The 51,624-nt window shown below is 55.6% G+C and carries 52 protein-coding genes and 1 other RNA gene; 23 read left to right on the plus strand and 30 right to left on the minus strand.

The window, feature by feature from the left end:
* Positions 1–592 precede the first annotated feature (592 nt).
* The 9 genes from WCI03_07935 to WCI03_07975 form a co-directional block, all read right to left on the minus strand.
* The gene (locus WCI03_07935; protein MEI8139782.1) at positions 593–1,045 is read right to left on the minus strand and encodes a YhcH/YjgK/YiaL family protein; all 453 of its coding nucleotides are present in this window, start codon (positions 1,043–1,045) and stop codon (positions 593–595) included.
* Positions 1,046–1,183: 138 nt separating this feature from the next.
* Positions 1,184–2,242 (minus strand): Gfo/Idh/MocA family oxidoreductase, encoded by a 1,059-nt coding sequence (locus WCI03_07940; GenBank protein ID MEI8139783.1) that lies wholly within the window; start codon positions 2,240–2,242, stop codon positions 1,184–1,186.
* 18 nt (positions 2,243–2,260) lie between these two features.
* On the minus strand, positions 2,261–3,412 hold the full coding sequence (locus WCI03_07945; protein ID MEI8139784.1) for a uroporphyrinogen decarboxylase family protein: 1,152 nt from the start codon (positions 3,410–3,412) through the stop codon (positions 2,261–2,263).
* The gene (locus WCI03_07950; protein MEI8139785.1) at positions 3,409–4,446 is read right to left on the minus strand and encodes a uroporphyrinogen decarboxylase family protein; all 1,038 of its coding nucleotides are present in this window, start codon (positions 4,444–4,446) and stop codon (positions 3,409–3,411) included. The genes WCI03_07945 and WCI03_07950 overlap by 4 nt, the downstream gene beginning before the upstream one ends.
* A 14-nt stretch (positions 4,447–4,460) precedes the next feature.
* Positions 4,461–5,024: an SGNH/GDSL hydrolase family protein gene (locus tag WCI03_07955; GenBank protein ID MEI8139786.1), complete on the minus strand. Its 564-nt coding sequence runs from the start codon at positions 5,022–5,024 to the stop codon at positions 4,461–4,463.
* On the minus strand, positions 5,021–5,956 hold the full coding sequence (locus tag WCI03_07960) for a uroporphyrinogen decarboxylase family protein (GenBank protein MEI8139787.1): 936 nt from the start codon (positions 5,954–5,956) through the stop codon (positions 5,021–5,023). Before WCI03_07960 ends, WCI03_07955 begins: the two co-directional genes overlap by 4 nt.
* Positions 5,953–8,064, minus strand: coding sequence for a right-handed parallel beta-helix repeat-containing protein (locus tag WCI03_07965; protein ID MEI8139788.1), 2,112 nt, complete (start codon positions 8,062–8,064; stop codon positions 5,953–5,955). Before WCI03_07965 ends, WCI03_07960 begins: the two co-directional genes overlap by 4 nt.
* A gap of 14 nt (positions 8,065–8,078) precedes the next feature.
* Positions 8,079–8,813: a sialate O-acetylesterase gene (locus WCI03_07970; GenBank protein ID MEI8139789.1), complete on the minus strand. Its 735-nt coding sequence runs from the start codon at positions 8,811–8,813 to the stop codon at positions 8,079–8,081.
* Positions 8,810–9,814: an alcohol dehydrogenase catalytic domain-containing protein gene (locus tag WCI03_07975; protein ID MEI8139790.1), complete on the minus strand. Its 1,005-nt coding sequence runs from the start codon at positions 9,812–9,814 to the stop codon at positions 8,810–8,812. The genes WCI03_07970 and WCI03_07975 overlap by 4 nt, the downstream gene beginning before the upstream one ends.
* Positions 9,815–9,976: 162 nt before the next feature.
* On the opposite strand from WCI03_07975, the gene WCI03_07980 reads away from it, so the two are divergent.
* Positions 9,977–10,801, plus strand: a complete 825-nt coding sequence (locus WCI03_07980) for an AraC family transcriptional regulator (protein MEI8139791.1) — start codon at positions 9,977–9,979, stop codon at positions 10,799–10,801.
* Positions 10,802–10,933: 132 nt separating this feature from the next.
* Here the strand turns inward: WCI03_07980 and WCI03_07985 are convergent, their stop codons facing one another.
* From WCI03_07985 to thrS, 6 genes are all read right to left on the minus strand, one after another.
* A complete protein-coding gene (locus WCI03_07985) occupies positions 10,934–12,169 on the minus strand; it encodes a hypothetical protein (protein MEI8139792.1) in 1,236 nt (411 codons plus the stop codon).
* Between the two features lie 68 nt (positions 12,170–12,237).
* Positions 12,238–12,852, minus strand: coding sequence for a hypothetical protein (locus WCI03_07990; protein MEI8139793.1), 615 nt, complete (start codon positions 12,850–12,852; stop codon positions 12,238–12,240).
* A gap of 142 nt (positions 12,853–12,994) precedes the next feature.
* On the minus strand, positions 12,995–13,366 hold the full coding sequence (gene rplT, locus WCI03_07995; protein ID MEI8139794.1) for a 50S ribosomal protein L20: 372 nt from the start codon (positions 13,364–13,366) through the stop codon (positions 12,995–12,997).
* A gap of 21 nt (positions 13,367–13,387) precedes the next feature.
* Positions 13,388–13,597 (minus strand): 50S ribosomal protein L35, encoded by a 210-nt coding sequence (gene rpmI, locus WCI03_08000; protein ID MEI8139795.1) that lies wholly within the window; start codon positions 13,595–13,597, stop codon positions 13,388–13,390.
* 120 nt (positions 13,598–13,717) lie between these two features.
* Complete coding sequence (infC, locus tag WCI03_08005; GenBank protein MEI8139796.1) at positions 13,718–14,338, minus strand: translation initiation factor IF-3; 621 nt, start codon at positions 14,336–14,338, stop codon at positions 13,718–13,720.
* A 24-nt stretch (positions 14,339–14,362) separates the two neighbouring features.
* Entirely contained in the window at positions 14,363–16,126 is a 1,764-nt protein-coding gene (thrS, locus tag WCI03_08010) for a threonine--tRNA ligase (protein ID MEI8139797.1), read from the minus strand.
* Positions 16,127–16,272: 146 nt separating this feature from the next.
* Here thrS and WCI03_08015 point away from each other — a divergent pair, with 146 nt between their 5' ends.
* From WCI03_08015 to WCI03_08040, 6 genes are all read left to right on the plus strand, one after another.
* A complete protein-coding gene (locus tag WCI03_08015) occupies positions 16,273–17,352 on the plus strand; it encodes a glycosyltransferase family 4 protein (protein MEI8139798.1) in 1,080 nt (359 codons plus the stop codon).
* Between the two features lie 97 nt (positions 17,353–17,449).
* On the plus strand, positions 17,450–18,085 hold the full coding sequence (locus WCI03_08020; protein ID MEI8139799.1) for a DedA family protein: 636 nt from the start codon (positions 17,450–17,452) through the stop codon (positions 18,083–18,085).
* Positions 18,082–20,085, plus strand: coding sequence for an amylo-alpha-1,6-glucosidase (locus WCI03_08025; GenBank protein ID MEI8139800.1), 2,004 nt, complete (start codon positions 18,082–18,084; stop codon positions 20,083–20,085). The genes WCI03_08020 and WCI03_08025 overlap by 4 nt, the downstream gene beginning before the upstream one ends.
* Before the next feature lie 36 nt (positions 20,086–20,121).
* Complete coding sequence (locus WCI03_08030) at positions 20,122–20,442, plus strand: hypothetical protein (GenBank protein MEI8139801.1); 321 nt, start codon at positions 20,122–20,124, stop codon at positions 20,440–20,442.
* Between the two features lie 13 nt (positions 20,443–20,455).
* Positions 20,456–21,730 (plus strand): glycosyltransferase family 4 protein, encoded by a 1,275-nt coding sequence (locus WCI03_08035; protein MEI8139802.1) that lies wholly within the window; start codon positions 20,456–20,458, stop codon positions 21,728–21,730.
* 8 nt (positions 21,731–21,738) lie between these two features.
* Positions 21,739–22,917, plus strand: coding sequence for a polysaccharide deacetylase family protein (locus WCI03_08040; protein ID MEI8139803.1), 1,179 nt, complete (start codon positions 21,739–21,741; stop codon positions 22,915–22,917).
* 11 nt (positions 22,918–22,928) lie between these two features.
* Here the strand turns inward: WCI03_08040 and WCI03_08045 are convergent, their stop codons facing one another.
* The 7 genes from WCI03_08045 to ffs form a co-directional block, all read right to left on the minus strand.
* A complete protein-coding gene (locus WCI03_08045; GenBank protein MEI8139804.1) occupies positions 22,929–23,858 on the minus strand; it encodes a hypothetical protein in 930 nt (309 codons plus the stop codon).
* Positions 23,859–23,955: 97 nt separating this feature from the next.
* Positions 23,956–25,347: an outer membrane beta-barrel protein gene (locus WCI03_08050; GenBank protein ID MEI8139805.1), complete on the minus strand. Its 1,392-nt coding sequence runs from the start codon at positions 25,345–25,347 to the stop codon at positions 23,956–23,958.
* A gap of 115 nt (positions 25,348–25,462) precedes the next feature.
* Positions 25,463–27,211, minus strand: a complete 1,749-nt coding sequence (locus tag WCI03_08055) for an ABC transporter ATP-binding protein (protein MEI8139806.1) — start codon at positions 27,209–27,211, stop codon at positions 25,463–25,465.
* Between the two features lie 16 nt (positions 27,212–27,227).
* Positions 27,228–27,830, minus strand: coding sequence for a recombination mediator RecR (gene recR, locus WCI03_08060; GenBank protein ID MEI8139807.1), 603 nt, complete (start codon positions 27,828–27,830; stop codon positions 27,228–27,230).
* Positions 27,831–27,836: 6 nt separating this feature from the next.
* Positions 27,837–28,151 carry a YbaB/EbfC family nucleoid-associated protein gene (locus tag WCI03_08065; protein MEI8139808.1) on the minus strand — a complete coding sequence of 105 codons (315 nt, stop codon included), beginning with the start codon at positions 28,149–28,151 and terminating at the stop codon, positions 27,837–27,839.
* 29 nt (positions 28,152–28,180) lie between these two features.
* Positions 28,181–29,926 carry a DNA polymerase III subunit gamma/tau gene (gene dnaX, locus WCI03_08070; protein MEI8139809.1) on the minus strand — a complete coding sequence of 582 codons (1,746 nt, stop codon included), beginning with the start codon at positions 29,924–29,926 and terminating at the stop codon, positions 28,181–28,183.
* Between the two features lie 70 nt (positions 29,927–29,996).
* Positions 29,997–30,095, minus strand: an RNA gene (ffs, locus tag WCI03_08075) — signal recognition particle sRNA small type.
* A gap of 160 nt (positions 30,096–30,255) precedes the next feature.
* On the opposite strand from ffs, the gene mnmA reads away from it, so the two are divergent.
* Positions 30,256–31,374 carry a tRNA 2-thiouridine(34) synthase MnmA gene (gene mnmA / locus WCI03_08080; protein MEI8139810.1) on the plus strand — a complete coding sequence of 373 codons (1,119 nt, stop codon included), beginning with the start codon at positions 30,256–30,258 and terminating at the stop codon, positions 31,372–31,374.
* Entirely contained in the window at positions 31,374–32,111 is a 738-nt protein-coding gene (locus WCI03_08085) for an endonuclease/exonuclease/phosphatase family protein (protein MEI8139811.1), read from the plus strand. Before mnmA ends, WCI03_08085 begins: the two co-directional genes overlap by 1 nt.
* A 9-nt stretch (positions 32,112–32,120) precedes the next feature.
* Here the strand turns inward: WCI03_08085 and WCI03_08090 are convergent, their stop codons facing one another.
* A complete protein-coding gene (locus tag WCI03_08090; protein MEI8139812.1) occupies positions 32,121–32,585 on the minus strand; it encodes a hypothetical protein in 465 nt (154 codons plus the stop codon).
* 33 nt (positions 32,586–32,618) lie between these two features.
* The gene (locus tag WCI03_08095) at positions 32,619–32,891 is read right to left on the minus strand and encodes a hypothetical protein (protein ID MEI8139813.1); all 273 of its coding nucleotides are present in this window, start codon (positions 32,889–32,891) and stop codon (positions 32,619–32,621) included.
* 105 nt (positions 32,892–32,996) lie between these two features.
* On the opposite strand from WCI03_08095, the gene pdxA reads away from it, so the two are divergent.
* From pdxA to WCI03_08165, 14 genes are all read left to right on the plus strand, one after another.
* Entirely contained in the window at positions 32,997–33,944 is a 948-nt protein-coding gene (gene pdxA, locus WCI03_08100; GenBank protein MEI8139814.1) for a 4-hydroxythreonine-4-phosphate dehydrogenase PdxA, read from the plus strand.
* 21 nt (positions 33,945–33,965) lie between these two features.
* Positions 33,966–34,535, plus strand: a complete 570-nt coding sequence (locus WCI03_08105) for a flavodoxin family protein (protein ID MEI8139815.1) — start codon at positions 33,966–33,968, stop codon at positions 34,533–34,535.
* A 79-nt stretch (positions 34,536–34,614) separates the two neighbouring features.
* On the plus strand, positions 34,615–35,205 hold the full coding sequence (locus WCI03_08110; GenBank protein ID MEI8139816.1) for a LemA family protein: 591 nt from the start codon (positions 34,615–34,617) through the stop codon (positions 35,203–35,205).
* A gap of 68 nt (positions 35,206–35,273) precedes the next feature.
* Positions 35,274–37,502, plus strand: coding sequence for a heavy metal translocating P-type ATPase (locus WCI03_08115; protein ID MEI8139817.1), 2,229 nt, complete (start codon positions 35,274–35,276; stop codon positions 37,500–37,502).
* 183 nt (positions 37,503–37,685) lie between these two features.
* Complete coding sequence (locus WCI03_08120; protein MEI8139818.1) at positions 37,686–39,128, plus strand: DUF3570 domain-containing protein; 1,443 nt, start codon at positions 37,686–37,688, stop codon at positions 39,126–39,128.
* Positions 39,129–39,142: 14 nt separating this feature from the next.
* Positions 39,143–40,078, plus strand: coding sequence for an FAD:protein FMN transferase (locus WCI03_08125; GenBank protein MEI8139819.1), 936 nt, complete (start codon positions 39,143–39,145; stop codon positions 40,076–40,078).
* Complete coding sequence (locus tag WCI03_08130; GenBank protein ID MEI8139820.1) at positions 40,056–40,583, plus strand: TlpA disulfide reductase family protein; 528 nt, start codon at positions 40,056–40,058, stop codon at positions 40,581–40,583. Before WCI03_08125 ends, WCI03_08130 begins: the two co-directional genes overlap by 23 nt.
* Positions 40,580–40,801, plus strand: coding sequence for a DUF4266 domain-containing protein (locus WCI03_08135; GenBank protein ID MEI8139821.1), 222 nt, complete (start codon positions 40,580–40,582; stop codon positions 40,799–40,801). The genes WCI03_08130 and WCI03_08135 overlap by 4 nt, the downstream gene beginning before the upstream one ends.
* A gap of 47 nt (positions 40,802–40,848) precedes the next feature.
* Positions 40,849–41,685, plus strand: a complete 837-nt coding sequence (locus WCI03_08140; protein ID MEI8139822.1) for an RluA family pseudouridine synthase — start codon at positions 40,849–40,851, stop codon at positions 41,683–41,685.
* Positions 41,686–41,699: 14 nt separating this feature from the next.
* Positions 41,700–42,368, plus strand: coding sequence for a leucine-rich repeat domain-containing protein (locus WCI03_08145; GenBank protein MEI8139823.1), 669 nt, complete (start codon positions 41,700–41,702; stop codon positions 42,366–42,368).
* A 4-nt stretch (positions 42,369–42,372) separates the two neighbouring features.
* Entirely contained in the window at positions 42,373–43,119 is a 747-nt protein-coding gene (locus WCI03_08150) for a pyridoxine 5'-phosphate synthase (GenBank protein ID MEI8139824.1), read from the plus strand.
* Positions 43,116–43,523: a holo-ACP synthase gene (acpS, locus tag WCI03_08155; GenBank protein MEI8139825.1), complete on the plus strand. Its 408-nt coding sequence runs from the start codon at positions 43,116–43,118 to the stop codon at positions 43,521–43,523. The genes WCI03_08150 and acpS overlap by 4 nt, the downstream gene beginning before the upstream one ends.
* Entirely contained in the window at positions 43,520–45,085 is a 1,566-nt protein-coding gene (locus WCI03_08160; GenBank protein MEI8139826.1) for an NAD(P)H-hydrate dehydratase, read from the plus strand. Before acpS ends, WCI03_08160 begins: the two co-directional genes overlap by 4 nt.
* A 7-nt stretch (positions 45,086–45,092) precedes the next feature.
* Positions 45,093–45,599 (plus strand): tRNA (cytidine(34)-2'-O)-methyltransferase, encoded by a 507-nt coding sequence (locus WCI03_08165; protein ID MEI8139827.1) that lies wholly within the window; start codon positions 45,093–45,095, stop codon positions 45,597–45,599.
* 28 nt (positions 45,600–45,627) lie between these two features.
* Here the strand turns inward: WCI03_08165 and radC are convergent, their stop codons facing one another.
* The 6 genes from radC to WCI03_08195 form a co-directional block, all read right to left on the minus strand.
* Positions 45,628–46,404: a DNA repair protein RadC gene (radC, locus tag WCI03_08170; protein MEI8139828.1), complete on the minus strand. Its 777-nt coding sequence runs from the start codon at positions 46,402–46,404 to the stop codon at positions 45,628–45,630.
* Between the two features lie 42 nt (positions 46,405–46,446).
* The gene (gene miaA / locus WCI03_08175) at positions 46,447–47,397 is read right to left on the minus strand and encodes a tRNA (adenosine(37)-N6)-dimethylallyltransferase MiaA (GenBank protein ID MEI8139829.1); all 951 of its coding nucleotides are present in this window, start codon (positions 47,395–47,397) and stop codon (positions 46,447–46,449) included.
* Positions 47,397–47,858: a signal peptidase II gene (gene lspA / locus WCI03_08180; GenBank protein ID MEI8139830.1), complete on the minus strand. Its 462-nt coding sequence runs from the start codon at positions 47,856–47,858 to the stop codon at positions 47,397–47,399. Before lspA ends, miaA begins: the two co-directional genes overlap by 1 nt.
* Before the next feature lie 43 nt (positions 47,859–47,901).
* Complete coding sequence (locus WCI03_08185) at positions 47,902–48,558, minus strand: TraR/DksA C4-type zinc finger protein (GenBank protein ID MEI8139831.1); 657 nt, start codon at positions 48,556–48,558, stop codon at positions 47,902–47,904.
* A 96-nt stretch (positions 48,559–48,654) separates the two neighbouring features.
* Positions 48,655–50,829 carry a GreA/GreB family elongation factor gene (locus WCI03_08190; GenBank protein ID MEI8139832.1) on the minus strand — a complete coding sequence of 725 codons (2,175 nt, stop codon included), beginning with the start codon at positions 50,827–50,829 and terminating at the stop codon, positions 48,655–48,657.
* Between the two features lie 78 nt (positions 50,830–50,907).
* A partial coding sequence (locus tag WCI03_08195) for a VIT1/CCC1 transporter family protein (GenBank protein ID MEI8139833.1) occupies positions 50,908–51,624 on the minus strand: 717 nt, incomplete at its 5' end.

Here is a 51,624-nt window from a genome sequence, read left to right on the forward strand (position 1 = left end):
ATCTTGACCCTTTTCATCAGATTTAATTCAGGAACGGCACGCGGTCATAATTCGGTTGGCAACACGTAAAGATGACCTGTAACCATAACCGGAGCAGCCTAAAGCAGGAGTGAAACAAAACGATCCACCCATCCTCGTCGTAACTGCCTGAAACTTTTTCGACGGCATTGAAAAATATCGGGAAATTATACGACGGCACTGGGGACTTTTTACGATCAGAGTGCGGAAATCTTGACCCTTTTCATCAGATTTAATTCAGGAACGGCACGCGGTCATAATTCGGTCGGCAACACTTTGGACCGAATATATAGCCGACAGGGATTACCTTGACTACATGGGCTTTCCCCGTATTTGCGCGCTTTCTGAAGTACTCTGGCTGAACGCGGAGAAGAAGCACTACGCCGGCTTTCTGGAGCGACTGCGCCTCCATCGTGAACGTCTCACCGCACTGGGTGTCAATGCACACCCGAGACCTTAGTGCTGCGGAGCGAGCATGCACTAAAGGCGGTTCATCCGTGCTAAGTGGCGGCAATGGTGGCGGAGGAAGATTTCCGGTTTTTCAATGATCTATGTCTTATGCATCGTCAGTATCCTATTTCACCAACACCTTGACCACGACCTTGAGCACCGGCGAGGGCTGGTCGTGCGCCAGGCAAGGCATGTGGGCATCTTCCGGAAAGAAGACCAGGAAGTCACCGGCGCGCGCGGTCACAACGTCACCGGAGCCGGCGAGCAACAGACAGTCCTTTTCCGCCGAATAGGGCTGCGTCTCCGTCAGGTTGCCGAGCTGTGCCCAGCCTAGGCTCTCGATCCCGGACGCCACGAACTGGACGTCGATGTAACGGCGATGCGCCTCCCATAGCCCCTTCTCCCGGGGTTTGGTATCATACCGCTGCACCAGGGCAAAAACCGTGTCGCCATCGATGTCGTAACGCCCGGACTCCATGGCGGAGAAATCGTGGGCGGCAAGATAGTCGAACGCCTTCTTGAGGTTTTCGCCCAGCCCCTTATAGAGCCCGGCATGCTTCAGTTGGTCTATGATCATGGTTTGTTTCCTTTCAATGATTTAATTGATACGCGTACTACACCATGTGATATATCAGCATCAAGGTCATTTTTCTTGCCTATTATTAGTTCATGCGGATTTTGTTAATATAACACCAGACGTTTAGGAGACGCTACACTAGAGTTTCCAGACGACATCTACCGCCTGGCCACTCCTTGAACTCTGCTGGATATGGGCAATCAACTCATCCACGTCATACCCCGTTGTTCGCCATTGGGCTCCCTGTGTTCCTCCCTCGATATTCTTGCAGAAGAACTGAACCGCCCCGTCAAAGGGCGAGACCGCCTCATAACGGTATTCGGTGGTATTGCCGCTGGCGATATCATAATGAAGCAGGAGGGACGCCTTGTTGTAGGGGTTGTCCCATTGGGCACTGAAGATCTCCAGTCGCCCGCCGGTGCCGTTGATCTCCACCCGCTCGTCCCAACCGTCGCGCAGGAAACCGATGTGCTTGAGCGGATGCGCCCAGACCTCGAAATCCACCAATCCATTTTGCGTTTCCATCAGCGCCATGGCGTGCAGGTCATAGTCGCGGTCATCCGGCATATGGACTTTCCCGTAGACATTGTGCGGCCGCCCCAGCAGGAAGCAAATCAGGTCCAGGATATGACTGCCCCCACAGACCAGAATACCGCCGCCATAGTTCTTCCGGACCTGCGATATCCCACCCGGCGGGGTGTGGAAGAAGCCGGAGGCAGGATTGCCATCCCACACATCCCCCCAGCATTGATGGGATCGGATGTGCGTGGAGACGATTGTACCCAAGCCAGGCAACAGCTCCTTCGCCTTGGCAACCGCCGGAATGAACCGCTTCATGTAGGAGGTATAGAATATTGTTCCTTTCACCTCCGCGGCTTTCACGATTTCCAGGGAGTCGGCGGGGTTCTCCGTCAGGGTCTTCTCGCAGATCACAGCCTTTCCGGCGGCGATCGCCGCCAGACAGATGGCCTTGTGCACCGATGATAAGGCCGTGATGACCACGGTATTCACCTCCGCATCCGCCACGATCTCCTTCCAGTCCGCCGTGTAACGCGCCTTGAATTTCTCCGCGTAGGGCCGGGCATTCGGCTCGACGAGGTCGCAGACCCACCTGACCTCTGCCCCGGCCTTCTCCAGCCCGGAAAAATGAAACTTCGAAATATTCCCGCACCCGATAACACCCGCTATAACTTTCATATTCTTGCTCTCCACTGATTACCCGGTCACTTTTCCCAATTTCCTGCCCATATTGATCATGGCGGCAATGTTCTCTTCCGTTGTCTCCCGGCCGACCTGGTCGCCCGTCCCTAGGATCAACCGCCGCTTGTCCGGCCCCCATTGCCTGAAGATCTCCGCCACCTCCCGCTCGACATCGGCGGGCGTGCCGCGGATCAAGGTTTCCACCGTATGGACATTGCCGTTGACGGTCACCCGGTCTCCCAGGATCCGGCGTACCTCGCCAAGGTCGGCAATGTCCCCGCCCGGGGCGCGCTCGAAGGGGCACACGCAATCGGCCCCGCAGTCGGCGAGATCGGCCAGCACGGCATGGCTCTTGCCGTGAAAATGGATATGTAGCAGTTTCCCTGCGGCGTGGAGCTCATCGGCCACGGCCCGGATGACCGGCTTGTCCCAGCGTCGCCAGAGGTCCGGCCCGATCAAGGACACACATGACCAGGCGCAACCGATGCAGAAGGACTCGGCCGTCGTCCGTGCTGCCGCCACCCGCGCCAACCGGCACATCCACTCAATGTACTCCTCGTGCAGTTGCTCGAAGAAGGCCTCATGCTCCATCAGATCGAAGATTCCCTGCTCCAGTCCGCCTTCGCGCGGCAGGGCGATGTAGTCGAAGAACGGGAACCCGAGCCACAACTCCAGCAGGTAGTCCTCCCCGACGGCATCCACCGCCTGGTTCACTGGCCGCCAGTCCGCCTCCTCGACACAGCCCAGGCTGACCGCCTTGTAGGCGGGCCAGTCCCGGATAAAATCCTTGATGGGCCGTTCCATCGCCCACGACGGTTCATGGCGGTCGTAGACCTGGCTTGACGTGAGAGTCCCGTGAGGCGTGACATGGGTCATCCGCGACTCGAACCGTCCCTCGGCCAGTTCCGTCCAGCGTTCCGTGCTCTTGACGTCAGGCGCGGGGATGCTGGTGAAGACAGCCCCCCACCCTTCCGTACCGTAGTGACGGAAGGTCTTCAGCAGGGCCTCCCAGAGCGGAATCTCCCGCTCGAACCGGATCATGTCCACGCCCAGTAACCGGGCGGGCAGATAGTACCAGAACTCCGGGGCCACCGGCACGGTATCGGCCAGTTCCCCGCGATAGGCGGCCAACATGCGTTGTTTCGGGGTCATTGTCATCGCTTTCATGGTGTCAACTCCTTTACCGCCGAATACATTGCCTCGACATTGGCAATAGGCGTATCCCGGTCGAAGGACCAGGCGCAGAGCGTCGTGGCGGGTGCGGGAGCACAGTCGGTCACCATGACACGTGTCAACGCACAAATCGCATCCGGGCTCGCATTGCGCATCACCAAAGGGTCAACCAGCGGGCGCATGGCAACGCCAGGCAGATGGCGGACCGCCAGAGGCAGGTTGGTGCCCGGGCCCAACTCGATGGACTTGACTCCCGGAATGTCGGCGAAAGCTTCAAGCAAATGACTGGAGGATCCGCAGGAGTGATAGTTTGCCCGAGTGAATTTTGCCGCAATGGCCTGGTTGGCCGGCAGCACCACCTCACGATACTGCTCGGCGGAAATCAGGCTGGCCGAGCAATCCCCCAGATTCACCCGAGACAACGGCGGGGCGCCGATTTCAGCCCGGAGGCGCGCAAAGACCGCCTGGTAGAGCGCCCAGATCTTGTCGAAAATCAGCCGCGCCCCTTTCGGGTCGTCCACTAGCAGGTAGAACAGTGTTTCCCCACAGAGCTGATGGGCGGTGGTAAAGGGGGCGTGAAGATTCATCATCCCTGACTTGAGACCGAAGAGGTCGGCCTGATCGCCGTAAAGACGCTGCAGCTCATGATACTGACCAAGCAGGGTGTCAACAAACGGATGATGCGCGGCCGCGCGCGGGTCGAGCCGCTCAATTTCCGCGACGCTCAAGTCCGCCCAGGCATGGCCCCGGGTCTCCAGCGTGGCATCCAACGGGCAGCATACGGGTGTTCCCTGTGTGGCCTTGAGCAGGTCAATCGGCTGGATGAAGAGGCTGGGCGAAGGAGACGGGGTCGGACTCCCCACTCCGAAGCGACCCAGAACCTCGTAGAGGAACCGGCTCTCGGCGCGCTCCACATTAGCGCGATGGCCGGGATCGAAATAGAACGCGTCGCCATACGTCACACCAAGGTGCTTGCGGAAAAAAGCCGGCATGAAGTTCAGGCTGATGTCAACGGGATGGGAAGTCATCGCGGCTCTTTCATTTATAAGTATTGCAGGATGGTTCGGGAAACGGCGTCGGCACACGCGGTTCGCCCGATTGACGAAAGGTGTACGCCGTCCACGTCGAGGCAATCGTCCATTCGCTCCCGGATAACCGATCCCAGATCGTGGCAGGGGATCCCCTCTTTCTCCATCAACGATTGTGCCGCCTCATTATAGCGGTCAACATCCTTCGGCTCGAACAACCAGTTGTCTCGCCAGCCACGGGCTGCGCTCACCGGGGTGATCGTCCGCCAGATGATCTGGGCGTTGGTTTCCCTCAACCGTTGAAGAAGCACTCCCAGATTGCCCGCGAAGTCGGAAATCGGGATTTGGTTTGGGAAGCGATGGGGACACTGGCCCAGATCCCACAGACCATTGTTCCAGTAAATCACATCCGGCTTTCCACATTCAGCCAGCCAATCGCCCAACCGCATCAACGTGTAGAGGGCAAAGCGCCCATTGTCCGACGGTCCGAAGACCCGTGCCCGGCCCTCGAGCCGTTCCGCGACCAGGGGCTGATAACTCAGGCGGATCGAATCTCCCAGCAACAATACGGTTTTCACAAATGCCTCCGCCCGCAGTACTCACGGAATACGTCCAGCATATATTCGTAGTGCGCCAGTGGCATGCCGGGGAAAATCGTGTTCGACGTGCCGAAGATATACCCGCCGCCGGGCGAGGCGTTTTCCAGGCAGTAGAGCGCGGATTTCCGGATCGCCTCCAGAGGGCCGTCCTGAAGCAGGTTGCATTGAACATTGCCCATCAGCGCCATCTTGCCGTAGCAGCGCTTCTTCGTCTGCGCGATATCCATCCCGGCCATCGGGTCCACAGACTGGAAGCAGGCGGCGCCCAATGACAGGTAGTCGTCCAGGATGGAATCAATATTGCCATCGGTGTGGACAAACGGAATGCAGCCCTGCGATTTGATAAAGTCCACCTGCCGCTTCAACTGCGGCGTGATGAATTCAGAGAACTGCGCGGGGGAGATGAAGGGGCCGGCATTGAAGGCGACATCGTTGACGAGATGAATGAACTCGGCACCGGCATCAATGAGCTTCCCGATCTTGTCGATGGCGATGCGCGTCTTCTCGTCCGCAATGCGATGGATCTCATCTGGCTGCTCCATCAACATCACAGCGAACTCCGTCCAGTCCGTGAGGCCCTCGATGGACCAGATGGATTGCCCCACAATGCTTCCGATGAGAATGTCATCGCCGAATGTTTTCCTGGCCGCCACCACTCCGTCAGGATCGCTCCAGGGCCAGAAGACTGCCAGGGCGTCCCACTGGTAGCGCTCGACGATTTTCTGATAGATATCCATGCACTGGCCGATCATCCGATCCTTGTCGGCAGCGGAACAGCCGTCCCAGGCCCGGCGGTCGGGAAATTGCAGACCGAAGGCCTCCTTCTCCAGTTCGAACATGATCTCGAAATGGGGCGGCCGATCCGGCTCCTCGAAGCGCAAGGCCTTCAACATCCGTTCCTTGCCGGTCATGTGAGGCCTCTCTTCTCCTGCGGCCTTGGGCCGACGTTCGACAGGTCGATGGGTTTGATTCCTATGGCGAAGGCCGGGCTCTCCGGCAGGAGCCGGAAGTCCCGGGCCGCGAAATCCGCGAAACACGGATCGGCGACGACGGAGTGGCCGTCGAGGCCGTGGGCCCGGAGCGCTTCCAGGTCCAGTTTGTCCTCCTCCTTTGGACCGCTCTTGTTCCATGGCGCGCCCGCTGTCGACCACAGCAAGTTATGATCCGACATGAAGCCGGGCTTACGCAGGTCGCTGCCGTAGTTGGTGGCGAACAGCGGCGCGCCGTCGCTGACCACGATGTTGTTCTGGAAGGTAAAGCCGCGCCATTCGGGAAGTGTCTTGGCCATGGTAACCTGCCCGCCCGCGCCGGCCGCGAAGATGTTGTTGCGGACGATGTTCTCGCGGCCGTAATGCTGGAAGAAGCCCTCGGTGTTGGTGTCGTACGTGACGTTGTCCTCCACGACGATATGCGAGCTGCCCTCGTCCAGGTAAATGCCCCAACCCCCATAGTTGGCACATTTGACGTCGTGAATCCGATTGCCGCGGATGGTCGTCCCGGGTTGGACTCCGAGAGTGTAGATCCCGCCCATGTCGCTAAGCCAGCCGGACCCGAGGTGGTGGATGTGGTTGTATTCGATATGGTTGTCGCGGCAGACCGACTCCATGAATCCCCATTTCCAACCGCAGGAGATGCCACTGTAGAAGAGGTCGTGGATGTGGTTGTGGGCAACGACATTGCCGTAACTGTGCTGGATGAAAACACCCACCGCCTGGTGGAATACCCGCCCCGCGTGGTGGATATGGTTGTCGGTAACCACGTTATTGCCGGTCCGCCGCGCACGGGGACCGTCCACGTCCGAGCCGCCAACCTTGACACCACCGGCGCCGAGATCGCGCAGTTCGTTGCCAACGATGCGGATGGCGTGGCAGGCGTCGGCGATCTCGATGGCGCACCAGCCGACATGCTCGACGACGCACTCCTCGAAGGAGCAGTTCCGCGCGGCCTCGAGGCGGATCACACCGGGGATGTTGAAGGCGGCCTGGGGGGCGGACGCGTAATTCCCGTCATTGGGCCAACTGCGCATGCCCTCGCCCGGGTTACAGGCGTTCGGATCCCAGCCGCCGGGCGGCAGGGGCGCGTCGGTGTGGCGGAAGGTCAGCCCCGTGAACCGCAGGTTCTGGGCAAGCTGCCCGGCGTCCGCGTCGCCAGTGATGGTCAGCAGTTGGCTCATCCGCGGGGCGAAGATCTCCACCGTCTCGAGGGTCTCCCCCTCCAGCGGGATGTAGTAGATCATCCCGGCGTGCCGATCAAGATACCATTCCCCTGGCTCGGTCAGGGCCTCGAACACGTTCTGGACATAATACTTGGCGAAGCGGGGCTGATGATCGTCCGTGAGGCGGAAGATGCTCGGACGGTCGCAGACGACCCGGCGCGTCCGCTCATCGAAGGCAACGACGTCCATGTGCTCGTCGTTCCAGTAATGCATTACCACCACTTCGACATCCGCCAGGTTCCGCCAGTTATGGAAATCACCCTCCTTGGCGACGAAGCAGGCGCTCCCCTCGTGGAACTCCGCCTTCAACCCCTTGCCCGGGACATCCTCGATCCAGAACCAGTCGGACTTCGGCAGTTTCGGGCGCTGGGCACGGCGGCCATTGACGAACAGCGAGCGGAACCGCCATTCGCCGCGGGCGACCTCCGGCAATTCCAGCGTCCAGCACGGACGGCCATTCACCTCGCCGGGCTTCCACCCCTCCAGCTTGCGGCCGCCATCCAGAATCGGCGTCTCGCCCGGAAAGGCAGTGAAGTGGATGCCGGATGCGTCCTCGGGCCCGAAGGTCAGCGGCTCCTTGAGCGCGTAGACCCCGCCGCGCACCCGCACGGCGGCCTGCCCGGAGACGCCTTGGGGCCTCCAAGCTCCATTCTGATAGGCAGGCGGCTGCGAACGGTGGCGCACGCGGTTGCGCGCGCCCACCAAGGTAGCGAGCGGGCCATCCGTCCCGTCCGTATTCGGCTCGGGCAGACGCCCGGTCCAGTTATCATTGCCGATCGTAGAGACATAGAGCGTGTCTTCCATTGTTTGCTCCCCGGTCATAATCCTATTGCCTGTTTGGTGGTTTCAGACATGAGATTCCCCACCGTTTTCAGTCCCGCATAACTCCAATGATACGTATCCCGCAGGGCGGCCCCGCTGGAATCCACAGCGAACACATTGGCCTCACTGGCGGCGATTTCGGCAATGGCCTGGTTGAACTCCACCATGGAGACACCCCCTGTCATGGACTGGAATTGCGTCATGACAATGAGGGCGCCAGGAAGCTCCGCCTTGATCTTGTTCAGATGCGCAATGGTGTTCGTCTTCCACACGCTGACCGGAGTCCCCGCGATGGCATCATTGATGCCGAGACTGAACCAGACCACCCACTGGCGATCGGACGGCAACTGCGTCTTGCCGGCGTTGACCCGCCGGAGGAACTTGGTCCAATAGCCGGACGGCGCCCCAACGGCCCACTCCGAAATTACAGAGCCCCCCTGCCCGGTCTTGATGAGGTACACCTGCGAGTGGTTCTTGAACACTCCTGACTCAACTGAATTCGCCAGGGCATTCTCTAATCCGTGACAGGTGTCGTAGTGGGACTCCAACCCCGTATGGTCGCGCAGATTATTGACCCCCAGTTGCAGGGACTCGAACCCGAACAGGCCGCTCGTCAGATTCATGATCTGCAAGCACGAGTTCGCCGCAAGCTCCGCCGGGGTGGCATCGGAGTTCAATCCGATGCCGCCCGAATTGCTTTCGCCGTTAAGGACAATGGCCAGCGCCGTCACGGCACCACCACCACTTTCACGGCGGAGCTGTCAGTCTGCGCCACTTTGATGGCCTCCGCGATCCGATCCAATCCAAAGGTGTGGGTGACGATGGCCTTGCCGTCAATGACCCCTTCCCTCAGGTAGCGCAAGGCCTGCGGCCCGAACTGGGCCGGCGACGCGAAGGAAGCGCGGAGCTGGAGTTTCTTGAAGTGGAATTCATTCGCATCAAAACTGATTTTCGCGCCGTCCCCAATGCCAATGCCGATGAAGGAGACGATGCCGCCCTTGCAGGCAATATTGAAGGCGGAAGGGAGGACCTTGGGGGGGGCCGTGACAAGAATGCGGTCAATCTTGCATCCGAAATCAAACCGCTCAAGATCCGTTTCCGCTGGATCCAGACACTTGTCAGTGCCGAATTTCAAGGAGAGTTCAATGCGTTTCTGGCGGGATTTCAACTCCGTGGTGAAGACACGGCGGGCACCCATGTTCCGGACAAGCGCTGTCGCCATCAGTCCGATTGGTCCCTGTCCCAGAACCAGGACATTGGATTCCAGCGTGATGTCCGAGAGCCGGACGAGGTCAATCGCCACGCCCAGCGGTTCCTGCAGACAGGCGATTTCCGGCGCGAGGTCCGCGCAGGGAATGGCACAGATGGCCGGGGCCACCATCTCGTCGGAGAAGCCAAACGAGTCGAGGAAGAAGAAACTGCGGATATCGCTGCAGAGTTCCTGCCGGGCGTTGCGGCAGGCATCGCAGCGGCCACAGGGAGTCGCCGAGTCCAGCACGATCCGCTGCCCCAAGGCCAGTCCGTTAACTGCCGCACCCAATTCCACAATGTCACCGGCAATCTCATGTCCGGTCAGGACCTTTTCCTCAGCCAGCGACGCCGCATCGGCATGAATATCCGTCCCGCAGACACCGCAGGCCAGGACCTTCACCCGGATCTCGTCCGGCTTCAACGCGCGCCTGTCGAGAGTCTTCAAATACACCTGCCCACCCTTGCGAAATCCTGTCTTCATGGATCACTCCTATCATGCTTTTGGTTTGTCCCTGACACTACCATTCCACCGGGCATTCCGCCATACACGGAACTGATCCTTGATATGCACGATTCTGATATGCGAGCGACTTTCCCCTTGCCTTTGTGTTGCCTGAACTGCTAACAAAAGCATACTAAGTTGATGAAAACAGCTGCGACATTACTTCATTTTTTTGATGACTCCCTATGGAGCGGGAGCGTCTTTCACGTACGATCGCCGGAATGCTCCCCCCTGTATGTCGACCGGTATGACGGGCCGCGTCTGAGTTCCGCGCAGGATGCCCATGCCTGGTGGGAACTGACGGCCGTGGTGGACGGCGGCATCCGGCTTGGCGGTAAGCCGCTGGTGACGGCCGACAAGTTCGATTGCGTTCTGATTACGCCGGGAGCGCGACATTGCGAGGAAACGAAAAGCGCTGAAACGGTCTGGGTAGGGTTCCGGGGGACACGCCTAAAGGGTCTGGAGCGGCGGCTGGCGCCCATTACCGTTGTACGGAGCCCGTTGCTGACGGAGGCCGTCGAGCACCTGTGGCTGGTGGCCCGTCAACAGGGCGGCGCCATCGGCCCCGAGTTGGACGCCCTGACTGCGCGATTGGTGGCGATGTTTCTCCGCCTGGCGACCGAACCGCCCATGACGCGCGCCAGCCACGACTGGATCGCGGCGGCGGTGGCGCATATTGAGAACCATCTGATTGAACCTCTACACTTGCCTGATCTGGCGCACCGGTTTGGCTGCAGCGAAGGCCACTTCTGCCGGGTTTTCCGGGCACGCACGGGTTACCCGCCGATCCTCTACATTCTCCGGGCACGTATTGGCAGGGCCATGCATCTCCTTCAGCACACCCAATGGCCGGTGGCTGAAATCGGACAGGCGGTGGGGTTCGACAATCCCTTCTACTTCAGCCGCGTGTTCCGGCGCTTCCAGAACTGCAGCCCCCTGCAATACCGCCATAGACTGGGTTGGTAAGCATTGCAAACCTCCTCCGGCTTGCGAAACGCATTGGTAATGGAATCGCCCTGAAAAAGAATCAAATCACAATCCTGAATCATGGTTCGGCTACCTTTCAAAAAGACAGCGATGAAGTTCATGGGGCGCTTGTCAGCCGCGCACCATCTCCATGACAATCTTTTCCCATTCGAAAATGTTTTCCGGCCGTCCGTTGCAGGTACTGATGTCCTTGAGCACGATATCGCACGGACAGCCATACCGCCGGACGGCGTCGAGGATCTTGCCGATCTCCTTGCGGAGCTGGACGGGATCGAGCCGGTTAACGGCGACCGCCGCCGGATTCGGCTTCGACGAGAGCACGTAATTCCCGCCAATGGCCTCGGCCGCGACATGGACATCCGCCCAGGGCGTGACCGAGATCTTGCGCAGGTGCGGGATTTTTTTCACGATGTCCATCTTGCGGTCAAGTGGCTCGCAGCAACCGTAATAGACCAGCCCGCAACAGGCCATGGCGTCCTTGATGTAATTGATGTCAAACTCCTCATGCATCGCCCCCGATACCGAGGCGAAGATCTGCGCAACAGCCCTCCCCCAGACATCCTTGAGCCGGACCTGCGCGCCGTCAAAGCCCGGCCCCGGCAGGTCGCTGGCCAGGATGGGGGTGCAGTGCAGCGATTGCGGATCATTGTCGAGCAGTCCGAGCGCCTCATACTGCTTGCTACTGTTCCATTGAACATCATGCAACCGGCGCACCGTGCGGTGCATGAACTCCGGGCGGTCCGCCAGATCAAGCAGCAGATTGTCCACACCGCGGTACATGGCTATGCGATCCCAGGTACCCAGCCAGACATGATCCATCCCCTTGAGACGCACCGGCAGGATGTCGCCGATGGCATCGCCGACAAGCTGGTAGTTGCGCAGGGTGGCTTCGTGGTCGTAGGTAATCACCTCGTCATGAATCTTGTCGAGATCGGCGTCGGTGGCAAGCTGGTCATGGTACGCATGCGACCGGATCGTATCACATCCCTCCGCGACCAGGGTTTCCTCCTGGACCTGAATACCAATTCCGGTAGAATGGATGATCTTGGAAACCGGAACGTAGGGCGAAATGATCATGTCGGCGGGGAAATGCCGGGCCTTGTAGAGAGTCGTGCGCAGATGCCATTCGACACTGCGCAGGATCGGGTCGGTGCAACGCAGGGTCAGTTCGCCATCCAGGTTCATCTCACCCCAGGGCAGCTCATCGATCAACACCACCGGTCGTACCGGCTTCAAATCGTTGACGGCACGATGCAGATGCCGGTTGTTACGAAAACGTTCCTCCTGGGCCAGGAGAAAATACTCACCCGCCAGTTGGCGTAACAGATTCCGTTCAGTCGTATCCATGTTCATTTGTCCTTCCTGTTGATTTCTAGCTATAAACCGTCTCATCAGTCGGTTCTGCAAGCGCAGTATTACCGGATACTGAGGCCAACGCCTGCGTACAGGCCATCAACGTAGTTCGCTTCTGTGAAGAGGGAAAAGCTATCGTTGAACTGATACGACAGGCCCAGTGAGAAGGCAGGATTGATTTCAGACTGGGAGGAACTGGCGCCCCATTTGGTATCAATCGATTTATAGACGACATCCAACCCGGCTCCACCGTACAGGAAAAGATGATCCAGCAGCGTCTCATCGCTGAACACCAGCATACCGTTAGCCCCTGTCAGTCCCAGCAAATCCGAGCTCATGTAGTAAACAGCCCCACGGATACCAAGATCCACAAGATCATTTCGTGAGAGCGAATAGAGTGCTCCGCCCTGTGCACCATAGCCGGAGTCAGCCTCAGTAAGATCCACCTGCCCCACATCGAAAAACAGACGGAGGTCATCCACCACGGCAACGGTGACACGGGCCCCGTAAAAATCCATATCTTGCCCCAACATGACGCCCGGGGTTATTTCCAAATTCCCCTGGTCACGCGGCGAGGCAGTATCCATAACCGGCAAGCCGACCATCTGCGCGAACCCGGTCTGGCCACACACCATACCCACCGCAAACCATCCAACGACTAACGTCTTCATTTTCATAATACCACCCTCCGTGATTAAACCCTCTTCGTTCAAATGTTCAGACCAGGTCAATATACAGGAATCAGGATTCAGAGTCCCATAAAAAACGGCCGCCCTTTCGAGCGGCCGTTTCAAGACTTTCACCGACGGTCAGACTGACTTAAGCAGCCGTCTTAGTGGCAAGTGCCTTTTTCGCCAACAAGACGATCTGGATGAATCCATCCGGATCATTGAAGGCGATTTCTGACATCATCTTGCGATTCAACTCGATGCCAGCCGCTTTCAGGCCCTCAATGAGCCGGCTGTAAGCCAACCCCTGCTCACGGCAGGCGGCGGACACACGGACCGTCCACAGGCGACGATAGTCACCCTTGACGTTTTTGCGATGAACATACGCCAACCGCATCGCGCGATCAACAGCCTCTGTGGCTTGGCGGAATAATTTGCTGCGTGACCCGCGGAAACCGCTGGCCGCTTTTAATCTTACTTTCCGGCGCTTACGCGACGCCGGTGCATTGGTTGCTCTGGGCATAGTCTCGTCCTTTCAATTCGTTCAGATCATTTCCGCAATACGCTTGTGGTCGGTATCATGGATGACTTTTCCGCCACGCATGTTGCGTTTACGTTTTCTTGATTTGCTGCTCAGAAGATGACCACTACCGGGACGCTGAAAAATAAGTTTCCCTGTGGCTGTCACTTTCACCCGCTTCGTCACCATCTTCTTCGTTTTTTTCTTAATCTTCTTCGTTTTTTTCTTAGCCATGATGCTCCTCATTCCGGGGTCGGCGCCACGTACTGGCACAACTCTTCCGCCTTCCGGAAAAACAAGGGGGGGACTCTACCTGAGAGACCCGATCCCGTAAAGCTTTTTCAAAAAATATCCTTAACGCGGCGGAATCGGCTTGGGTGCCATCACCGGAGCAGCTGGCGTTGAAACGCCGGTTACCGAAGGTGGAATAGGCAATCCAGTTCCCATTCCAGCCGGGCGTGCCGCCCCTGCCGTAACAGGTTTTCCCGACCGCGGGCCCAAGACCATGACGATACTGCTTCCGATCAATTTCGGGGGCATATCCGGCTGAGCCACCTCTTCACAACTCTTCATCACGCGATTGATGACTTCAAACCCAAGCTCGCGATGCGCATTCTCACGGCCCCGGAAGTAAAGGGAACATTTCACCTTCATCCCCTTTTCCAAGAACCCGTGAATGTGATTCACCTTCGTCAGGAAATCATGATCCGCAACGTTCGCATGGAATTTCACTTCCTTCATCTCAGCCGCATGCTGATGTTTGCGAGCCTCACGTTCCTTGCGAGCCTGCTCATACTTGAACTTCCCAAAGTCCATGATGCGACAAACGGGCGGCTCAGCATTGGGCGAAACCTCGACTAAATCCAGACCTGCACGAACGGCCATGGACATGGCCTCACTGACGGTGAGTACACCGAGCATATTCCCCTGCGAGTCAAGCAACCTGACTTGCGGACACCGAATCCGGTGATTCACTCTGATAGCTTGCGGACGAATTTCCTACCTCCTTGTTGCGGGGCTTTCTACGGCCCCTCGTTTACCACCCACGGCCTTGCTTACCACTTCCTCGCGCAGCATGCCAACCAACTCCTCGATTTTCATGGTGCCGAGATCCCCGCCGGTCCGGCTCCGGACTGAGACCAGTCCGGCTTCCGCTTCACGGGCACCCAATATCAACATATAAGGGATCTTTTCGACCTGGGCATTACGAATCTTGGCACCCAGTTTATCAGAACTTCGATCCACGCTAACCCGGAAAAGTTCCTCACCCAACGTCTCGGCAAGTTTCTCCGCGGCGGACAAGACCTTATCACTGATAGGAAGCACACGAATTTGCTCCGGCGCCAGCCACAGCGGAAAGGCCCCGGCATAGTGTTCAATCAGAACGCCAAAGAACCGCTCCAGGCTGCCCAACAGAGCCCGATGAACCATATAGGGTTGATGCTCTTTGCCATCATCCCCATGATAGGCCAGTTCAAAGCGTTCTGGAAGGTTAAAATCAAACTGGATAGTGCTCATCTGCCATTCACGACCGATCGCATCCTTCACTTTCAAGTCAATCTTAGGACCGTAGAAAGCCCCGCCCCCATCATCCAGCACAAAGGGAATATTTTCAGCCTCAAGGGCTTGTTTGAGAGATTCGGTGGCCTGTTCCCAGCGGGCGGGATCGCCAACGGCTTTGGCCGGCTTGGTGGCCAGATAGGCCGTAATTTCCGTAAATCCGAAGGAACGCCAGATCTTAAGCGCAAACTTCACCGTCCGCTTAATTTCATCCACGATCTGATCCGGGGTACAGAAAATATGAGCATCATCCTGTGTGAAGCCACGCACCCGCAACAGGCCATGCAAAACACCCGTCTTCTCGTAGCGATAGACCGTGCCCATCTCCGCCCAGCGCAGGGGCAAGTCCCGATAGGAGCGCTTGTGACTCTTATAGATCTGGATATGGAACGGGCAATTCATTGGTTTGGCGTAATACGACACGTCGTCCACCTTCATGGGCGCGTACATATTCTCCGAATAGAACCCCAAATGACCCGAAGTCTCCCAGAGTCCGGCACGACCGATATGCGGGGTATAGAGAAGTTCGTAGCCGCCCTTGAAATGTTCCTGGCGCCAGTAATCCTCGATGATCGAACGGATACGGGCACCTTTAGGATGCCAATGCACAAGCCCCGGTCCGACATCTTCCTGGATACTGAACAAATCCAGTTCTTTGCCGAGTTTGCGATGATCGCGTTTCAGCGCCTCTTCCTGTTGGAGAATCTGGGCCTCCAGATCCGCCTGCGACAAGGCCACCATACCGTAGACGCGCTGGAGCATCGGATTGGTCTCGATCCCGCGGAAGTAGGAACCGGCCACAGACAAAAGCTTGAAGGCCTTGATTTCCCCGGTATAGGCAACATGGGGGCCACGGCATAAATCCATGAAATCACCGCAGCGGAAGAACGTAATGGTCTCCCCTGCCGGAATGTCACTTAAACGTTCCAACTTGTAGCGTTGCCCCTTGGCTTTCAAGGCCTCTTCCGCCTGGGCGCGATCCATTTCGAGCCGCTCAAAAGGTGCATTTTCAGCAACGATACGGGCCATTTCGGCTTCGATTTTGGGAAAATCTTCAGGAGTGAGACGATTCGACAGGTCGAAATCGTAATAGAACCCGCTCTCGATAGCCGGTCCAATGTCCAACTGGACGTTCTCATACAGCCGGCAGATCGCAGCGGCCATGACATGCGCCGTACTATGGCGCAGAGTTTCTAAATCCAAGTGTATTACCTCTTCCGAAAATGATTAACAAGGGAATCATTTAACAGAAACACAAGCCCTTCTGTCAACTTATATAAAGACAGCGCAGCTAAAATCAAAATATAGTTGTTCATTGCCCCTGACCGGAACTATCATGCGCGCAGTCTATGAAAGTATTACTTGTTGCTGGAGTTGGAGAACGCCCGGAAGCACGCCTTTTCCCGGAATTGGCGGCCCGGGGCATTCAGGTTGATCTCCTGTGCGACACCTCCTCCCCTTACTTTGATCCGCTCAAAGCGGCGGGGTTCCCCATGACCCACTTGAAGATGAAGGCCAGGCTGGATTTCACGGCCATCAAAGCCATTCGCCACCTGCTCAAAACCGGTTCCTATGACATTGTCCATGCCTTCAACAGCCGCGCCCTTTCCAACAGCCTGATCGCCTCCACGGGAGTCTCTGCCAAGACTATCGGGTATTGCGGCACCATGGGGCATCTCCGCTCCTGGGATCCCTCCTCCTATCTGGCCGTCTTAAATCCCAGGGTTGATCGCATTGTCTGTATTTCCCTGGCAGTCCAAAACTATCTCGAATCCATGGGGGTCCCCAAAAGCCGGCTGACTCAAATCTATAAGGGGCACGATCCTACCTGGTTCAAAGCAGCCCCCCGTGCGAGTCTGAGCGAATTCGGCATCCCGGACGATGCCGTGGTCATCGGGTGCATTGCCAATATGCGCCCGATCAAAGGCGTGCCCATCCTGATCGAAGCAGTTCGCCGGCTTGCGCCGCACCTGCCGGTTCACCTCCTCCTGGTAGGCCAGAACGGGGATGCTGAAGTGAACAAACTTGTTGGCAACAGCGCCATTCGCGAACGCATTCACCTGGCGGGTTTCCGCATGGATGCCCCTCAACTCATGGGGGCCTGCGATTTATTCGTCATGCCTACCCTTAAAAATGAAGGATTTTCCAAGGCCGTCGTGGAAGCCATGTGCATGGGAGTCACCTGCATCGTCTCCGCTGTCGGCGGCATGGTGGAATTGGTTGAGCAGGACAAAACGGGGAAAATCATTCCGCCGGGGGATCCCATCGCTCTGGCCAGTGCCATAGAGGCTTATGCCATTAGCAGTACCCTTCGCAGACAACATGGCCAAAATGGACTCCAGCGCATTGTGGATCATTTTTCATTTTCAAAAATGGTGGATGAAACCATTTTAATGTATCGAACTCTTCAACCTGACATCGGCATCTGAAAAGTTGTCATGTTGTTAGGTGTTAATTATTCTCTCTGCTTGCATTGACCTGCGGGCTTATGTCACTAATACGCACTTACATTAAGGAGATTGAATTATGGAGTTTTTAGCGCATTTGTTCCAGGCCAACGTCGACATTATCGAACGCATGGGTTATCCCGGAATTGTCTTCCTGATGACCTTGGAAAGCTCCGTCTTTCCAATACCCAGTGAACTCGTTATGCCACAGGCTGGATACCTCGTTTCCATGGGCACCATGAGTATGCCGCTAGTGATCATTCTGGGCGTTTTAGGAAGTTGGCTGGGAGCCTTACTTAATTACACCGTCGCCATGTGGCTCGGACGCCCCTTTTTTCAAAAATACGGCAAATATTTCTTCTGTCCGCAGGATAAGTTCGCCATGGTGGAACGGTTCTTTCAGGCTCATGGCGAAATCAGCACCTTCACCGGCCGTTTAATACCTGTCGTCCGACACCTCATTTCCATTCCGGCCGGCTTGACTCGCATGAAAATGTCGCATTTTCTGCTTTATACCGGTATTGGCTCCGCGATCTGGGTCAGTATTCTGGCGTATATCGGCTTTCTATGCGGAAAGAACATGGATCTCATTAAAAAATATTCCCATATCTGCACCATCGGTGTGATCATCGGGTGCGTGGTTATCATCGTCGTCTATACGTGGCTCCACAAACGTCGTCAGGCAAAATACGGAAAAGCGTCCGCCCAACCATGACCCCCCTTCCCGTCATTCCCAAAGAGAAATGCCAGGAACTCCACACTTCATTACGCAGTGAGTGGTTGGAGACAAATGGTAACGGAGGGTACGCCTCCAGCACGATTCACAACTGTAACACCCGGAAATATCACGGCTTACTTGTTGCAGGCCTGGCCAACCCCGCCGGACGGTTTACACTGCTCTCCAAGTACGAGGATTCAATCATTACCGCCACCGGCGAGTACCCGCTTTCCAGCAATTGCTATCCGGGCGTCATGCATCCGGACGGCCATCGCTACTTGACGGAATTCCGCCTCGAGGAAGGCCCGGTCTTCCGCTATCAGTTCGAAGGCATGGTCATCCAAAAGCGCCTTCTCATGGTACAGGGCGAAAACACCGTGCTGGTCGAATATCAATTGGAACAGAGCCAGGTTCCCGTCCGGCTGAGGCTGAAGCCCCTGCTCGCCTTCCGCCGCCATCACGAACTCAAGCAGGAAGACACGTTGATCCACACCCAGTCTGCAGAAGCCCCCGACGGGTTCAGTATCCATCCCTACGATGGCTTGCCCCCGCTTTACATTCAGGCCAGTCAACCACCGCGCTTCGAGGCTCAACCGGTATGGTACCGGAATCTCGAATATTTCATGGAAGCGGAGCGGGGCTATGATTATCACGAAGACTGCTTCTGCCCGGGCACCCTGGAGCTCACGCTACCCCCGCAGGGACGCGTGATTGTCTCCGCATCACTTTTATCCCAACAGGATCTTCCCGCCACCTGGGACAAGGAACACGCCCGGCGCCAGGCCTGTGCCAGGGAAGCCGAGGCGGTGGCCCTTCATTCCGGGGATCCCGACATGGTCGAGCCCTTGCCCGCCCTTATCCGAAGTGGCCTCCACTTCACCATTCGTACGCCGGGTTCCGCTCGTGCCACCATCATTGCCGGTTATCCCTGGTTTGATGACTGGGGCCGCGACACCCTGATCAGTCTGCCGGGACTCACCTTTTATTCCGGCCGTCCGGAGCTCGGGATTGAAATCCTGAAAGCCGTCGCACCCCACGAGCGGGATGGCCTAATACCCAATTGCTTCGCGGCCGATCCGGAACATCACGCCTATAATTCGGTGGATGCCTCCCTTTGGTATTTCTGGGCTGTTCAGCAAATGCTGGAATGCACCGGCGACCGAAAAACCCTGCACGACACCCTCTGGCCCGTACTGAAACGTATTGCCACCCGCTTCATGGCCGGAACCCATTACGATGTCTTTATGACGCCTGAAGGGCTCCTGCATGCCGGCAACCGGAATACGCAATTGACCTGGATGGATGCAACATCACACGGTCAGCCGGTGACCCCGCGCTACGGTTTTGCCGTGGAACTCAACGCGCTCTGGTTCAACGCCCTGGTCTTCTGCGAAACTTTAGCCACCAGTTTTCATGAAAAACTGCCCTGGCCGGCGGATCTCACCAAACGATTAAAGACCGCTTTCACCTCCACCTTCTGGCTGGAAGGCCCCGGCTATCTGGCGGATTCGTTTGCCGAAGGAATCTTGAACGAATCGATTCGTCCAAACCAGATTTTTGCAGCCTCCCTCCCCTTCTCTCCCCTGACCGCCCGTCAGCGCAAAAGCGTCGTGGAAACCGTACGGCGGGATTTATTCACTCCGTACGGATTACGGACCCTCGCCCCGCATGATGTTGCCTACCGGGGCCGATACGAGGGAGACCAGCCCACCCGCGATGCAGCCTACCACCAAGGCACCGTATGGCCCTGGTTGCTGGGGCATTACGGAGAAGCGGTCTTGAAAACCAGCAGTACCCCTGCCCAGGCGGCCCTGGAATTATCCCAACAGCTGCGGCCCCTTCTGGACTACAGCCTGAAAGGCCGGGGGTTAATCAATGTCCCCGAAATCTTCGATGGAGATTCGCCTCAACGCCCGAATGGCTGTCCCGCACAGGCCTGGAGCAGTGCCGAATTGATCCGACTTTTTACGCTTTGCGGTCGCACCTGTTCCCGCTAAGATGGCCTCAAGTTATAACCAAAGGAATACGCAGAGATGAAAGTTGCCAAGCCCAAGACCGTTACAAAAGCCAAACCCAAAGCCCCGGCAGTCGCAGCGAGCAAGCTGAAAAAAGCCAAGCCGGCGCCCGTCGCTTCCAAACCGGTTTCCGCCGTTTCCAAAAAAGAAAAAGCAGGGCTTAACCTCGCGGAAATCAAAGCCAAGGCCAAAGCACTGGGCGTCACCGCGGACAAACTGGAAAAGGCAGAACTTATTTTAGCCATCCAACGCGCTGAAAAAAACACGCCTTGCTTCGGCACCGGCACCCTCGCCTGCCCCCATTTCGTCTGTTGCTGGAGAGTCGACTGCATCATCTGAGGTATAATCCCTTATGCGTATCTTGATGTTCGGCTGGGAGTTTCCACCTCACATCAGCGGAGGCTTGGGAACAGCGTGTTATGAAATTACACGAACGCTATCACATCATGGCGCGAAGATTACTTTTGTGGTGCCGCGAGCGGAATCGCCAGTTGCAGAATCACATGTGCAACTGGTGGCTGCCTCCGCCTCACCTTTCGCCTATCCTCCCACGGCTGATGAATTTTTCGAGCACCTCGACATCAAGCCGTTTGATTCGATTCTACGTCCTTATCTCAATGACGCTGAATACCAGACCGTCCTGAACGCCACGGCCGAACGGGCCCTTGAGCGTCCGAATCGTACGAGTGTCATCGAGTCCACCGGACATTACGGCCAGAACCTGATGGCCGAGGTCGCCCGCTACAGCGAAGTGGGCGAGGATCTTGCGCAACATGGTGACTTCGACCTGATCCATGCCCATGACTGGATGACTTTTCTGGCAGCTATCCGGGCGAAACGCGTAACAGGGAAGCCCCTGGTCGTTCATGTCCATTCGGTTGAATATGACCGCAGTGGCGACCACACCAATCAAAGCATCTTCGACATTGAAAAGCTCGGCATGCAGGAGGCCGATCATGTCATTGCGGTCAGTCATTACACCCGCAACCTGATATTGGATCAATACGGCATCGCCCCGGAAAAGGTCAGCGTCATCCATAATGCGGTATCCCGTCGGAACATCGAGAAGGTCTACCACGTCGCCCGCCCCCGCAACGACAAAATCGTTCTTTTCCTGGGCCGTGTCACATCACAAAAAGGGCCAGATTTCTTTGTAGAAGCGGCCGCCAGGGTTCTTGAAAAGATGTCCAACGTCACCTTCGTCATGGCCGGTTCCGGCGATATGCTGCCCCGGATGATCGAACGCGTCGGGGAGCTTCGACTGGGGCGCCATTTCCATTTCACGGGATTTCTCAATGGCCATGACGTGGAACGTATGTACGCCATGAGCGACCTGTACGTCATGCCCAGCGTTTCAGAACCCTTCGGGCTCTCCCCCTTGGAAGCCATGCTTTATGATGTCCCCGTCATTCTGTCCAGACAGGCAGGCGTCAATGAAGTCCTTCCCCACGCCCTCACTGTGAATTTCTGGGATGTTGACGATATTGCCGATAAGATCCTGGCCGTCCTCAAATATCCCGTGTTGACAAGAGAACTGCTCCGAAGTGGCCGAAAATCGCTTCGCAATGTACGGTGGGAAGTTGCCGCCGCACGCATTCAACTCCTCTACAATAAACTTCTAAGTTGAGGCGAATCATGCCCTCCGTATGTCTCATCCTCAAGGTTCATGAGCCGCACCGCTTGCGACATTATTCCTTCTTTGATATCGGAGAATCCATAAGCTATGCCGACGATGTCGCTGACTTTGCCCATCTGGACAAAGTCACCCGCCACTGCTACCTCCCCGCAACCCGGATTCTATTGAAGCAAATCAAGGAATACAAAAATGATTTCCGGTTTTCTATTTTGCTGTCCGGTGTAGCCATCGACCAGTTCGAACGTTTTCAACCGGAACTTCTCACCCAGTTCAAACAGTTGGCCGATACCGGTTGTGTCGAGTTCATCTGTGAACCCTACTTCCATTCCCTTGCGTTTATTTTCTCCAAGCCGGAATTCAGGGAACAAATTGAACTTCATCAGCAAAAGCTGAACAGTCTTTTTGGGCAAACACCTGAAACCTTTCACTATCATGCATTGGGCTACAATAATGATATCGCGCACGAAGCCAATTCTTTCGGCTTCAAGGTCATGCTTGCTTCTGGTGCCGACCACATGCTGGGAGGTCGTTCACTGAACCGCCTGTATGAGTCCGCCCCTCACCCTGCCCTCAAACTCCTTCTTAAAAACCCCTTGCTTGCCGATAATATCGCCCGGTTTTCGCCCACAGCAGGGCTATCATTAGCCCCCTTAACCCCCAGCCAATTTATGAGTCGCCTGATTGAGAAACAAGGCGAGATCATCACCCTGACCAGCGATCTCAATGCTTTTGAAGAACATCCCCTCGGTGAAGTTGGCGCGCTGGAGTTTCTAGATCAATTCCCGGGCACGTTACTTTCACATAAAGGGTTTATGCTTGAAACCCCAGCCCAAGCGGTTAACACCAACACAACCTGTGGATCCATCTCCATCCCCGGATTTAAATCCTGGGAGGATGCCGAACAGGAATCCCAAGACTGGATGGGGAATGAAATGCAAAAAGACGCCATTCACGGGCTATATCTGATCGAGCAGGAAGTCAAGGCACACCCGGATCCCGCCTTACTTCACGCGTGGCGGTACCTGCAGGTTTCCGACCATTTCCTTTACATGAACACGAAGCAACTCACCGTTGATAGCGAAAACGGCAAATTGAGTCCTTACCATTCTCCCTACGACGCCTATATCAACTTCATGAACATTCTGACCGATTTTTCCGAGCGCCTTGCCGCCCGCTAAAATCAGACGTATCAGCAATCCGCATAATATGGATATCGCGCAGCATCAACACCGGGGAGCCGTCGCTTCCATCGCTTGTAACTCCACAGCCATCGTCCGGGATTCCTCCGAAGCTCTTCCTCAAGCGTCATGGTGATTTTCGCAGTCAATGCATCAGCACTCATTCCCGCAATCTCTTCCGGGAGGAACAGCCGACTTGCATAGCTCTTATATCGGCCATCAGGCTGGCATACGCAAAAAGCCATCAAGATGGGGGCCTGGAGTTTGAGGGCAAGACCGGCGCCAGCCGAGGACACGGGAACGGGAACGCCAAAAAACGGCACAAACGCCCCCCCTTCGGCAGGCAGCGTGTCCTGATCCAACAGCAAGGCAATGACCCCGTCGTTCTTTAAAGTCCGCACCAGGGCACGCAGGGCCCCGTCCCGGGGTATGATCTGCTGTCCTGACTGCATTCGGATCCGATTAATCTCGGCGTCAATTAACGGGTTTTTCACCGGCTTGGCCACGCTCGAAATAGTGGCCCCATGCAAGGCAAAAAGCCAACCCAGCATTTCCCAATTTCCAAAATGTGCGGTAATTCCGATCAGCCTTTTACCCGGTTGCATCCACACTCGTGCGGCTTCATCGACCACCACCCATTCGCGCATACGCTGCTCCCGGTCGCGCGAGAACCAGAAATAATCCAGCCCGGTTTGTGAAAAGGTCGTAAATGCCTGCCGCACAATCACATGTTTTTCACGAACCGTGATGGTATCGCCAAACGCCAGATCCAGATTAGCCATCGCGATACGCCGATCCCGGCGCGCAAATATCCAACCGAGTCGCCCCCCCAAGCGGGCCAACCGCATGATCGTCTTACGGGAAAGCGTAGGAATCAACCCCAATGCCAAGGCAAACACCCACGCTTCCAGTTTATAACGCAGGTACTTTCGCATCGGCATGTTATTCAGGGCACTCATCACTTTTCAAAATGCTTTCAAAGCCAAAATAAAAAAGCCCGAAACATTGCTGTTCCGGGCCTTCAGTAATCATCAATAATTACTTCGTTTCAACAGGCACTACAGCACCCACACTGTTGACTTCCACTTGCGTCAGGGGAGTCGTAGGCTCAGGTTTACCTGACTTACGGATATAGACCTCAACGCGACGGTTCACCGGGTTCCCGACAATCGGATCATTCTTCGCTTTCGGGCGGCTGAAGCCATAACCAACCGACGTCATGTTGGCACGATTGATGTTCCACTTGGTCGCCAGATAATTCGCACAGGCCTTAGCACGACGCTCAGACAGCTGGTCATTGTGCGGCTTGCTTGATTTCTTCTGCTTATCGGCATGCCCCTCAATACGCGCGGTCGCTCCGGGATCACGCTGCAACACCTTCCCAATGATATCCAGATCCTTGAAATACTCAGGCTTAATGATGTCCTTGTCGTAGTCAAATTGAATGTTCAATTCGAAAAGCTGCAGATCATCAGCCCCGTGGCCAGCGCGCGGATCAGTTCCATCCTCAATCACTTCATGCCCATCCGCCACTCCACCACCGTCAGTATCACGCATCAACGGCTCGGTATGGTAGTTATACACTTCAGCGCCATCCTTCAAACCATCAAAATCGGTATCAGGATTCAAGGGATCAGTCTTGTACTTGCGCACTTCTTCGAAATCGCCAAGCCCATCGTGATCCGTATCAGGATCGTGGGGATTCGTCCCGTAAGTATTATTCTCCTCATCATCCGTCAACCCATCGGCATCGCTGTCCTTGGGCCCACCGGACACGACAAATTTATGAGGCACATCGGCACCGATGACGTAGCGCACACCCACTTCATAGGTCGCATTAACCGTCGCCTTCTTGCCGCCGTCCCCGAAACCCGCACGGTAATCAGCACGCAGGCCCCAGGAATCATTAATATTATAGATAACGCCACCGCCGCCCCGCAGACCTACTGCGAAAGTATCATAGTCCTTCATGTCATCGGTAAAACCGATACCCTGAAAGCCGATCGCCAGATAAGGATCCACTCGTTTCCAAGGCGTGGGGTGGAAAAGGGCGTCCATGGTAAACCCATAACCCGTTGTTTGGCTGATCCCCGGATCCCCCGTCTGTTCGCCGAGGAGATTGACATTTTTCCATACCCCGCCCGTTGTCGCATCACGCCGAGGGGTGTATTGCGCTTTTAGCACCGGTGCAAGAAAGAGACCACCCTCAAACGACCACCAGTCGTTCATGTCATACCCGAGTTTGACGGAACCCTCAAAACCATCCTTAGTGGGAAAGTCACCCTCCATGTCAATAAAGCCAGGGGACAAAGAAATATTGAATGGATGCCGATCTCCCGTTTCCTGAGCCTGAGCAGGAAGTGCTTTTGTCATCATACCCGTGGCCAGCCCAGCAACCATCGCAAACCGAAGAAAATGTCCGTATTTCATAGATATGTCCCTTTTCTCAACTGATAAATAAATCACGACCCCGGAAAATACTCCAAGGAAACTCTGTTCATATCAAAATTACGCCGTTAAACAAAATAAAAAAACGAACCGGACCTCAACCTGCGAACTGCAAATCGTAAAGTCGCTTGTATTGCCCCTCCAGTTTCAGCAGTTCGTCATGTGTTCCCGATTCAACAATATGCCCTTTATCCAGGACAATAATCCGATCACAATCCGCGATGGTGGAGAGGCGGTGAGCAATCGCGAACACCGTTCGCCCACTCATCAGTTCATGAAGCGCCGCCTGCACCAGCCGCTCTGATTCGGTATCGAGCGCACTGGTCGCTTCATCCAAAATCATAATGGGGGGATTTCTGAGCATCGCCCGAGCAATGGCTAAACGCTGTTTCTGTCCGCCGGACAACCGCACCCCGAGATCCCCGATCATCGTCTCATACTGTTGAGGCATTTCCATAATGAAGGAATGGGCGTACGCGCGTTTGGCCGCGGCCATCATCTCTTCCCGCGATGCCCCCTTTGATCCATAGCTGATGTTATTGGCGACCGTGTCATTGAACAGGACCGTGTCCTGCGTCACAATCCCCATCAACCGCCGCAACGAGGGAATGGTGAACTCCCGTACATCCTGACCATTGATCATCATGGCTCCTCCCGTCACATCATAAAATCGTGGCAGAAGGTTGACGAGGGTCGTCTTGCCAGCACCCGATCCTCCAACAATCGCAATGCGCTGCCCTCCACGGACATCAAGCTCCACGCCATCCAGAATATTCCGTTCACGGCCATAGGAGAACGTCACCTTGTCAAACGTGATCGATTGCACAGGACCGGTGAACTCCACTGCCCCGGCTCGTTCCTGAACATCCACCGGAGTATCAAGCAGGTCAAAAATCCGATCTGCCGATGACAGGGCTTGCTGAACCTGAAGATGAATACGGCTGATTTTTTTAACCGGCTCATACATCATAAACAAAGCCATCGCATACGTGAGGAAATCGCTGACCGGCATGCCGCGCGCCCAAACGTAGACCAACACCAGACTGCATCCAAAGGAGGAAATGAAAACAATCATCGGTTCCACCGATGTATTGGCTCGCACGCCTTTCATCGTTCGCCCGAAGAAAGCCAGATTTTGGTCTCCAAAGCGACGCACTTCATAGGCCTCCATCCCGAAAGCCTTGACAACACGTACCCCCCCGATCATCTCCTGTAATACCGACACCAAGTCCGCCACACGTTGTTGAGCCTCACGAGTGAAACGTCGCACCTTGCGCCCGAATATGGCAACCGGAATTATGCAAATGGGAAACAATACCAAGCTGATGAAGGCCAGCCATGGATCAATGTATAAAAGGTACCCCACCGCCCCGATCAAGGTCAGGGGCTGCTTGGCGAGATCCTCCACCACCACGGATACGGCATTTTCTGCCGCCATGGGGTCGTTAGTGGTGCGGGCAATCAATTCCCCGGAACGGCTAGAAACGAAATAGGACAGAGATAGTTCATTCAATTTTTTGAAAATCGCATTTCGCAAATCCATCACTACCCGTGAGCCCACCCAGCGGATCTGATAACGGGTGATAAAATCAGCGATCCCCCGGATCAATGCCACAAGCGGCAGGACCAGCGCGATCAGAATGATCGTCAGGCGCGGCGTATCGGTCTTGTAAAAATACGGAATCCCCTTATTCACAAAGGCCAGAAGCCCGGTATTCGCCCCGGCACAGATAAATCCAAAAAGAACGCCAAGAGTCAACCGCCCCAAATAAGGACGCGCATACCCCAGTAACCTGCGATACGACGCGAGGTCACGGCTCTTTAGTTTTTGTTTACGCGATGACATGAAATCCGTCCTTCGACTAGAGGCTTTGACGCCCCTTCATGGCACGTGCCAAGGTCATACTATCCGAATATCCAATCCCACTCCCCACCGGAATGCCGGTTGCCAGGCGGGTGATGCGAAGCTTACGCGGCTTCAGTATCTCGGCAATGTAACTGGCTGTGGCCTCACTCTCCGCGTCCATACCCAAGGCCATGATGACCTCCTGGAAGCCCTCGGTGTCCAACCGCCTGAGAAGTGCCTGAAGACGGATATCCCCCGGCCCCTCCCCATGCATCGGTGAAATGATGCCCATCAAGGCATGATACCGCCCCTTATAGGTGCCGGTACGTTCCAAGGCCACAATATCACTGGGATCCTGCACCACACACACCATCATCCCATCACGTGAGGGATGGGTACAGAGACGGCAGGGCATCTCCGTCACGGTTGTGATACTACCGCAGAGATGACACAGCCGGATATTCTCACGAGCCGCCTGCAAGGACTCAGATAGCTCGCGCATGACCCCCTCGGGATCCCCCGCAAGCCGGTAGGCCAGGCGTTCAGCAGAACGGCGCCCAATCCCCGGCAACTTGCTCAGGGCCGTGGTGATCCGATCCAAATACTCAAGCCCGTTCATGGATAATTAGTGTCCAAAAAGACCCGGCATCCCTATCCCGGCGGTAACTTTCTGCATCTCGGCGGCGGCCATTTCACGGCTCTTCTTGATCGCACCGTCCACTGCCGCCAGAACCATATCCTCGAGCAACTCCTTATCGGAAGCTACAATCACACGGGGGTCAATCTTGATGCTCGCGACACTTCCATCCCCCGTCGCAACCGCCGTCACCATGCCGCCACCGCAGGAAAACTCAACGCGTTTGAGAACCAACTCAGCCTGCACGCGCTCCATATCCTTCTGCATCGTCTGCGCCTGCTTCATCATCTTCATAACATTCATAATCGTTTCTCCAATTTACTATCCTTCGCTTACTCCCGGATATCCACAATCGAACCGTTGAAAAACTCCAAGGTCTTTCTCACCACAGGCTCCTTGTACCAATCCTGCTTTGACTTTGGCCCCTTCCCCTCGCCAGTTCCGGCCTGATCCGCAACGTGATCCGCCGGCACATCAGAGGATGCGTCCGTCGCAATCAACTGAAACTCCACATTGACGGGACGCTTCAAAAATGTCGTCAACACCCCTTGAATGGCCTTGATGTAATGCGGCAATTGAATCTTCTCTAGATTTTGCGCAAACTCAGGATCAAACCCGATCACAACACGCATGGGCTCCACCAAGAGCGGCCGGGCGTCCAGCAAAAGATTTCGCGCCAATGCGGCCGTCCCGATCCGGCCGACACGTTCCACAATTTCGCTCCGCCATTGCGCCATCATATGCTCTAATTCATTAGCTGGCGGGGCAACTGGTGCCACAGGGGCGGTTGGCGCAGGTTTGGCAGCAGGGGGACGGACAACCGGGGCCGCTGCGGGTGCGGCAGCTGCAGGTGATGCTGGCGGCGACGGAGGGCGTGCATAGGTTACAGGCGCGTCCCGTAAGGCCACGGGCACCACCGGAACCGCCGCCCCACCACCCAATGACTGACGCAACGCATCTACCCGTTGCAATAATTCATCTACTGACACCGTCGTCGAGAGGGCGCACCGAATGAGCGACGTCTCCACCAAGGTCCTGCGTGAAAGTGAATAGCGCATGCGATCTTCGGTCTGGGACAGCACTTCTGCAATCCGCATCAACCGGTCAGGCGTCGCCAGACTGGCCTGTTTCTTGAAACTTTCCAGCTGACTTTCAACGATATCCAAACTTGCCGCCGAGGTAGGCGCACAGATAAAAATCAAAAGAGAACGAAACTGATCCAACAGTTCAAGCACCAGACGCTGCATGTCTTTTCCCGACGCATCCAACTCACCAATGATGCGGACAATCTCCGTGACATCCCCCTTCAACACCGCCATGGCCAGGGTTTCCAGGGTCTGGCGTGACACCAGACCGAACACGGCCAGAACATCCGTCTCGGTAATCGTGTCGCCCCTGAAAGCAATCAATTGATCCAGGGCGGACTCGGCATCACGCAGCCCGCCCTCGGCTCCACGCGCAATCGCCAAGGCGGCATCACTGTCGAGCGTGATCTTCTCTTCCTTCACGATCAGATTTAAACGCTCCACAATCAATTCAGTTCGGATACGACGCAGATCAAAACGCTGACACCGCGAAACGATGGTGGGCAGCACCTTGTGCGCTTCCGTGGTGGCAAAGAAAAACTTCACATGAGGCGGCGGCTCCTCAAGCGTTTTGAGCAGGGCATTGAACGCCGCCGTACTGAGCATGTGAACTTCATCGATGATGTAGATCTTGTATGCGCCATGCACGGGCGCGAATTTCACGTTGTCCCGCAGATCACGAACCTGCTCGACGCCATTATTCGAGGCACCGTCGATTTCCAGGACATCCATCGACGTACCCGCCACAATCTCACGACAGGAGTCACAGGCATCACACGGAGTCACCGTCGGTCCGTTCTTACAATTCAGTGACTTGGCAAAAAGGCGGGCCAGGGACGTCTTTCCCGTACCCCGAGGACCAACAAAAAGATAGGCGTGGGCAATCCGATTGGCCTTGATGGCATTCTGCAGTGTCTGCGTCACATGCCCCTGCCCGACCACATCCGCAAATTGTTGCGGACGCCATTTTCTAGCCAATACTTCGTACGCCATAAACCGACCTCCCCAGACACATTATTCAGCTCAACGAAAAAGTCCGATTCCAAATAAGCCGGGCCCCGGCTCAAATCAGAAAAACTACGGCGCCCGGAAACATGGCATACCGTTGCTACCTTCCGGTCCTGGCGGGATTTTGCCCGTCTCCGTCGCATAGCCCCCGACCCTCACCGGGTCCCAGCTTATCGGGAACCAGATCTTTATCGCTGTTTCAATCAAGCGCATAAGTTACCTGAAATTCAGCCAAAGCGTAAAGAAAAACGTACAAACCGAGCCCCTCGCGCTTTTCACTTACACTTTCTACAGATTTGTGCTGATATTAACCAATGGTTACGAACAAAATTCCTACGATCGCAGTCGGCCTGAGCGGGGGCGTGGACTCCTCGGTTGCCGCTTATCTGCTCAAAAAGCAGGGATTTAACATCCTTGGCCTGACCATGCAGATCTGGGATGGCTCACTCCCCCTCCTCGACGAAGGCCTTTCGGGGTGTTATGGACCCGGTGAACCCCGCGATATTGCGGCAGCCAAAGCCCTGGCCGACCGCCTGGGCATCCCCCATCACGTGATCTCTCTGGCCCCGGAGTATAATACTGAAGTGCTTGATTATTTCCGCTCCGAGTACCGCGCTGGTCGCACCCCGAACCCCTGCGTCCGCTGTAACCGCAGCATGAAATTCGGGCTGCTCCTGGATCGCGCGCGAACCCAGGGAATTGCCTTCGACACCTTTGCCACCGGCCACTACGCCCAGGTTGGACAAGATCCCGCCACCGGCCGCTGGCAGTTGCGACGCTCCGTGGATCCCGCCAAAGATCAAACCTATTTCCTTTCGCACCTCTCCCAGACGCAACTCAGTCAGGTGCTTTTCCCGCTCGGCGGCATGACCAAACCGGAAGTCAAAGCGATTGCCCGGGAAATCGGCTGGGAGGACGTGGCTGATAAACCGGAAAGCCAGAACTTTATCGAAAGCAAGGACTATGGGGTACTGTTTGGTGAGCAGGAACAGAAGCCCGGCCCCATCGTGAACCTTCAGGGCCAGATACTGGGGCAACATCGGGGAATTATTCATTATACCATAGGCCAGCGAAAAGGACTCGGCATCGGGGGGGCAGCAGATCCCCTTTACGTGCTCCGGATTGACGCCTGCGCCAACACCGTTGTCGTCGGCGCCTATTCGGAACTGTTTTCCAACCGGTTAGTCGCCAAGGACCTGAACTGGATCGGTATTGCGACCCCTCCTGCCCAACCGTTGCGGGTTCACGCCAAGATCCGGCAACAACACAAAGAAGCTCCGGCCGTGATTCAGTCCGTGCCGGGGACTGACACGATTGAGGCCCTGTTTGATGAGCCCCAAATGTCCATCACCCCGGGCCAGATTGTCGTCTTCTATGCCGATGACCTGGTGCTAGGCAGTGGGACAATCAATAACGCCCAACCAATACTCTGATGAAATTTCTTCTCTACAATGTTCGCTACGGCACAGGAATCGGGGCGCGTTTCCATCTGCCTTTTCCCGGTTCCGGCTACCTGAAGCGCACCGGCCCCATGCTGGATCAAATCACCGCCTTTATCCATGCTCAGCAACCGGATATCGTGGGCCTGGTGGAGGTGGATGGCGGCTCATTCCGCTCCAACCGCCAGAACCAGGCGGAATTTATTGCGTCTGCCCTGGGCCATTACCACACCTACAGATCGAAATACGGCGACAGTTCATGGGTTCGCTTCCTGCCCGTTGCCAACCGCCAGATGAATGCCTTTCTTACCCGGGACGTTATCAAGGAACAGCGGTTTCTCTATTTTGATCATGGGGTGAAACGGCTGGTCATCCAGCTTGAATTGGAGGAGGTGACCCTCTTCCTGGTGCATCTCTCCATAAAATTCCGACATCGCCAGCATCAATTGTGCGAGTTGTATTCGCTGGTGAAGGACATGAAAAAGCCCTATCTGATTGCAGGCGATTTCAATGTATTCTGGGGCGATCCCGAGATTGAACTCTTCCTCGCCGCCACCGGCCTGAAAAGCGCCAATGCCCACAAAATCGCCACCTACCCAAGCTGGTCACCGAAAATGGAATTAGATTTTATCCTGCACAGCCCGGGTATCATCATTCGCGATTTCCAAATGCCCCCCATCACCTTCTCGGACCACCTACCGCTGATATGCCACTTTGATATCATGAAGTGATGCCGCCTCTTAATCCGGGATTTTCTGCAGTTTTATGAGCGGCCGTTCCGGCCCGGAACTCCCGCCCACCGTGACGTAGTCATGGTGCCAGGAAAGGAAAACAAGATCCCCTTTCTTGAGGGAAGCCACCGTTGCCTGGATGGCGGGGGATACTTTGGGACGCTTCATATTATCCTCAAGCATAAAAACATACTGCTCACACTTCGGGTCCCCGTACTCACCCAATTTCTCATAACTCAAGTACTTGGTGATTTTAAAGGATGCCATCGTCCCCGACTGCCCGCACTTGTCAGGACACAGCGAGGTGAGCCCCATACATTGGTGATAGGAAGTGCCACAAAACTCCGCCACGGTTTCATGCCGGGCCAGGGTGACTACATTAGTCGTCGTCACCTCACCACTATAAGCCCAACGGGAAAAGATAGATCCCAGAGTGAGCAGCATCAGGAGCCTGAAGATAGGTATTGTGTTCATCACCATCTGCTGGCCATTTTGATAATTATTAACTTATCCGAAATTGACTGGATTTGCCGGATGATGCCGGACCCCGTCCGGCGAAATACACGAATTGTCCTCGATCATTATATTTTTGACCGTCGGCTTGAGACAAGTAAGCTTTGCAGAAAGCTGATCCAGTAGATGGATACGTTCCTTAAGCATGTCCTGGTAGGCTAAAGCCCGTGTGTGGTTCAGTTCGACTTCGCTGCTCCGCCATTCCTTCTTGACCACAAAATCCAACTCCTGCCATTCTTCATCTGTCAATTCAAGTGTCAGCTTCATAAGCTTTTATAGCATTCCTCATTCCGATCATCAATTCATTACTCTGTTGGAGTGTAGATATCCATAGCTTGACTCCGGAGGGAATCTTCCGCAATAAAGAGGGCCATGAGTGCCAAACCTTTCATTGCATTAACTATGGGGGATCCCGCTGGCGTGGGGCCGGAACTATGCCTGCGTATGCTGGCCGACCCCGAGGTGCTGGCCTGCTCCACGCCCGTCATTTTTGGCGATGGACGACTTCTGCAACGAGTGGCAACCGCGACGGGACTTCCTTTCCCGAAAAACGTATCCCTTCATAACATCCACTGTGATGGAATGGATTCCGCCCAACCCGGTCAACTCTCCCCCACCTGCGGCGCCGCAGCCACTCGCTGTATCGAGGCGGCCATCCATGAAGCCATGAGCGGCCAGGTGAAAGCGATTGTCACGGCTCCGCTGAATAAGGAATCCCTCCACCTGGCAGGTGTCCCCTACCCCGGCCACACGGAAATGCTGACCCACCTTACCGGGGCCAAGCGCACCTGCATGATGCTTAGCTCTGAGAAAATCACAACCAGTCTCGTCACCACTCATATCTCCCTTGCTTCAGTGTCGGGGAAATTGAGCATTACCGCCATTCTTGACACCATTCACCTTACGGCCGAAACCATGCGGCGTCTGCGCCGTCATGAACCTCACCTGGTCGTTTGCGCCCTCAACCCCCACGCCGGGGAGCACGGTTTGTTCGGGGATGAGGAAGCGCGCTTTATCGAGCCCGCCGTAGCTCAAGCCCGTCAATCGGGCTTGAGCATCGAGGGGCCGCTCCCGCCGGACACCGCTTTTCTGCCTGAGCGGCTGGCCAAAACCACCGCCCACATCTGCATGTATCATGACCAGGGCTTGATCCCCTTTAAGATGCTCGCCTTTGAAACCGGGGTCAACATTACCCTGGGTCTGCCCATCACCCGCACCTCGCCCGACCATGGCACAGCCTTCGATATCGCCTGGACCGGAAAGGCCAATCCCACCAGCATGCGCCAAGCCGTCTTGTATGCCATGAAACTTGCCACTTAATTAAAACCATAAGGAGATCCTATGAAAGTCGTTGCGTTTAATGGAAGTCCACGTCCGGATGGAAACACTGCCTTCCTGATCAAACAGGTTTTCACTGTCCTCGAGCAGGAAGGCATCGAAACCGAGCTCATCCAGGTGGGGGGCAATCTCCTCCATGGCTGCGTGGCCTGCTACCAGTGCGGTATCAATAAAAACGGACGCTGCGTCCAGCAGGATCCGGTGAACGACTGGATCGCCTCCATGAGGGATGCCGATGGAATCATTCTCGCCTCACCTACTTATTTTGCCGACGTGACCTCGGAAATGAAGGCGCTGATTGACCGGGCGGGATTTGTGGCCCGTTCCAATGGAGGATTTTTCAAGCGCAAGGTGGGGGCCGCGGTGGTGGCTGCACGCCGTGCGGGTGGGATCCATGTATTCGACTCCATCAATCATTTTTTCCTGATCCAGGAGATGTTGATCCCCGGTTCCTGCTATTGGAACATGGGCTTCGGCCGTGATAAAGGGGAGGTCTCAAAAGATGAAGAAGGCCTGAAGACCATGACCATTCTAGGAGAGAACATGGCGTGGCTGCTGAACAAGACGCGATAATTATTGCTGCCCCCTTGTTTACCGGATATAAACAGGAGCGTTTGAAATAATCCGATTTCGGAGTGAAAGGAATATCCTAATGAGCAAAGCAGTATTGATTGTTCTGGCTGTCGTGGCCGTCATTGTCATCATGGTTATCAGCATTTACAACAAGCTGGTATCGCTCCGCAATCTTTTCAAAAATGCCTTTGCCCAAATCGACGTTCAACTGAAGCGGCGGTATGACCTGATCCCCAATCTTGTTGAAACGGCCAAGGGGTATCTCAAACACGAACGAGGCACCCTGGAAGCCGTAATCGCCGCCAGGAATCAGGCCTACTCCGCCAGCCAGAAAGCCGCCGCCAACCCGGCCGATGCCGTGGCCATGCAGGGCTTGATGCAGGCGGAAAGCCAGATGGCAGGCGTGCTGGGCCGACTGATGGCTGTCGCCGAAGCCTACCCGGATCTGAAGGCGAACCAGACCATGCAGCAGTTGATGGAAGAACTCACCTCCACCGAAAACAAAATCTCCTTTGCACGCCAGGCGTACAATGATTCGGTCATGATGTATAATAACGCGCGGGAAACTTTCCCGAATGTCCTGATCGCCAACAACTTCGGCTTCACCGCCGCTCAACTGTTCGAGATTCAGGTCCCTGCCGAACGTGAAGCGACGAAGGTGCAGTTCTAAATCAGGATTCAGAATTCAGTAGACAGAATTTTAAGACAATCTGAATCCGGACTTCTTTCTCAGCAGACATGCCTACCGACCCCATTTGCGGAATGACTGTTGATGAGGCGACGGTGCTTTCCTGTGTAAAGGAGGGCAAGACGTGGTATTTCTGCCATGAATCCTGTCGTCGGAAATTCCTGGGGCTTCCGCCCATCACTTCTCCCGGCAAACCCCATACCGCCGCCTATTTCTGCCCCATGTGCGAAGGGGTCGAAAGCCCTGTTCCCGCGACCTGCCCGAAATGCGGTATGGCGCTCGAGAGCAGCGGACTCACCGCCGAAGAGGACACCTCTGAATTGGACGACATGACGCGTCGGCTCAAATGGGGTATCTGTTTTGGTCTTCCGCTCTTTATCCTCTCCATGGGCCCCATGGTCTTTCCGGCCATGCATGCCTGGATTGCTCCGCATTTCTCCCGTTGGGTAGAAATGCTGCTGGCGATTCCGGTGGTGCTCTGGTGTGGCCTCCCATTTTTTCAACGCGCCTGGCTCTCGCTCCGCACCCTGAACCTTAATATGTTCACGCTGATCGGACTGGGCACCGGAACGGCCTTTTCTTACAGCATGCTCGCCATGCTGTTCCCGGGGATTTTCCCCGAGTCCTTCCATCACCATGGCGGCGTTCCCATTTATTTTGAGGCGGCCTCAACCATCATCATTCTCGTCCTGCTAGGGCAGGTCATGGAGTTAAGCGCCCGCAGAAAAACCGGATCCGCCATCCGCGAACTGCTCAAACTTACCCCAACCACAGCCTGCGTGGTTAAGGACGGCGAAGAGCGGGAAATTCCCCTGAGCGACGTACACCCCGGTGACATCCTGCGCGTCCGCCCCGGCGGAAAAATACCGGTAGATGGCGAAATCCTTGAGGGCCATGGCTCCATCGATGCCTCCATGCTGACGGGCGAGGCCGAGGCCATTGAAGCAGATGCGGGCAGTCCTGTTGCGGCCGGCACCATCAATCGCTCGGGTTCCTTCCTGATGCACGCCTCAAAAATCGGCGCGGAGACCCTCTTCGCCCGGATTGTTCAGAGGGTCTCTGAAGCCCAACGCAGCCGGGCTCCTGTCCAACATCTGGCCGATCGCGTGGCCGCCGTGTTTGTCCCCATTGTAGGCCTGGCCGCTTTACTCACCTTCGCCATCTGGGCCTGGTGTGGCCCCGAGCCACGAGTTATTTTCGCCATGGTCAATGCCGTCTCCGTCCTCATCATCGCCTGCCCCTGTGCACTGGGTTTGGCCACCCCCATGGCGGTAATGGTCGGCATCGGCCGCGGGGCCCGCGCCGGAATTCTCATACGCGACGCCACCGTTCTGGAGCAATTACAGCGGGTGGACACCGTAGTGGTGGACAAAACCGGAACCCTGACCGAAGGCAAACCCACCGTGGTGGCAATGTTCCCTGACGATCAGCCGTTGCTCCAACTCGCAGCTTCACTGGAACACCTCAGCGAACATCCCATAGGACAAGCCATAGTGCGCTATGCCCGCGCAAAGGGGCTGACACTGAAACCGGCCGAGGGCTTTGAATCAATCGCGGGGGGCGGGGTATCAGGACTGGTAGGAGGGCAACGCATTGTTGTGGAGAAGGCGGCACCAGGGGAACGGCCTGACAACGCAATAGCCCTTAAAGCAGGCCAGCATCAGACCTTGGTCATCATCAGACTCAATGGACAACTGGCAGGTCATATTGCCCTTTCAGATCAAATCCGTACCACCACACCAGCCGCCATCAAGGCCCTCCACGAGATGGGCCTGAAAGTCATCATGCTTACTGGGGACAACCAGGAGGTAGCCGCCAGGGTAGCCCGCGAACTCGGGATCGATCAAGTCCTCGCGGCCGTCACACCCGAGGGAAAGCAGAATTTTATCCGGACGCTCAAAGCCAACGGCAACTGTGTCGCCATGGCAGGCGATGGCATCAACGATGCCCCTGCTCTCGCCCTGGCGGACGTGGGAATCGCCATGGGAACCGGAACAGACGTTGCCATGGAAACCGCGGGAGTTGTTCTGGTAAAGGGAGATTTGCAGGGCATTGTCCGGGCTATCCGGCTCAGTCGCTCTGTCCTGAAAAACATCCGCCAGAACCTGTTTTGGGCTTTTGGTTATAATATGATCGGCGTACCCCTGGCCGCCGGCCTTCTCTATCCCTGGACCGGCTTGCTCATGAACCCCATGCTGGCAGCAATGGCCATGAGTTTCAGTTCAGTCTCAGTGATCGCTAACGCCTTGCGCCTGAATCGCAATAATTTAGATGCTTAAATGTCTCACCTTTGTGTCATTTCGCGTTTTTGACACACAATTCCTGAACTGAAACATAAATATCTGATTCACGACATACGAAATTTTCATATATGCAATCAATTCACGACGAAAACGGTATACTTTAGAAATATGGCATAATAATCGCTTATGACTCTCGGGTTAAGTAATCCAAGGAATATTATGAACACAGAAAAGTCTTGTAAAAGCTCCCTACATGACACCCGTAAAGCAACCGCGACGGCGATTATTGTATTTGCCCTAACGGTTCTACCCCCTCGGAGGAGTCATGCGGAAGATTCTCTGGGCGCCAAGTTCATGTATTATCAAGAGGATAACGATCGTATCAAAGTACTTGCTCCTGAGATTTCGGCGCAGAATGAAACGGATACAGGCTGGATAATCAAGCTTGATGGTATTTATAATGCTATTAGTGGCGCCACCCCCACCGGGGCCCCACCTGCTGCTGTCGCTCCGGTCAGTATCAATCGGCCCGCCGCCTCTTCTGGTGGAGGAACGACTAGCAGCACACCGCCGATAACCGTAACTCCCGTGAATAATGGCGGCGCGGAGCAGGAACATGAAGATGACGCCTTTATCGGCCGACGCGTCAATTACCCGGCTGCCCGTTATTCAGCGGTGACCGCGGCCACCCCGGCTCCAGCACCAACCCCGGCCCCAACTCCCTCAACGCCGTCATCGGCGCCTTCCGCGCCTACCAGCAGCCCCGCTGCCAGCAGCGGATCAGCAGCAGCCTCAACAACTCAACCTGCCGCCCAACCAGCCAACTCCTCGCGTATTCCTCTGGCAGATTTCAGCGATACAAGATGGGCATTCAACATCGGCCTATCTAAACGTATGGGCAATCATACACCCAGCATTCAAGCCTCCTACAGTCAGGAGTCCGATTATCTCTCAACAGGACTCAGTCTTCAGGATACCTTGGATTTCAATAAGAAGAACACCACCCTTGCCTTTGGCGGCGCCTATACCCATGACGCGCTGACTCCGGCCAACGGGCGCCCGAGCGAAACCAAGGATTCCATTGATGCCCTGCTCGGAATCTCGCAGGTGCTTACGAAAACAACCGTGTTCACCGCGAACCTCACCCTTGGCCAGGTTTCCGGATTTATCAGTGACCCCTATAAACTGGCAGAAGTAAACGGTCGACTCATTTATGAAAATCGGCCCGACAGCAAAACCAAGGAGATTATCTATGTCGGCTTGCAACAGTTCATCACCCCGCTTGATGCCAGCATCGATCTTGGATTCCGGTACTATACTGATTCATTTGGGATCAATGCGGAAACGCTCTCACTGGCCTGGTTCCAAAAAATCAACCCGCACTTCATTATCAGCCCCATCATAAGGTACTACACCCAGACGGCGGCAGACTTCTATGATGTCCGCTTCAGCGGTGCCCCCGAATTCTATAGTTCAGACTACCGGATTTCGGATCTGACCTCGATTTCCTATGGGGTCAAATTCATCTGGATGCCCACAAGTAAGCTCACCCTGGATGCCGGTGTGGAGCGCTATGAAATGTCTGGAAATGATGGAAAAACAGATGAAGAAATGTATCCCACAGCCCTCCTGTTTATGGTGGGCGCCCATGTCTCTTTTTAAGGCGGTTAATTTTTATGGCGGCAAGCGACTATACCAAGCACACGTTTAATGCGATGGGGACTGTCTGTGAGCTTCAGTTCCAAACTGATTCAACGGCAGCAAGCAATGCGTTCATTAAAAGCGTTACCAGCTGGGTTTCCAGTTTTGAAGCTAAATTCTCACGCTTCCGGCCCGACAGCCTGATCTCCCGTATCAATGCCGCCGCAGGGGACAGTCCCGTGGAGCTTGATGATGAAGCTGAAAGTCTTTTGGCGCTCTGTGACTGGTTCCACTGGTCAACCGGCGGAGTGTTCGACCCGGCGGCCCTGCCCCTGATCAAACTCTGGGATTACCACATCCCCCACGCCACGCGCCCGGAAGAGTGCGCCGTGCAATCGGCCCTTGTCCTCTGTGGCTGGAAGAAAATTCAACGCCGGAAGGGACAGTTCTTTCTTCCAGAAAAAGGAATGGGGATTGACGTAGGCGGAATCGGCAAGGAATATGCCGTGGATCGGGTATTTGAAATGGCCAATCAGGCGGGCCTCCAGAATGTCTTGGTAAATTTCGGTCACGATTTACGAGTTCAGGGCGAGCCCCCTGAGAAGGGACCGTGGCGCATTGGACTGGAAGATCCCAATGACCCCGGACGGTGCTGGGGCGGTGTGGTGGTTCGCAACCGGGCCGTAACAACCTCAGGAAACTACGCGCGTAACGTAAAAATAAATGGCGAGCAGTTTGGGCACATTCTTGATCCCCGCACCGGCTACCCGGTGAGTAATGGGTGCCAATCGGTCAGTGTCATTGCGCCCACCTGCACCGAGGCGGGCATTTTGTCCACCACCGCCTTCATCCTCGGTGGGGAGGAGGGGCAACGCTTTCTCGACAGTTACTACCAAGTCGAGGGTTGTGTGAATGAAAAGAACAGGCAGTATCTAACCAGGAGATTCCATGAATACCTCATCCGTGATTAATAAAATAACCATACTGGCGGCTATCGCATTACTGGCCGCAACAGGTACTACGCAGGCTGGCTGGAAAACAGGCTCCCCGTTACCGGATTTGAATCAGTTCAAATTGGAGGGAAAAGTCCCTTCAGACCTAAAAGGAAAAGTGATCCTGATCGACTTCTGGGCCTCCTGGTGCGGCCCTTGCAAGGCATCATTCCCCATCCTGAATAACCTGCAAGATCAATATAAGACCCGGGGATTTGAAATCATTGCCGTGAATCAGGATCAGACACGTGCGCTCATGAAATCATTTCTTGAAGAACACCCTGCCTCCTTCATCGCCCTGCGTGATGCAGACAACCTGTTGGTAGCGGCAGCAGATGTACAATCCATGCCCTCCTCCTTCCTGGTCGATCGCTCAGGCAGAATCCGGTTTCTGCATACGGGTTTCCATGGCGAAAAAACAGCCGCCAAATACAAAGAAGAGATTGAACTATTGCTGAATGAAAAGGATGGGCTGAAAAAATGAAACACCGCCTGCTCAAACTAGGATTGATATCTATCGGTCTCATTTCGCTTACCGGCTGCGGAACGGTTCAACCCTGGGAGCGGGGAACCCTCTCCGACTATACCATGCGCCAGGATCGTGATCCCCTGACCGACTCCATGCGGGAACACGTTTACTTTACACGCGAATCCGCCGCCGGTGGACGCGGAGTGGGTGGCGGCGGTTGCGGCTGTAACTAGCCTGTATTGACTCGACACGTGGTGCCGCACGCACCATAATGCGGCCCATGCAACCACAAGAATTTATTGTTCGCCTGGATCAAGCCGGATTGCCTCTGCAAAACTTTCTGGCCCAACGCCTGAACTTGTCCCGGAACAAGGCCAAAGGACTGCTGGATGAGCGGCTCGTATTTGTCAATGGACGCCGCATCTGGATGACCCACCACGAAGTCCGAAAAGGCGACAAAATCGAGGTCATGATCCCCTCCAAACAAGCGGCCAAAAAGGCCAAACCTCTGACCATCCTTTACCAGGACTCCGAATACATCATTGTTGACAAACAAACCGGTCGCCTTTCCAACGGACCGGACAGCCTTGAGACAGATCTCCAAACACTTCTTAAAATGCCAAGACTCCAGGCCGTTCATCGGCTTGATCGCGACACCTCCGGCTGCATTCTCATTGCCAAGTCAAAGGAGGCGTTCGATAAAGCGGTTGATCTATTCAAAAAGCAGGAAATTTCAAAAGTCTATCACCTGCTTGCCATGGGCGAAATCAAGGAGCGGGAACGCCGCATTGACTACCCTCTTGAGAATGAGCCAGCAGTAACGAAACTCTATCACGTCTCATCCAATCCACTGGCCAGCCATCTCAAGGCTTCCCTTGAAACCGGCCGAACCCATCAAATCCGCAAACATCTTGCCTACATCGGGCATCCGGTTCTGGGCGATAAAACCTATGCCGTACGGGGAGCCATCCCTGAAGAACTCCGCATGATAGACCGGCAAATGCTGCATGCCGCAAGCTTGCGGTTCAACTCCCCCTTCAATCAACGTGCCATACGAGTTGAATCCCCACTCCCAAAGGATTTCACTCTCTGGATGAAGCGGCTTGGCTTGCGATAAGGGGCAAAACGATCATGCGATTCCTCACGTTATTGCTGGGGCTGTTCATCCTGACAGGATGTCGCCCTGCTGCGGAGGCACCACTTGATCCCCTTCGCGCGACAACGGTGGCAGAGGCCCTGGCGCAATCCAACACGGTTCAAAATCTGGATTTGTTTTATCGCCGCCTCAATGGCTTTCCAACTGATATCCTAGTCCTCAATAACCTCAAGCAGCTCAACCTCCGAACCTGCACCATCGGACGCCTGCCTGATGAAATCACCGCCCTATCCCAGTTGACCAGGCTGGATTTGGGGCAAACGGGACTGACAAACCTCCCCCCCGCCATTGGCGAACTCACCCAGCTTACCCATCTCTGGCTCAACGATAACCCGCTGCCGTCCCTGCCGCAGGAAATCCAGAACTTGACCAATCTCACCTACCTGAATGCCGACCGCACCCAGCTATCACAACTCCTCCCGGGAATCGGACTCCTCTCCAACCTGAGATGGCTCAGACTCAATAACAATCATCTGACCGCTATGCCGGCGGATATGGCCGGACTGGCGAAAAACCTTAAAATCCTTTACCTTATGGGCAATCCGATACCCGAGCAGGAACAAAATCGGATCAAGGCGGCCCTGCCGGGGTGCACCGTGATCTTTCAGCCCGGATCGGGCGTTAAAACCAGCAACAGGAACTGACAGAATGAAAACAATCAAACTTCGACTTGGGGTTAATATCGACCATGTGGCCACACTCCGGCAGGTTCGCGGGACCGACTATCCCGACCTTGTTCAAGCTGCACGGGTATGTGAAGTCGCAGGAGCGACCGGAATAACCGTCCACTTGCGGGAAGACCGTCGCCATATTCAGGATCGCGATGTCTTTGCCCTACGCAAGGCCATCAAAACCCGGCTGAATCTGGAAATGGCCAATAACCCGGACATCCTTGCTGTCGCCCTGAAGGTCAAACCCGATGAAGTCTGCCTCGTCCCGGAACGACGGCAGGAACTGACGACCGAAGGCGGACTGGATGCGGCAGGCCAGGCGCGGCGCTTGCGCCCCACTATTCAAAAACTTTCCGATGCTGGCATTGAAGTTAGTTTATTCATTGCCCCGGATCCACGCCAGATCGAGGCCGCCGCCGCACTGGGGGCCCCGGTGATTGAATTACATACCGGTACCTACTGCGATCACACCGGTTCGGCCGCCCGGAAGGAGCTTAAGGCACTCTGCGAAGGGGCGCGGCTTGCGCACAAACTGGGACTGATCGTAAACGCAGGGCATGGAATCAACACGGCAAATGCGCGCGGCATCCTGGATATTCCCTATCTCAACACCCTGAATATCGGACACAGCATCATCTGCCAGGCCGTGTTTGTCGGCCTCAACCGGGCGGTCAAAGAGATGCTGGAGGCAATGAAACCCTATGGGGGAGGCCAAACGTCATGACGGAATTTGTCATCGGTACCGGCGTGGATCTGGTTGAAAACGAACGCTTGCGTGTGCTTCTGGACAAGTGGGGTGACCGGTTTAAATCGCGGGTATTTCTCCCCTCCGAGCAGGCATATTGCGAAAGCAAAGCGTCACCGTGGCTTTATTACGCGGGCCGTTTCGCCGTCAAGGAAGCTGTGTCCAAAGCCTTTGGTACCGGCATTGGCACCGACCTTAACTGGCTCGATATGGAGGTTGTGAAAAATCCCGCAACCGGAGCCCCCTCCATCGCCCTGAGTCCGCACGGCCAACTTCTCGCCCGTAAACAAAAGGTACTCCGGGTATTGATCAGCCTTTCCCATACTCATAATTTTGCAATCGCCCATGCGCTTCTGATTGGTGAAAAACGAGGTGAAGAATGAAAGCTGTAACGACCGCTCAGATGAGGGAGCTCGACAAGATCGCAACCACGGAATTTGCCATTCCGGGTTTCGAATTAATGCGGCGCGCCGGAGAGGGCATTGCCGGCACGGTGAGCTATCTCGCCGAGCGAATCCGCGGAAGAGATGCCTTTATCCATCTTATCGCTGGACGCGGCAACAACGGAGGCGACGCTTTTGCGGCCGCCTTGCTTTTGCACGAGGAAGATTTTGACGTCGAAGTCCTGCTCGCCGGTTCGGCATCGGATATCCGGGGTGATGCCCTGCGCCATCTCAGCAAAATGCGTGCGGCAGGCATTCCCCTGATTGAACTCCCCACCAAAGAAGCATGGGCAGATGCCATGCAGACCGCCGGAAGCGGGGAAATCATCGTTGATGGAGTTCTGGGAATTGGTGCCAGCGGCCCGCCACGTGGTCCAATTGCCGGGGCGATTCATTATATCAACAGTATCTCGGACGATAATCTGGTGGTCTCCATTGATATCCCCTCAGGGTTGAACGCCGATACAGGGGAGGCCCCTGGCGAGGTCGTCATTGCAGATGTCACCGCCACCATTGGAATGCCTAAAATCGGCATGCTTACCCAGCAGGCGCTTCCCTATGTTGGCACCCTGGATGTCATTGGCATCGGCATTCCCATGGAATTAACCTCCACCTACGAATCTGCCCGCCACCTGATCACTGGCTGGGACGTCAGGCAGCGCATGCCCAAGCGGTCACGGCTGGCGCATAAAGGGGACTACGGTCATGCCCTGATCATTGGCGGCGCCATCGGCTACGCAGGGGCCCCCGCGATGGCGGCCATTGCGGCACAACGCTCCGGTGCCGGCCTGGTCAGCGCCCTGATTCCACGATCCATTTATACGATCGTGGCAGGCACCATGCTGGAAGTGATGACTCACCCCGGAGATGAAACCAATACAGGCTCCCTGAATGCGGTAAACTGGGAACAATGGCGGGGGCGCATTAATGAGTTTTCCTCTATCGTGGCAGGCCCCGGCATGAGCCGGCACCCAGACACCACGTTCTGGGTTCATCAATTGCTCAAAGAATGCCGAAGGCCTCTGCTGCTGGATGCCGATGCCCTTAACGTCCTTGAAGGCAACCCTGAGCGCATTGCCAAGGCCCAGTGCCCGGTGGTCATCACGCCACATCCCGGCGAACTGGCGCGCCTGCTAGGCTGTACCACCCAGGAGGTGCAGCAGAACCGTGAGGCGGCCGTTCAGGATGCGGCTGAACGCACGAACGCGGTAGTGATTCTAAAGGGGGCCGGTACTCTGGTCGCCCAGAAGGGGCAGCCGTTACACATGAATATGACGGGCAATCCTGGTATGGCCACTGGCGGAACCGGCGATATTCTGTCAGGCTTCATAGGGGGGCTGATGGCGCAAGGCCTCTCTCCATTTGATGCGGCCTGTGTGGGCGTCTTCCTGCATGGACGCGCTGGGGATAATGCCATGTGGGTTCGCTCTCAGGCCAGCCTGACGGCAACCGACCTGCTCAAGGAATTCGGTAATGTTTTCCGCGAAGTCACGATCAGGTAGGGAAAGCATGAAACATACCCACGAACGCCGGCATGCTTTACCGATGATCTGGCCCAAGCCGTCACTGAATATTGCTTTGGTTGAGCCCGAAATTCCCCCCAACACCGGCAATATTGCCCGGCTTTGCGCTGCCACAGGGACTCGCCTGCACCTGATCGAACCACTGGGGTTTCAGTTGACCAGCGCGCACCTGAAGCGGGCGGGACTGGATTACTGGGATTCCGTGGATATCACCCGTCACGCCTCACTTGACGCCTTCCAGCAAAGCCGGGGCAGCCCACGCTGTTTCTACTTCAGCACCCGGGCCAAGCGCTCCTACACCGAGGTGATCTATCTTCCCGGGGATACTCTGATCTTCGGCAGCGAATCAAAAGGACTACCGGAGGCATTGCTGGATGCTCATGAGGCTCAGACGCTCGGGATCCCTATCCTGACCGAACATGTCCGTTCCCTCAATCTCGCCAATGCCGTCTCCATCGTTCTGTACGAAGCACTGCGCCAAATTAACCGGTAGACAGTGAGCAGTTGGCCGTCGCCGCCATTCATTCATCAAAGGTCACGAGCCCGCCTTCTCGCAGGCTGAGATAGTCTTTGGATTTACCCCCCTGCCTTCGCCCTACAATGATATGATCGAGCACCTTAATCCCGATAACCTGCCCCGCCTGGACCAGCTGCCGTGTCAGCTTCACATCCTCTGCGGAAGGAGATGGATCGCCGGAGGGATGATTGTGAACGAGCACCAGAGCAGCACCCCCCGCTTGAATGGCGCTTTTAAATACCTCACGGGCATGAACCAAACTTGCATCAAGAATTCCTTTTGAGATTTCACGCGGGGCCCCTTTCAACCGGTTACGGGTATCCAGATTCAGCGTCCAGAACCGTTCATGATCAAGCCCGCGCGCCTGTTCCCTCATTAGATCGGCAACATCCTCGGGCGTTCTGACAAATACCCCTCGTTCGTCCCGGGTCTCTTCCGCCATGCGCCTGGCCAGGTCCATCGCCGAACAGAGGATCTGCGCCTTTACCTTACCCAGTCCTTTGAAAGATTTATCTTGCGACAATTCCTCGACCGTTACACGCGACAATGCCGTCAGGCTACCATACTTGAAAAGAATCCGCTCCGCAAGATCCACCACATTAAGGCCACGTGATCCCGTTCTCAACAGGATGGCTAAAATGACTTGGTCGGGAACATTCTCAACGCCCTGCCGCTCGATCGCTTCGCGGGGACGCAGCCGCGCTGGCATATCACATATCCGGTAACACAATGCGCCCCCACCTGATTCAGGCAGGGTATAAACCTCACCCTCAGTGCTCATAAAGGGGCACTGTATCAGAATTAAATTATAACTAAAGATAAATTAGCAAATAACGGATTGAGGGCCGTGTTGCTGCCAGTCTGCCGCCACGAGGGCGGTGGCTGACTCAAAATCGGTGTCCTTCATCGTGATCCATGAAACGTTGATCTGGTGTCGAAACCAGGTCATCTGCCGTTTGGCCAACTGCCGAGTTCGTTGAATGGTAAGTTGCATAGCCGCCCCCTGGGGTAGCATACCTTGCAGGCAACTCGTGGCCTCGGCATAGCCGATCGCACCGGCGGCGGTACCGGAAAGGGAGCCATACCGGGCCATCAGCGCCCTGGTTTCTTCCAACAATCCAGCCGCATACATTTGCTGAACCCGGCGTTCAATGCGTTTCACCAATATTTCCCGCGGCACATCAATCCCCGTCACCACCGACTCCCGTGCCCGATTGCCCCAGGATCGGGGAGGCTCGAAAAAACCGGATTCGATGAGTTCAAGTGCCCGCATCAAACGCCGGCTATTGGCAGGATCAGCCAATCCCTGAAACCAGGCTGGGTTTCTCTCTGCCAGCGCGGACTGCAATCCTCCGATGCCGTCACGCTCAAAGATCAACTGCCAGCGCGCCCTGACATCAGGAGACGGATTGGGAAGCTCATCTAACCCATTGAGTAACGCCTTGATATAGAGCCCCGTCCCACCGGCAATGATCACAGGCACGCCTCGTTCAAGGGCCGATTCGAAACAATGTCGGGCCTCTCGAATAAATCGCGCCACACTGAAAGATCCTGAGGGTTCTACGAGGTCCAGCCCCCAATAGCGAACCCGGCTTCGTTCTGCAGGAGACGGCTTGGCAGTACCGATATCCATCCCCCGATAGACGAGCATGGAGTCGGCCGAAAGAATATCCGCCCCCATGGACTCGGCCAGGCGTTGCGCCACTGCGGTTTTCCCCGCCGCCGTGGGGCCGACCAGAAAATAGGCCTGAGCATGACTGACAGAGGGGTTCATCAGCTCCGAACCTGATCGTCGTGAGCTAAAAATGAGGAGATCATATAAAGGCCGACACCGACACAGATAGCGGAGTCCGCAACGTTAAAAGCAGGGAAATGATGAACCTTCCAGTAGAAATCGAGGAAATCGACAACATACTGCAACCGGATCCGGTCGAATAAATTTCCGGTAATTCCTCCCAGCATCAGTCCCAGGGATAGGCGGTGAATCAGGCTGTCTGTCAAAAAAGACCGGCGGAAGATAATCAGCAGCAGCAGAACAACTGCGGATAAAGCGACCAGTACACCATTCCAACCACCCAGCATCCCCCAAGCCGCACCAATATTGCGAACATAGGTGAGGTTGAAGAATCCGGGAATCAGGGCAATGCTATCGCCCAAATGAAATTTGAGCATGACCAGATACTTGGTGATCTGGTCAAGCACAACAATCACAATACTGAGCAATAACACCTGCATAATAAGCCTGTAAGCTTGCCACCACGCAGCAAGGGGGAACCGGTTATTCCGCCTCTTCGGGTTCCGTCACCTCAGGCGTCTGCTCCACGCCCTGCGCCAGAGTATCGCCAAACGGACGGAAACGTGTACGCCCCTTTTCCTGTTCGGACTGACACCGGATGCACATCCGGGCGAACGGCAGGGCATGCAGGCGCGGCTTCTCAATCGCACAGCCACAACCATCACAGAACCCGTAGTTGCCTTCGGCAATACGACGGAGCGCATTGTCGATTTCAAAAATTGAATCATGCTCACTACTGACCAGCGTTAGAGCGAACTCTTTGTCGAAATCATCCGTGCGATCCTCGGACGAAGTGTCGTCGACATACTTGAGCGAATCATCCGACTGGGAAGAAATCTGCCCCGTCAACCGATCCCTCATCTTGATCATGGCGTCCTTTAACTGCTGAAGCGCCTTCGCGTCAACAGGCGAGACGCGCAAGGGGCGTGATTCGGTTTTGGATGCGGAGACCTTGACAGGAGCAGCCTTTCCAGCGACAGGCTTCACCGCTGCTTTGGATGTGGGCGCAGGTTTTGACACGGGTTTCTTGGAACTTACCACCGGCTTGGCAACGGGTTTGACAGTCTTTTTAACTGCAACCCCTTTAGCTTCAACCGATTTTTTCAGCACTTTTCTTGTCTTAACTGCTTTATTTACCATAAGTCAATAACACCCTTTCAACCCAGTTCAACCTTTATTCCCGCAGAAAAAAGCACGCCTAGATATCAAACGGTTCCTGCGCTGTCAATCTTCCCCTCAGGTTCCTTTGGCCCAGGCGAGAATATCTTCTGAAAGAGCCCCAACTTCAACAATGCGACATTTCTCATTTCCCTTATCGCCGGGAATTTCAAGTTCATCCCCACCCCGATGGCCCGTGAGGACTTTGCCCAACTTACTGCTACAGGAAATAATCCCTTTTTCCGTATCCTGATCCCATTCGCCCAGAATACTGAATGTATTTTTCTGACCGTTTTCAAGCTGAAGCACAACCGTCGTTCCCATCCCCGCGACCTCATGGGTGCAGGTGGTAAAGTCTGTCCCATGGACGATCTTTAGATCGAGTTCCAACTCGGCACTGCGATGCATCAGGATACCTTGCTGTTCCTTGGCCGTCTTATATTCGAAATTCTCACGCAAATCGCCATAGCTCCGGGCCACACCGATATCGCGACTATTCTTCGGAATATCCTCGTTCACGATCTTTTCGAGCAATTTCTGCCGTTGCCGGTAGGAACGCCAGGACGTCAGACCATTCTTGGGGGCTGCCGCCTCCTCCGCTTCGGACCGCTTGTCGATCAACAAGGACACCAAGTCAGGATAGACTCTGACAATACGCCCGATCATCGCCTGCGTATCGACAGGGATCTTGCCCATGACTGCGCGCAGGTAGCGGATAAAGCTGGTCCGCTGGACATCATTCATGGCATTTGCGGCGGCCTCGAGGAACTCCCGCTGCTGGACCATCTCGCCCAATTGATTGGCGGCACGCAACCGCTCCCCGTTGTAAGTCTTCTCCATCGCCGGCAGGATATGGAACAGCAGATCTCCGGTGGAGCCCAAACCCCACGCTTCAAGGCGATCCGGGCGTTTGGCCAACCACAACAGCAATTCCACCCCAGCCTTGCGCATTCCGACGTACTCTTTGAATACCGCGGCACAGGCCGCTTCCTGGCCGGACTCCATCATAAAGGCAACGCAGGTATTAAGGATATTCATGAACATCGAAGGAATGGCCCCGAGGATCGTATCGTACAAGCGTGCGCTATCCCGATCTGCCAACAACTTCAAAAGGGCCTCAAGGCGTTTGGAACTGATCGCCGTGGCTGCCGCCATGAAGTTTTCAGGCTCAATCAGGAGATCGGCTTCCCGAACCCAATCGACCTGTGTTACAGGCACATTCCACTGCCGTGCGGCCACGACAATCTGGACCCGGATATTCATATCCTTGTCACCAAAGCCAAGCATCAGAAAGGCCAGACGATCCCCGACAATACGCAGGTTGTCAGGCGCCAACTCTTCGGGTTTGGCATTGTCAGCCAACTCGCCAAGGCGTGCAAAAATTCCTTCTGCAGTCCGCTCACTGGCAAGTGAGGCAAACCAAGTACTGTCATAGGCCTGGGCTTTTTCAAGCAGAACAATGGGCTCGCTTCGTTTTGAGGGGATGACAACCAGAGGGTCGGCCTTCAGGGCCTTCCGGGCGGAATCCCAAAATGTTTTCCATGCAGCAGGCTTGATGATTCCATCAGAGAGAATTTCCTGCAAACGCACCACCGTCAGAGGCCCGTAACTGCGAAGCGCGATGCGCACCAATTCCGCAGCTTCTGTCTCTGCCAGGGCGGCCAAGGTCACGGCATCGCGATATTTACGGGCAAGTAAATGCTCATCGCCCACCGGCTGAAGCGATTCGGCCGCATAGGCAAAGGACATCTCATGCCCCATTTTACGGGTGAAATCGATGGTTACCCGTTCATAAAAAGAATCGACGTTCTTGATGGCACCCACGCCCCACGTCTTATCAATGCAAAGCATGCCGGGAGTGAGACGAAGCAAGATACTCAACCTCCGGAACCCCTCAATCAACCCGACCCCTTTATCCAAGCCAAGATTGTTTACGAATTTCTTCCGGACGGGATCGTTCCGGTAAATATAAGCAAGTCGCTTGATGCAAGCCTCGCGGAAAGCCGGAACCCCGCTGTTCCAGTAGGCACGCATCGCCAGCACATTGACGGCGGCTTCAAGCTTGCCCTGCTCAATCAGAGCATCTTCCATCATTTCAGCCCAGCCACTGGTTTTGGCGCCCATTCCGCCCCGGTTCAATTCCCGCAATGCATTCTGCATATCATCCACGGGCATATTTTCGTTGGACACCTTGGCTAAAAACCACTCTTCAAACTGGTCTTCCCCCATGGGGATATGTGCTAATGCTTGCATACTTCGCTTTCCCTCTCATTAAAGGGCGGAAGTTTTAGCACATCGCTCCACTCGGCACAAGACACAATGAACAAATCGTCATCCACCGAGTTGGACACCTAGCAAACGCCCGATACCGTAAGTGATTATCGCCGCCGTCAAACCAAAAACCACCTGACGTAATCCGGATCCCAAAACACCGCGCCCGGTGACCAGCGTGATCGCCGCGCCAATGACGAACAACCCGATACCGCTCAAGGCCCCGCTCCACAGCACAGCCTTCATGCCGCCTGTGAAAAAGAACGGAACGATGGGAATAATTGCGCCCACTGCAAACAGCAGAAAAGAGGTAATGGCCGCCTCCCAAGCCGAGCCCCCCAACTCATCGGGATCCATCCCGAGTTCCTCCCGACTCAAGGTATCCAACGCATGTGCCGGATCCGAAAGTAAATGATCTGCCATTTGTTTGGCCTGTTCCGGGGCTACTCCTTTGGACTGATAGATCAGGGCTAACTCCTCCCGTTCCGCCTCCGGAGCCTCAGCAAGCTCCTGCCGTTCAATATCCAACTGCTTCTCATACAATTCCCTGGAGCTCTGAACAGACAACCACTCCCCCAGCGCCATGGAGATCGCACCAGCCAACAAACCCGCCAATCCGGTAATCAGGATCAGATGCGAATCCATCGCCGCCCCTGCAACACCCATAACCAGACTGAGAATTGAGACCAAGCCATCATTAGCCCCCAACACCCCCGCCCGCAGGGCATTCCCGCCCATGGAGCGGTGCCGCCCCTCCAAGCGCGCCCCCGCACTCCC

The sequence above is a fragment of the bacterium genome, from assembly GCA_037143175.1.
GTDB lineage: Bacteria > Verrucomicrobiota > Kiritimatiellia > CAIKKV01 > CAITUY01 > JAABPW01.

Excerpts from the sequence above, each read along its gene's own strand:
- WCI03_07935 (MEI8139782.1), bottom strand. The coding sequence starts at position 1,045 with ATGATCATAGACCAACTGAAGCATGCCGGGCTCTATAAGGGGCTGGGC.
- WCI03_07940 (MEI8139783.1), bottom strand. The coding sequence starts at position 2,242 with ATGAAAGTTATAGCGGGTGTTATCGGGTGCGGGAATATTTCGAAGTTT.
- WCI03_07945 (MEI8139784.1), bottom strand. The coding sequence starts at position 3,412 with ATGAAAGCGATGACAATGACCCCGAAACAACGCATGTTGGCCGCCTAT.
- WCI03_07950 (MEI8139785.1), bottom strand. The coding sequence starts at position 4,446 with ATGACTTCCCATCCCGTTGACATCAGCCTGAACTTCATGCCGGCTTTT.
- WCI03_07960 (MEI8139787.1), bottom strand. The coding sequence starts at position 5,956 with ATGACCGGCAAGGAACGGATGTTGAAGGCCTTGCGCTTCGAGGAGCCG.
- WCI03_07965 (MEI8139788.1), bottom strand. The coding sequence starts at position 8,064 with ATGGAAGACACGCTCTATGTCTCTACGATCGGCAATGATAACTGGACC.
- WCI03_07975 (MEI8139790.1), bottom strand. The coding sequence starts at position 9,814 with ATGAAGACAGGATTTCGCAAGGGTGGGCAGGTGTATTTGAAGACTCTC.
- WCI03_07980 (MEI8139791.1), top strand. The coding sequence starts at position 9,977 with ATGAAAACAGCTGCGACATTACTTCATTTTTTTGATGACTCCCTATGG.
- WCI03_07985 (MEI8139792.1), bottom strand. The coding sequence starts at position 12,169 with ATGGATACGACTGAACGGAATCTGTTACGCCAACTGGCGGGTGAGTAT.
- WCI03_07990 (MEI8139793.1), bottom strand. The coding sequence starts at position 12,852 with ATGAAAATGAAGACGTTAGTCGTTGGATGGTTTGCGGTGGGTATGGTG.
- rplT (MEI8139794.1), bottom strand. The coding sequence starts at position 13,366 with ATGCCCAGAGCAACCAATGCACCGGCGTCGCGTAAGCGCCGGAAAGTA.
- rpmI (MEI8139795.1), bottom strand. The coding sequence starts at position 13,597 with ATGGCTAAGAAAAAAACGAAGAAGATTAAGAAAAAAACGAAGAAGATG.
- WCI03_08015 (MEI8139798.1), top strand. The coding sequence starts at position 16,273 with ATGAAAGTATTACTTGTTGCTGGAGTTGGAGAACGCCCGGAAGCACGC.
- WCI03_08020 (MEI8139799.1), top strand. The coding sequence starts at position 17,450 with ATGGAGTTTTTAGCGCATTTGTTCCAGGCCAACGTCGACATTATCGAA.
- WCI03_08025 (MEI8139800.1), top strand. The coding sequence starts at position 18,082 with ATGACCCCCCTTCCCGTCATTCCCAAAGAGAAATGCCAGGAACTCCAC.
- WCI03_08030 (MEI8139801.1), top strand. The coding sequence starts at position 20,122 with ATGAAAGTTGCCAAGCCCAAGACCGTTACAAAAGCCAAACCCAAAGCC.
- WCI03_08035 (MEI8139802.1), top strand. The coding sequence starts at position 20,456 with ATGCGTATCTTGATGTTCGGCTGGGAGTTTCCACCTCACATCAGCGGA.
- WCI03_08040 (MEI8139803.1), top strand. The coding sequence starts at position 21,739 with ATGCCCTCCGTATGTCTCATCCTCAAGGTTCATGAGCCGCACCGCTTG.
- WCI03_08045 (MEI8139804.1), bottom strand. The coding sequence starts at position 23,858 with ATGCCGATGCGAAAGTACCTGCGTTATAAACTGGAAGCGTGGGTGTTT.
- WCI03_08050 (MEI8139805.1), bottom strand. The coding sequence starts at position 25,347 with ATGAAATACGGACATTTTCTTCGGTTTGCGATGGTTGCTGGGCTGGCC.
- WCI03_08055 (MEI8139806.1), bottom strand. The coding sequence starts at position 27,211 with ATGTCATCGCGTAAACAAAAACTAAAGAGCCGTGACCTCGCGTCGTAT.
- recR (MEI8139807.1), bottom strand. The coding sequence starts at position 27,830 with ATGAACGGGCTTGAGTATTTGGATCGGATCACCACGGCCCTGAGCAAG.
- WCI03_08065 (MEI8139808.1), bottom strand. The coding sequence starts at position 28,151 with ATGAATGTTATGAAGATGATGAAGCAGGCGCAGACGATGCAGAAGGAT.
- dnaX (MEI8139809.1), bottom strand. The coding sequence starts at position 29,926 with ATGGCGTACGAAGTATTGGCTAGAAAATGGCGTCCGCAACAATTTGCG.
- mnmA (MEI8139810.1), top strand. The coding sequence starts at position 30,256 with ATGGTTACGAACAAAATTCCTACGATCGCAGTCGGCCTGAGCGGGGGC.
- WCI03_08085 (MEI8139811.1), top strand. The coding sequence starts at position 31,374 with ATGAAATTTCTTCTCTACAATGTTCGCTACGGCACAGGAATCGGGGCG.
- WCI03_08090 (MEI8139812.1), bottom strand. The coding sequence starts at position 32,585 with ATGAACACAATACCTATCTTCAGGCTCCTGATGCTGCTCACTCTGGGA.
- WCI03_08095 (MEI8139813.1), bottom strand. The coding sequence starts at position 32,891 with ATGAAGCTGACACTTGAATTGACAGATGAAGAATGGCAGGAGTTGGAT.
- pdxA (MEI8139814.1), top strand. The coding sequence starts at position 32,997 with ATGAGTGCCAAACCTTTCATTGCATTAACTATGGGGGATCCCGCTGGC.
- WCI03_08105 (MEI8139815.1), top strand. The coding sequence starts at position 33,966 with ATGAAAGTCGTTGCGTTTAATGGAAGTCCACGTCCGGATGGAAACACT.
- WCI03_08110 (MEI8139816.1), top strand. The coding sequence starts at position 34,615 with ATGAGCAAAGCAGTATTGATTGTTCTGGCTGTCGTGGCCGTCATTGTC.
- WCI03_08115 (MEI8139817.1), top strand. The coding sequence starts at position 35,274 with ATGCCTACCGACCCCATTTGCGGAATGACTGTTGATGAGGCGACGGTG.
- WCI03_08120 (MEI8139818.1), top strand. The coding sequence starts at position 37,686 with ATGAACACAGAAAAGTCTTGTAAAAGCTCCCTACATGACACCCGTAAA.
- WCI03_08125 (MEI8139819.1), top strand. The coding sequence starts at position 39,143 with ATGGCGGCAAGCGACTATACCAAGCACACGTTTAATGCGATGGGGACT.
- WCI03_08130 (MEI8139820.1), top strand. The coding sequence starts at position 40,056 with ATGAATACCTCATCCGTGATTAATAAAATAACCATACTGGCGGCTATC.
- WCI03_08135 (MEI8139821.1), top strand. The coding sequence starts at position 40,580 with ATGAAACACCGCCTGCTCAAACTAGGATTGATATCTATCGGTCTCATT.
- WCI03_08140 (MEI8139822.1), top strand. The coding sequence starts at position 40,849 with ATGCAACCACAAGAATTTATTGTTCGCCTGGATCAAGCCGGATTGCCT.
- WCI03_08145 (MEI8139823.1), top strand. The coding sequence starts at position 41,700 with ATGCGATTCCTCACGTTATTGCTGGGGCTGTTCATCCTGACAGGATGT.
- WCI03_08150 (MEI8139824.1), top strand. The coding sequence starts at position 42,373 with ATGAAAACAATCAAACTTCGACTTGGGGTTAATATCGACCATGTGGCC.
- acpS (MEI8139825.1), top strand. The coding sequence starts at position 43,116 with ATGACGGAATTTGTCATCGGTACCGGCGTGGATCTGGTTGAAAACGAA.
- WCI03_08160 (MEI8139826.1), top strand. The coding sequence starts at position 43,520 with ATGAAAGCTGTAACGACCGCTCAGATGAGGGAGCTCGACAAGATCGCA.
- WCI03_08165 (MEI8139827.1), top strand. The coding sequence starts at position 45,093 with ATGAAACATACCCACGAACGCCGGCATGCTTTACCGATGATCTGGCCC.
- radC (MEI8139828.1), bottom strand. The coding sequence starts at position 46,404 with ATGAGCACTGAGGGTGAGGTTTATACCCTGCCTGAATCAGGTGGGGGC.
- miaA (MEI8139829.1), bottom strand. The coding sequence starts at position 47,397 with ATGAACCCCTCTGTCAGTCATGCTCAGGCCTATTTTCTGGTCGGCCCC.
- lspA (MEI8139830.1), bottom strand. The coding sequence starts at position 47,858 with ATGCAGGTGTTATTGCTCAGTATTGTGATTGTTGTGCTTGACCAGATC.
- WCI03_08185 (MEI8139831.1), bottom strand. The coding sequence starts at position 48,558 with ATGGTAAATAAAGCAGTTAAGACAAGAAAAGTGCTGAAAAAATCGGTT.
- WCI03_08190 (MEI8139832.1), bottom strand. The coding sequence starts at position 50,829 with ATGCAAGCATTAGCACATATCCCCATGGGGGAAGACCAGTTTGAAGAG.